We start from the raw sequence: 57,671 nt of genomic DNA, 5'->3' as shown, positions 1-57,671 counted from the left end.
GGCGGCCGGGAGCCCGGCGGGACGGCAGGGAGGAGAAAGCGATGGAGGGGGAAGCCGCGTACGGCTTCATCGTCAACGTGGACGCACAGGGTTCGGGCCTGCTGTCCGACACCGAGAAACCCGAGATGCGGCGCAGACTCTACGACGTCACGGGCACCGCGTTCGAACGGGCCGGCATCCGCCCGCCGCGGCTCTACCAGGAGGACCGCGGTGACGGCATCCTCGGTGTGCTGACGCCCGACGTACCGCCCGTCCGGGTGGTGGGGGAGTGGATCGAACACCTCCACCAGAACCTGCGGGAGACCAACCAGCACCTCAGGAAGCCGCTGCGGCTGCGCGTCGGCCTGCACATCGGGCGGGTCACGGCCGACGCCCACGGGCGCTCCGGGCGCGCCGTCGACCTGGCCTGCCGGCTGGCCGACTGCACCGTCACGAAGGCGATCCTCAAGGCGGCGGACGGGGCGCCCCTGGTGGTGGCCGCGTCCGACCGGGTGCACGAGGACTTCATCCTGCCCGGCGGGCGCTGGGTGGACCCCGGGCACTACCGCCGGCACGACGTGGCCCTCAAGGAGGGCCGCACCACCGCCTGGTTCATGGTCCCCGGCCGGTCCGAACCCCCCGACCCGGCCCAGGACCACCCCCCGGCGGCACACACCCCACCGGCCCCCCAGCCACCCCACCCCACCGACGCCCCGTCCTCCGCCGGTTCTCCGGCGTCCGCGCACGGCGCTGCCGTCGGGGATCGGGTCGTGGAGAACATCCATCAGCACGGGACCGGGCGGATCGTGGTCGGCGGCACCATCGACACCATCAACTTCTCCGACGGCGGTGGCCGGTGAACGCACAGGGCCCCCAGCCGCCCCCGGGCTCCCCGAAGCCCCAGCAGCAACAGCCGCAGCAGAAGCCCGAACCGGACAAGCCGCAGGGCGCCGAGCCCGCCGGCGCACCCGAGCCGGAGAAGGCCGACGTCATCGGCGGCTCGGCCGCCGACCCGCTCGGCGAGGAGGCGCTCCCCGGGGCCGCGGCCGCCGCCTCCCGCGTCTACCGCTCGACCGTGAGCCAGTACGGATCCGGCACCCTGGTCAGCTCCGGCTCCGTCGGCACCATGAACTTCTACGGCCGGCAGACGACGGAGCGCGTGCTCGCGGGCCCCCTGCCGGAGGACCAACTGCTCCGGCTCCGCCAGGTCTTCACGCAGCCCCCGGACTACGACGACCACCTCGACCAACTGGGCACCGGACGGCTCCTGGTGCTGTTCGGCCAGCCCGGCACCGGCCGCGCCTACACCGCGCTGTCCCTCCTCGACAGGCTGACCGGCGGCCAGGTCTCCCGGCTCGACCCGCGCACCGACCTGGACAAGCTCGACGACGACCAGATCCGCGGCGGCCACGGCTACGCGCTGGAACCCGGCACCGCGCTGCCCGACGAGACCGGCCTGGACCGGCTCTGCCAACTGCTCGGCCGCAACGACGCCTACGCGGTCCTGCTCGCCACCCCCGAACCGGGTGACGTGCTCGCCCGCGGAGCCCGCTACTACCGCTCCCACACCCCGGCCGCCCAGACCGCCGTGCTCGAAGGCCACCTCGCCCTCGAACTCGACGGCCCGGGACCCGACTACGAGCGCGCCCGCGCGACGGCGCTCGACCCCGACGTCCTGGCCGCGCGGGGACTGAACGACCTGCGGCCCGCGGAGGCGGCCCGCTTCGCCACCCTGCTGGCCCGGCACACCCAGGGCAAGCTCAGCCACGACGAACTCCTCGCCGAATGCCGGAGGTTCGCCGAGAACCAGGCCGCCGAATGGTTCGCGGGCGGCATCCGCTCCGAGACCCCGGAGCGGCTGCGGGACGCGGCCTACCGGATCGCCGTCGCCGTCCTCGACGGGGCGTCGCTCAGCGCCGTCGCCGAGGCCGCCGAGGTGCTCGCCTGGGAACTGGCCGTCACCGTCGACCCCGAGGCCACCCCCGGGCGCCCGCTGTTCAGCGACGGCGTCGACGCCCGCCTCGTCTCCGCCCGCGCGGTCGCCGAACTCGGCACGGAGGAGGTCGGCACCGAGGAGGTGCCGGTGCGCACCGTGCGGTTCGCCGGCGAGGCCCTCGCCCCCGCCGTCCTCGGCCACCTGTGGCAGCACCGGCACAACGCCCGCGGACCCGTACTGCGCTGGCTGGCCGGACTCTGCGAGGACACCCGGCCCCAGGTCTGGGTCCGGGCCGCCGTCGCCGCCGGCCATCTGTGCCGCCTCGACCTCTCCCACACCGTGCACGAACTCGTCACGCCGATGGCCCGGTCCGAGCGGGCCCCGCGCCGGCTGTTCGCCGCGACCGTCCTCGACGTGGCCCTCGGCTCACCGGAGGTCGGCACCGCCATCCGCGCCCTGGTCGGCTCCTGGGCCCGGTACGGAGACGACGAGCTGCGCTGGACCGCGGGCGCGGTACTCGGCCGGGGCCGGGCCACCGACAGCGTCCGCGACTCCCTCGACCTGCTCGGCGGCATCGGCGTCCGCGACGAGGGCAAGCTGCGCTCCGCCGCGGCGGTCCAGGTCGCCCACTTCGCCGGCGCCCACCCCGACGGCCAGACCCTGCGCCGGATCCGGGCCTGGCTCTCCGACCCCCGCAGGCCCCAGCAGGACCTCGGCCTGCAGACCACGGTCTACCTGGCCGGCCTGCCCGCCAGCGACCTCTGGAACCTGCACGAGGACCTGGAGGGCCACGGCGACTGGCCGCTGATGCTCGCCCTGGCCGAGGTACGGCCCGCCCTCGCCCCGGAACTCGCCGGGCTGCTCTGGACGGCCCTGCGGACCCCACGGTCCTACGAGGCGGCCGTCGAGACCGTGACCGACTGGCTGCGCGGCTCGGCCGACCAGCCCTGGGCCGACCGGCTGGAGCGGTTCCTGCCGCTGCTCGTGCACAGCCACGACGACCGCAACCGGCTGCTGGCCCTCATCAAGGAACTCACCGAAGACCCCGACCAACCACTGAACGAACAGCAGGTCCGCCGCCTGTGGGGGGCGGTCCAGGGAGCGAGCACATCATGACGTACAACCAATGGCCCCCGCAGGACCAGGAGTTCGTCCTTCCGCACGACCTCAGAGGCCCCTTCGTCCGCGAGTTCGCCCCGCAGGCCGCCTACCGGCACCGCAACAGCCAGGTCGCCTCGGTGCTCTACTACAAGAACGGCGGGTACAGCGTCATCACCGTCCGCGGCGCCGAGCACGTCAACAAGCCGCTGATGGGCAAGCCCACCTCGGTGTGCTGGATCGCCCGGGGCCAGCACCAGGTCTCCTTCCAGCTGGAACTGCCGACGTACGGCGACCGGTCCCGGTTCCGGGCGGGCGCGGACGTCAACTGGGAGGTGCACGACTTCTACCTCGCCGCGGAGAAGCGCGTGGTCGACGTGGAGCGGATGCTCAGGCCCTCGCTGGAGGCCCGGCTGCGCGGGCTCAGCCGCCGCTACAGCCTGGACTCGGCCCAGCAGGTCGACGAGGCCATCCAGGACGAGCTGGCCAGCGGCCGGTGGAGCGACTTCGGTACCGAACTCGGCCTCGCCACCCAGGTGTTCGTCCGCATCGACCTCGGCCAGGCGGCCGCCGACCACCAGGCCCAGATGGTCGCGGTGGAGAAGGGCGGCATGGTCCAGGAGGCCATCGACACCGTCAACAAGGCGCGGATCGCCGCCAACATCGACGACGCGCAGAAGCTGATCAGCGCGGGCGAGACCGTCCAGTACGCCCACATGCTGGCCGCGGACCCGAGCCGCGCCCACGAGATCCTCGGCGTGCTCCAGCAGCAGGCCCGCGAACAGCGCAAGGGCGCCCTGGACTACCTGACCAACCTGATCAACCAGGGAGTGGTGCAGCGCCACCAGATCGACGACCAGGTGCAGGCTCTCATCGAGTACAGCCGTACGGTCTCCACCGGCGTCTTCCCGCAGGGGCTCCCGCAGGCCCCGACCTCCCTGCCGATACCGCCGATGCCGCCCGCGCCGCCGCTGCTCCCCGCCGACGCGCCCCCGCCAGTCCCGCCGGTCCCGCCGGTTTCCCCGACGGACGCCGTCCCGGGTGAGGGGACGGGGGTGGAGGACGACTCCAGCCCCGAGGCCCGCCGATGAACCCCGCCGTCTCCGCAGGCCCCGCCGACCCCGCCGACCCCGACGTCCTCGCAGGCCCCGCTGTCTCCGCCGACGCCGACGTCTCCGCGGGCCCCACCGCCGACGCCGACGTCTCTGCCGACGCCGCTGTCTCCGCCGACGCCGACGTCTCTGCCGACGCCGCTGTCTCCGCCGACGCCGACGTCTCCGCGGGCTCCACCGCCGACGCCGACGCCGACGTCTCCGCCGACGCCGCTGTCTCCGCCGACGCCGCCGTCTCCGCGGGCCCCGCCGACCCCGCGGGCGCCGCCGCGCACTACGTCGCCGAACGGCTGCTGCTGACCGTGCGCGAGGACCTCGGCAGGGCGGACGTGAAGGCGTCCGTCCTGCTCTCGGGAGCCGTCGCGGTACCGGCGCTGGTGCTCGGCAGAGGGGCGCCGGCCGGTGCCTCCGGCATCGCCGTCGCCCTCCTCGCGGCGGGCGGGGCGCTCTGGGCGGCCGGCACCCTGCTGCTGCTCGCGGTGATCGTGCCGCGCACCCGCACGGTCCGCTCCGCGCCCGGGCCGACCTTCTACGCCGACGCGCTGGGCGGCGTCGACCGGGAGGCGCTGCGCCGCGCCGCCGCCGAGGCCGGGGCGGACCGGGTCGGCTGGCTGCTCACCCAGTTCCAGGACGTCAGCGTGATCCTCTCGGCGAAGTACCGCTGGCTGCGCGGCTCGATGGCGCTGCTGGGCGCGGGCCTGCTGCTGGCGGCGGTGCCGCTGGCGGCGGGCTGAGCCCCGGTCGGCGGACGTCAGCCGTCGCGGAGCCGCTTGAGGCGTTCCACGTCGGCCGCGTGCCCCTCCTTGCCACCGGGCGTCTCGATGATCAGTGGGACGCCCGCGGTCGCCGGATGGGTCATCAGCGCGCGGAACGGATCCTCGCCGATGTGCCCGGCCCCGATGTTCTCGTGCCGGTCCTTGTGCGCGCCGACGACGTCCTTGGAGTCGTTGGCATGGATCAGTTTCAGCCGCCCTGCGCCGACGGTGTCCACCAGCAGGTCCAGCGTCCGGTGCATCCCGTTCGGCCCGGTCAGGTCGTGCCCGGCGGCGAAGACGTGGCAGGTGTCCAGGCAGACGCCCAGCTTCGGATGGGCGTCCAGCGCCTCGAAGTACGGTCCGAAGTCCCCGGTCCGGGAACAGAGCGACGCGCCCTGCCCGGCGGTGGACTCCAGGAGCAGGCACGGGTCGTCGTCCTCGGTGAGTTCGTCGAGGAGCGGGAGCAGGTGCGTCCGCACCTGCTTCAGCGCCACCTCCCGGGCCCGCCCGCCGGTCGCGCTGCCGGTGTGCACGACGACCCCGAGCGCCCCGATCTCCCGGCCGCGCCGCAGCGAGTGCCGCAGCGACTCCACCGACCTCTCCACGGTCGCCTCGGTGCCCGAGCCGAAGTTGATCAGGTAGGGGGCGTGCACGTACGCCGGGATCGAGCCCTCGGCACAGGCCGCGCGGAACGCCTCGTCCTGCCGGGGGCTGCCCGCCGGGGTGGCCCAGCCGCGCGGGTTGGCGACGAAGACCTGCACGGTCTCGGCCCGCAGCTCACGGGCGTAGGACAGCCCCACGGAGTGCAGGCCGCCGGCGACGGGCACGTGGCCGCCCACGGGGTTGCGGGCGGGGCCGGACGGCGGGTTCTCGGCGGGACGGGACTGCTGGCTCTTCACCCGTCCAGGGTGTCACGCCGGCCGGGGACCCCCGGTCATCGGATGGTGATCGTGATCGTCGACCCCTTGGGCGCCTGCTCCCCGGCGTCCACCGACTGCTTCTTCACCGTGTTCCCGAACAGCCCGAGCAGCCCGCGGTCCTCCTTGACCTGGAAGCCGGACTGCTCCAGCAGCTTCTCCGCGTCGTCCACCGTGGCCCCGACCACGTTCGGCACCTCGACCGTCTCCGGGCCCTTGGACAGCGTCAGCGTGACCGTGTCGCCCTCCGCGAGCCGGGCGTCGCCCGCCGGGGTCTGCCTGGCGACCTGGCCCTGGTCGTACTCGGAGTTGACCTCGGTCGCGGAGACCGTGACCTTCAGCCCGGCCTGCTGGAGCTCCTGGCGGGCCTCGTCCAGGTCGTCGCCCGTGACGTCCGGCACGTCGACCGGCGAGCCCTTGCTGACGACGAGCGCGATCGCCGTCCCGGCGTGCCGCTTGCTCCCGGCCCCCGGGTCCGTACTGATCACCGTCCCCTTGGGCACGCTGTCGCTGAACTCCCGTGTCACCATGCCCGCCGCCAGCCCGTCGGCCTTCAGCAGCGCCCTGGCCCGGGCCGGCGTCCGGCCCTGCACGTCCGGCACGGTCACGGTCTCGGGACCGTCGGAGATCGTGAGCGTCACCGCGTCGTTGCTGCGGATCCGCTCGCCGGCCGCCGGGTCGGTGCTGATCACCGCGCCCCGCCGCACCGTGTCGCTGTAGGCGTGCTCGACCGCCTTGACGTCGAGCCCCGCCCCCTTCAGCCGGGCGGTGGCCTGCGCCTCGGTCTTCGACAGCAGCGGCGGCACCCTGGTGAACTGCCCGGAGTTGATGTACCAGACGCCGGTGCCGACACCGAGGACGAGCAGGACGGCGACGACCAGCGCGACCGGTCCGCGCCGTGGGCGACGGCCCCCGCGCCGCCGCTCGGGCACCGGCTCCGCCTCGAACCGGCTGGTCCGCAGCACGCCGTCGTCGTCCTCGGCGACCGGCAGCGGACGGGGCACCGTGAGCGACCGGGGTATGACACTGGTCCGGTCCTCGGCGATGTCGTGTCCGGCCGCCAGCGCCTGCGGGGGCACGGCGTCCAGCTGCGCGTCGGTGAGCGCGGCCCGCGCCTCCAGCACCACCGCCAGCAGCGCGACCGCGTCGTACGGCCGGGCCGCGGGATCGCGGGCGGTGCCGAGGGCGGTCAGCTCGTCCAGCTCGGGCGCGAGACCCGGTACGGCGGCGGACGGCCGCGGCACGTCCTCGTGGAGGTGCTTGTAGAGGACGACCGCGGGCGAGTCCCCGTCGTGCGGCTTCTCCCCGGTGAGCATCTCGTAGAGCACCACACCGCACGCGTACACGTCGACGCGCGGATCGGCGGACCCGTGCTCGACCTGCTCGGGCGCGAGGTAGGCGACGGTCCCGAGGACGGCCCCCGTCGTGCTGGTGACCGAGCCCACGGAGCGGACCAGTCCGAAGTCGGCGACCTTGACCCGGCCGTCGTCCCCTATCAGCACGTTCTCGGGCTTCATGTCCCGGTGCACGAACCCGGCCCGGTGCGCGGCGCCCAGCGCGGCGAGCACCGGCTCCAGGATGTCCAGCGCGGCCCGCGGTTGCAGGGCGCCGCGCTCGCGCAGCACGTCCCGCAGGGTGCAGCCGGCGATGTACTCCATCGCGAGGTAGACGTACGTGCCGTCGGTGCCCTGGTCGAAGACCTGGACCACGTTCGGGTGGGCCAGCCGGGCGACCGACTTGGCCTCCCGGATGAACCGCTCCACGAACGACCCGTCGGCGGCGAGGGCCGGGTGCATCACTTTCAGCGCGAGCACGCGGTCCAGCCGGACGTCCAGGGCCCGGTAGACCGTGGCCATCCCGCCGACGGCGATCCGCGCGTCGACGCGATAGCGGCCGTCGAGCACCTGCCCGACAAGGGGGTCCTGAAGGGTCGTATCCACCCCGCGAGTGTACGAGCCCGCACCGATCGCCCCACTGGTGAGACCGCTTTCCCCGGCGGACTGCAGCGGAGCTGTGACGCTCGCCACCCAAAATAGTAGCCATGTATATAGTATCCATGTACTGTATCTGTCATGAGCGAGGCAGCTGAAGGCGCCACGGCCGGGTTCCTGGTCTGGCGCCTGTCGATGAAGTGGCGGGTGGCCGTCGACCGGGCGGTCGCGCCGCTGGGCCTGACCCACGCCCAGTACGCGTTGCTGGCGTCCCTGTACGGCATGGGACGCACCGGGGAGCGGCCCAGCCAGCGCCGCCTCGCGGACCACACCGGGCTGGAACCGCTGTACGTATCGAAGCTCGCCCGCGCCCTGGAGGCCGCCGGACTCCTCGCCCGCACCCGCGACCCCGGCGACCCGCGGGCCATGCAGCTGACGCTCACCGAGCAGGGGTGCGATGTCACCCGGCGGGCGATCACGGTGGTCCAGGGCCTGCTGGACCAGATGCTGGAGCCGCTCGGGGGACAGCACGGCCCGCACGCCCGCCGGCTCACCCACGACCTCGTGACCCTGCTCGACGCACCTCTTGATCCGCACACCGAGAACGAGAAGGAGCAGTCATGACCACCACCACCGCACCTGCCCTGAACGCCCGTGTCATCGCGTTGGCGCACCACGCCCCGCGAGCCCTCCTGGAGGGCGTGTTGACCCGCTACGGCATCACGTTCCACCAGAGCGTCACACTCCGGGCCGCCGTGGTCGCCGGTGCCTCCGTCGACCGTGACGGGCTCGTCGCCGAGGTCACCGGCGCGCTGAAGACCGACGAGGCGACCGTGCACGGCGTGATCGAGGAGCTGACGGCCGCGGAGCTGCTGGAGGCGCACGAGTCCCGGCTCCACGTCACGTCCACCGGCCGGGACCTGTACGAGCGCACCTCCGCCGAGAGCGCGAAGATCGCCGCCCGCCTGTACGCCGGCATCCCGGAGCAGGACCTGGCAACGGCGGCCCGCGTCCTGACCCTGATCACAACCCGCGCGAACAACGAACTGACCGAGCCCTGACCCGAGCCCACCCCCGACACCAGGCCCCCCACACGGAGGGTCCCCTCCCGCGCCCCACTTCCCTGAAGCCGTCGACGGCGGTTCGCCCCCACGGGAGAGTTCTGCCTGTCAACGCACGGTTTCGGGTGGTGCGTGGGTGGGAGAGCACCGCCGGGGTCAGAACGCGGGGCGCTCCGGATCGAGCACCGCCATGCCCTCCGCGGGAGAGGACGCCTCCGCGAAGTAGCGCCGGGGAATGCGCCCCGCCAGCCGGGCCAGCCGCCCCGCCTCCACCCCGGCCCGCATGGCCAGCGCCATCCGCTCGGGATCCCGCGCCCGCGTCACGGCCGACGCCAGCATCACCCCCGCGCACCCCAGCTCCATCGCCGCCGCCACGTCCGACGCCGTACCGGCCCCCGCGTCCAGGATCACCGGCACGCGCGCGTGCTCCACGATCAGCTGGAAGTTGTGCGGGTTGCGGATCCCGAGCCCCGACCCGATCGGCGACCCCAGCGGCATCACCGCCGCGCACCCCACGTCCTCCAGTTTCCGCGCCAGCACCGGATCGTCGTTGGTGTACGGCAGCACCGTGAACCCGTCGTCCACCAGCGTCTCCGCCGCGTCCAGCAGCTCCACCGGATCCGGCAGCAGCGTCCGCTCGTCGGCGATGACCTCCAGTTTCACCAGCGAGGTCCCCAGCGCCTCCCGCGCCAGCCGGGCGGTCAGCACCGCCTCCCCGGCGGTGAAGCACCCCGCCGTGTTCGGCAGCACCCCGATCCCCAGCCGTTCGAGCACCGACAGCACGGAACCCCGTACCCCCGGGTCCACCCGCCGCATCGCGACCGTGGTCAGCTCCGTCCCGGACGCGACGAGCGCCCGCTCCAGCACCTCCAGGCTGGGCGCACCCCCGGTACCCATGATCAACCGGGAGGAGAAGGTCGTACCCCCCAGCACGAAAGGATCGTCGGCCACGGCGCTCAGCCTCCCTGCACGGCGGTCAGGACTTCCACCCGGTCGCCCTCGGCGAGACCCGTCGCCGGCCACTGCGCACGCGGTACGACGGTCTCGTTGACGGCCGCGGCCACCCCGGACGGCGCGGCCGTCAGGGACTTCACGAGCGTGTCGAGAGCGGTGCCCGGGGCGATCTCCCGGCGCTCCCCGTTGACGGAGATGTTCATGCGGTCTGCTCCACGAGTGCGTCGAGAACGGGGCCGAAGCGCCTGGGCGTGAACGGACGGGCCTCCGCCGGCAGCTCGCCGCCGGCCAGCAGCTCCGCCATCACGTCCCCCGTGACCGGCGTGAGCAGCACCCCGTTGCGGTAGTGCCCGGTGGCCAGCAGCAGCCCGTCGAGGCGGGTCGGACCGAGCAGCGGCGCGTTGTCGGGGGAGCCGGGGCGCAGCCCGGCCCGGGTCTCGGTCAGCGGCAGCTCGGTGAGGCCGGGCACCAGCTCGTGGGCGTCCCGCAGCAGCTCGTAGACACCGCCCGCCGTGACGGTCGTGTCCCAGCCCAGCTCCTCGCTGGTCGCGCCGACGACCAGCTCGCCGTTCTCCCTGGGCACCAGGTAGACACTGCCGCCGCGCACCACGGCCCGCACGGTCCGGCTGAGGAACGGCCTGTGACGCGGCGGCACCGTCAGCCGCAGCACCTGCCCCTTCACGGGCCGCACCGGCGGCAGCACGTCGTCGGGCACCCCGGCCAGCCGCCCGCTCAGGCTCCCGCCCGCCAGCACCACCTGCCCGGCGCCCAGCGTCCGTCCCGCGCGCGTGACGACGCCGGCCGCCCGCTCCCGTACGACGTCCAGTCGCTCGGCCCAGTCGCGGTCGAAGGCCACACCGGCCCGCTCGCACGCCGTGACCAGGGCGGCCGCCAGCCGGCGCGGGTCGATCTGGTGGTCGCCGTCGACCCGCAGCCCGCCGCGCACCCCGGGCGCCAGCATCGGCTCCAGGCGTCGGCACTCCCGCCCGGACAGCCACTCCGAGTCGAGCCCCGACTGCCGTTGCAGGGCGTGCAGTTCCCGCAGGTGGGCCCGGTCGTCGGCGTCCAGGGCGACCGCGAGCGTGCCGCAGCGCCGGTAGCCGAGGTCCTGGCCGGTCAGCTCGGTCAGCTCGGCGGCGAAGCCGGGATAACGGCGGGCGGAGGCCAGGTTGAGCCCCAGCAGGGTCTGCTCGCCGTGGTGCAGCTCGGTGACCGCGGCCAGCATCCCCGCCGCGACCTGCGCGGCCCCGCCGCCGGGCGCCGGGTCGACCACGGTGGTGGCGAGCCCGCGCTGAGCCGCCCGCCAGGCCGTGACCAGGCCGATGATCCCGCCCCCGATGACGAGGACGTCGGACGTACGTGAGGACATGGGCGTCCAGCCCCTCCCTTCGCCGGCATGACCCGGATCAGGTTCGTACGGTCGGAGGCCGCCAGCCTCCCTCTCAGCCCGGTGCGTCCGGGCTCCCGCGTGTGCTTGTACGTCCGCCACCCTAGCCCGAGTCGTCCGGCGCGGTAAGGACGCCCTCGCCGGGCGCTGTGCAACAGGTCACGCGGCACGCCCCCTGACTGACTCTTTGTCAGTTGTCTATCGTTCTTGTCCATGGTGATCAGGTGAGCGGGCAGACGCAGCGACAGGGCACGTCACAGGAGCGGCGCGTGGTCGTCGTGGGCGCGGGCATGGCCGGGGTGCAGACCGCCGTCGCCCTGCGCGAGCGGGGATTCACGGGCACGGTCACGCTGATCGGCGCCGAGCCGCACCAGCCGTACGACCGGCCGCCGCTCTCCAAGGCCGTGCTGCTCGGCAAGGCGGAGGGCTCGGCCTTCGAGGTCGACTTCGAGGCGCTCGGCATCGAGCTGGCGCTGGGCCGCGAGGCGGTCGGCGTGCGCACCGCCGACCACGAGCTGGACACCGAGGCGGGACCGGTGCCGTACGACGTCCTGGTGCTCGCGACCGGCGCCGAGCCGATCAGGCTGCCCGGCACCGAGGGGGTGCCCGGCGTCCACCTGCTGCGCACCCTGGACGACGCCGAGCGGCTGCGGCCGGTGCTCGCCCGGCAGCACGACATCGTGGTGGTCGGTGCGGGCTGGATCGGCGCCGAGTTCGCCACCGCCGCGCGTGCCGCCGGCTGCGCGGTGACCGTCGTGGAGGCCGCCGACCGGCCGCTCGCGGGAGCCCTGCCCGCCGACGTCGCCGCGCCGATGACCGCCTGGTACGCCGACAGCGGCACCGAACTGCGCACGCACGCGCGCGTGGCGCGCGTCGAACCCGGTGCGGTGGTCCTCGACGACGGCACGCGGGTCCCCGCGGGCGCCGTCGTGGTCGGCATCGGCGCCCGCCCCGCCACCGGCTGGCTGGCCGGCTCCGGCATCGAGCTGGGTGCCCACGGCGACGTGGTCGCCGACGACCGTCTGCGCGCCGGCGCGCCGGACGTCTACGCCGTCGGCGACTGCGCGTCCTTCCCGTCCGGCCGCTACGGCGAACGCCTGCTGATCCATCACTGGGACAACGCCCTCCAGGGGCCGCGCACGGTGGCCGCCAACATCCTCGGCGAGTCCGACGCCGTCTACGACCCGGTGCCGTACTTCTGGTCCGAACAGTTCGGCCGCTTCGTCCAGTACGCGGGTCACCACGCGTCCGCCGACCGGATGATCTGGCGCGGCGACCCGACGGGCCCGGCATGGAGCGTCTGCTGGCTCCGCGACGACCGCCTGGCGGCCCTCCTGGCGGTAGGCCGCCCCCGAGACCTGGCCCAGGGGCGACGGCTGATCGAGGCGACCACCCGTATGGACCCCGAGGCCCTGTCCGACCCGTCCCGCCCCTTGAAGAACGCGACCGCAGCGCCCCGATAGGGGCGCTGGGGGCACCCCCGGCCGAAGGCTGGGGGAGGAACTGCGCGACCAGCCCCCACGACGCCGCACCCGAAACGCGACCTGTCCCGGCCCCACCCATCGCGGCCCACCTGGCGGAGCGCCTACCCTGGACCCGTGACCGAGATTGACGCAAACATCGATGCTCTCGTCCCCGCCTGGCTCACCCTCCCCGACATCGCGGAGATGCTCGACGTCGAGGTGACCCGCGTGCGGCAGCTGGTCAAGGAGGGCCAGCTCATCGCCGTCCGCCGCGGTGAGAACAGGGCACTGCACGTTCCCGCCGCCTTCATCGACGGGAACAAGGTCGTCAAGGGCCTGGCCGGCACCCTGACGCTGCTGCGGGACGACGGCTTCAACGACGAAGAGATGCTGGAGTGGCTCTTCACCCCCGACGAGACCCTGCCCGGCACCCCCGCGCAGGCGCTCAGCGAGAATCGCGGCACGGAGGTGAAGCGTCGCGCCCAGGCGCTCGCCGTCTGAGGCAACCGGCAACGACACCACGGGGGACCCGACGATGACCGACACCGCCCGCGCCCGGCTGGCCGACGCCCGCCTCTACCTGTGCACGGACGCCCGGAAGGAGCAGGGCGACCTCGCCGAGTTCCTGGACGCGGTGCTGGCGGGCGGTGTCGACATCGTGCAGCTGCGCGACAAGGGCATGGAGGCCGCCGAGGAACTGGCGCACCTCGCCGTCCTCGCCGAGGCCTGCGCCCGGCACGGCAAGCTGCTCGCGGTCAACGACCGCGCCGACGTGGCCCATGCCGCCGACGCCGACGTGCTCCATCTCGGCCAGGGCGACCTGCCGGTCGCGGCCGCCCGCGCGATCCTCGGCCAGGACGTCCTCGTCGGCCGGTCCACGCACACCGAGGCGGAGGCCGCCGCGGCGGCGGTCCAGGACGGCGTGGACTACTTCTGCACCGGCCCCTGCTGGCCCACCCCCACCAAGCCCGGCCGGCCCGCCCCCGGGCTCGACCTGGTGCGGTACACCGCGGCCCTGGGCACCGAGCGCCCCTGGTTCGCCATCGGCGGCATCGACCTGGGCAACCTCGACCAGGTGCTGGAGGCGGGCGCCCGCCGCGTGGTGGTCGTCCGCGCGCTCACCGCGGCCGACGACCCGGGCGCGGCGGCGGCCGAGTTCGCCAAGCGCCTCCGGTCGGCATGACCCGCCCCGGGACCCTCACCGGGGCATGATGTCCGAAAAACTGTCCAGTATCCGGACGCGGGATCGGCAATTCGGGCAAATATCCCGAGTGTGGTTGGGTGTCCGTCCGCCCCTGACTAACCTGCGGGTATGGCCCTAGGAACCGCGTCCACCAGGACTGACCGCGCACGCACCGTGCGCGACATGCTCGCCACCGGCAAGACCACGTACTCCTTCGAGTTCTCGGCGCCGAAGACCCCCAAGGGCGAGCGGAACCTGTGGAGCGCGCTGCGGAGGGTCGAGGCGGTCGCCCCCGACTTCGTCTCCGTGACCTACGGCGCCGGCGGGTCCACCCGCGCGGGCACCGTCAAGGAGACCCAGCAGATCGTCGCCGACACCACCCTCACCCCGGTCGCCCACCTCACCGCGGTCGACCACTCGCTGGCCGAGCTGCGCAACATCATCGGCCAGTACGCGGACGCCGGGATCCGCAACATGCTCGCCGTGCGCGGCGACCCGCCCGGCGACCCGATGGGGCAGTGGGTGGCGCACCCGCAGGGGCTGACCTACGCGGCCGAACTCGTCCGGCTCATCAAGGAGTCGGGTGACTTCTGCGTGGGCGTCGCCGCCTTCCCCGAGATGCACCCGCGCTCCGACGACTGGGACACCGACGTCCGGCACTTCGTCGACAAGTGCCGCGCGGGCGCCGACTACGCCATCACGCAGATGTTCTTCCAGCCCGAGTCGTACCTTCGACTCCGCGACCGGGTCGGCGCGGCCGGCTGCCGGACTCCGGTGATTCCGGAAATCCTGCCCGTCACCAGTGTGAAGATGCTGGAACGGTTGCCCAAACTCAGCAACGCGGTCTTCCCGGACGCCCTGAAAGAGCGGATCCTCACAGCAAAAGACGATCCGGCGGCGGTACGCTCCATTGGCATCGAATACGCCACGGAGTTCTGCGCTCGGCTGCTCGCCGAGGGAGTGCCCGGACTGCACTTCATCACGCTCAACAACTCCACGGCCACCCTGGAGATCTACGAGAACCTGGGCCTGCACCATCCCCCGCAGGCCTAGACCGGCCGCACCGGTGTACGACACACTGCGTAGCGGTCACTGGGAGAGGGGCGTACATGGGCTGGACGGTCCTCTACGTAGCGTTCGGCGTCGTCGCACTGTGGTTGCTCGGCGAGGTACTGCTGCAGTACAAGGCGCGGCTGCGCTGGCGGCTGCTCGCCTTCGCGGGCTTCCTCGGCGTCGTCCTCGGTGTCCTGATCCCGTCCGTGATCGTCATCGGCGTGGGCGCGATCGCCTTCGCGGTCGGCCAGACCTATGTCACGCTGTCGTTCCGTCGCGGCTTCGAGGCCGGCTGGGCGGTCAAGCGCCCCGACACGGACGGTGACGGCGGGGGTCTCACCCTCGGCCTGACCAAGCGCCGCCGCGGCGAGCCGGAGGAGAACCCGGGCCTGGAGGCCACCGACCCGGACGCCGCCGACGCCGCCTACGCCGAGCAGCAGGCCGGCTACGCCACCGGCAGCACCCCCGCCTACCGCGGCGACGACGACTACGACGACGTCTTCACCCCGGCGGCCCGCTCCACCGAGCCGACCGCCGCCGAGTCCACGGCGGTGTACGAGCCGCAGCCGATGCCCGACGACACCGGCTCCTACGGCGTCTACGGCGACTCCGGCAACGCGACCGGCGACCAGCAGGCCGCCTACGCGACCGCGGGCCAGGACCAGGGGTACGCCGCCGAGGGCACCGACCAGAACTACGCCTACGACTACTCGGGCTACGGCCAGCAGCAGTACGGCTACGACGCGAACGGCCAGCAGCAGTACGCCAACTACTCCGACCCGTACATCGGCAACCAGACCTACGGCGGCGCCGGGTACGACGCGTCGTACGGCACCCAGCAGTACGACCAGCAGGGCTACGCCCAGGGCCAGTACGGGACCGGCGGCTACGGCGAGACCCCGGCGGGCGGTGTCTGGGTCCCGCAGCAGCGTGCCGACGAGACCTTCGGCGGGGAACTCCCGCAGGAGCAGCAGTACCCCTACCAGGGCGACGGCCAGGCGCAGCAGCAGGCCCGGCCCGGCACCGGGTACGACGAGCAGTACCGTTTCTGAGACCCCGGCCCCGGCGCGCTCCCCTCACTGGGAGCCGCGGAACTCCGGTCCCTCCACGATCAGCCCGGCCACCAGCGCCCCCGACATACCGGAGTGCGGCAGCCCGCCGCCCGGATGCGCCCACTCGCCCACCCGGTACAGGCCCGGCAGCCGGGTGGTGTTGGCCGGGTGCAGGAAGCGGCCCCGGCCGGCCGCGAGGGCGGGCGCGGAGATCCCGCTGGAGCCCGGTTCCGGTGCCCGGGTCTCCTGCCAGAGCAGACGCTCCCGCAGGTCCGGCAGGACGGCCTCGGCGGCTTCGAGGAGGAGGTCCGTGCAGGTCCGGGCCGTGCTCTCCCGATCCCAGCCCGCCTCGCCCGACAGCACCGCCGACAGCACCACGGACTCGTGGTCGCCGTCCGGTGCGAGCGCCGGGTCGTCGGGCCGCAGCACGGTCACGGTCGGACGCACCGGCCGGTCCCCGCCGGGCGCGACCAGCAGGTCCAACTCGGTCTGGTCGTCAGGCGCGTGCACGACGGTGCGGTGCGCGGCACCGGCCTCACGCCCGCCCCGGAGCGCGAGCAGCACGCTGAAACGGACCGGGCGTACCGAGCCGGCGTCGGCGCGCACGTCCGTGTCGGCGTCGAGACGGCCCGGCGCCGAACCGGTGAGGGCGGCCAGCCGGGCCGGATCCACCCCGGCGACCACGTGGTCGGCGTCGGCCACCCGTCCGTCCGCCAGCTCCACCCCCGCCGCGCGGCCGTCCTTCACCGGCACCGCGGTGACCTCGGCGCCGAAGACGAACTCCACCCGCCGCTTGCGGCACCGCTCGTACACCGCACGCGCCAACTCCCTCATGCCGCCGCGCACGTACCAGGTGCCGAAGGCGTGCTCCAGGTACGGCAGCACGGCGGCGCTCGCCGGAGTGCTGCGCGGGTCCAGACCGTACGCGAGGGCATGGCTCCCAAGGAGGGCGGCCAGCCGTTCGTCGCGCAGCTCCCAGTGACCGATCTCGGCGAGCGTGGCCGCCCGGCGGGTGCGCAGCAGCTTCTTGTGCGGGACCGACGGGTACGGCTCGCGTTCGGCCAGCACCTGCCAGTTCGGCCACAGCGGCTCCTCCAGGAGCGGGCGCCGGGTGCGGTCCCAGGCCTCCCGGGCCCGGACCAGGAAGTCGCCCCACCGCTGCCCGGCGCCGGACCCCAGGGCCTCGTCGAGGGCGCCGACGACCCCCGCGCGGGACGCGTTCGGCAGGGACACCACGGTGCCGTCCGCGAAGAGGTGCCGGGCCGACGGGTCGACCTGGACCAGCTCGACGCAGTCCTCCAGCGGCTCCTTGCCGGTCTTGACGAACAGGTCGCGGTACACGGCGGGCAGCGGCAGCAGGGCGGGGCCGGTGTCGAAGGCGAACCCGTCGCGCTCGAACCGGCGCACCGCACCGCCGTACGTCTCCGTGCGCTCGTACACCGTCACCCGGTGGCCCGCGACGGCCAGCCGGGCGGCCGCCGCCATGGCGCCCATGCCGGCGCCGATCACCGCAATCCGTCCCATGCGCGCGACTTTATCGACCCCCACCGACAGTCCGGTCCGCCGGGCCGTCAGCCGGGTGGCCGGGCCGCCTGCCCGGCGAGCCGCCGCTGCGCCCGGCGCTCGGCGCGGCGCCGCCGGAACCGCCGGATCCGGGAGACCAGGAACACCAGCACGGTCAGGCCGGTGGCCAGCAGCACCGCCGCGACGATCGCCGCCGCCAGCGGGTGGAACATCGCGAACGCCACGATCGCGCCGACCCCGAGATCCTCCGCCAGGCTCAGCACGATGTTGCTGAACGGCTCGGGGGAGGCGTTGACCGCCATCCGCGTCCCCGCCTTGACGGTGTGGCTGGCCAGCGCCGTCGAACCGCCGACCAGCCCGGCCACCACGTCGTCGAGCGAGCCGCTGTGCCCGGCGAGCAGCGCCCCGACCCAGGCGCCCGCCACCGGCCGGACCACCGTGTGCACCGAGTCCCACACCGAGTCCACGTACGGGATCTTGTCGGCGACCGCCTCGCACAGGAACAGCACGCCCGCGACGATCAGCACCTCGGGGCGCTGGAGCGTCCCGGGGACGTCGTCGCTCAGGCCGGTCGCGCCGAAGACGCCGAGCAGCAGCACCACCGCGTACGCGTTGATGCCGCTGGCCCAGCCGCTGGTGAAGACCAAGGGGAGTACCGACACGGACGCGATCGTAACCAGTCGGCGGCCGCCCGCCCCGGGTCCGTGTGCGCACCGCTGAGTACGCGTACTCAGGCGGCGAGTTGAGTACGCGCGCGGATGGGCCGCGACCGGCGCCGACGGGAGAGTTGAGGCACGGAGAAGGGGCGCGGGTCCGGCACCGCCGACACGGGGCGGCGGAACGGCCGGCGCCCCCGACCGCTCCTTCCGCCGATGCGCGTCGGCGGAAGCGAGACACGGGGGAGAGGAGACCCGGGGGACGACGGGGGCGCACGGGAGGCGGGAAGGGCTCAGCCCTTCCCGCTCACCCGTCCCTGGAGCAGCCGGGACAGGGCCGCGTGGACGTCGTCCAGGGAGCGCTCCGGCTGGAAGGACTTCCAGTCGAGGGCCGCCACCAGCACCATCCCGACCAGCGCCGCCGCCGTCAGCTGGACGTCGATCTCGTCGCTGAACTCGCCGTTCGCCACGCCCTCGCGCAGCACCCCCTCGACGACCGCGACGGCCTGCTGCCTGACCACCATCAGGGTGGACTGCCAGGCCCGGTTGGTGCGCCACAGCTCGGCCACGTAGAGCTGGGTGAAGGCGGGGTAGCGGTCGATGAAGACGAGGCCGGCCCGGACCATCGCGTCCAGGGCGTCGACCCGGCTGCCGCCCTCCCGCGCGGTTCGTTCGGCGGCCTCCCGCAACGAGGCGGTCAGGAGGCCCACGCCGTGCCGCAGCAGCTCCTCGAAGAGGACCGACTTGCTCGCGAAGTTGTAGTAGACCGTGCCCTTCGCGACCCCGGCCCGCTCGGCGATCTCGTCCACCGTGGTGGCGGAGAAGCCCTGCTCGGCGATGAGTGTGACGGCGGCCTCGTAGAGCTTCTGCCGGGTGGCCTCACGGCGTGTGCCGCCGCCCGTGGTCCTGCTGCTTTCCATGCTCCCGATTCTCACAGGAACGCCGGCCCCGGCGGGCACGGAGGGGGAGGTCATGTGGGTCCTCACAGACTCAGTTCGGGATGCAGCCGGTCCAGCGTCCACACCTGGCGCCGCCGGGCCGACAGGGCGGTGAGCGCGAGCGCCCCGGCGGTGAACGCCGCGAGGACCGCGCAGGCCTGCCACACCGGCCCGAGCCCGCCGCCCGTGATCAGCCTGCGGAGCGCCGCCACGACGTAGCTCATCGGCAGGAACGGGTGGACGGCGTTGAAGAATCCGGGGCTGGTCTGCACGGGGTACGTGCCGCCCGCGGACGTCAGCTGGACCATCAGCAGGGCGAGGACGAGGATCCGCCCGGCCGCCCCGAAGCGCGCGTTGAGCCACTGCACGATCGCCGCGAAACAGGCCGCCACCAGGAACAGGAACCCGACCGTGCCGGCCGCGCGGACCATCTGGAGCCCGATCGCCCAGTGCAGTACGGCCATCAGGGCGGCCGTCTGCAGCACCCCGATCGCGACCACCGGCAGCCAGCCCGCCAGCGCGATCCGCCAGGCCGCCGAACCGGCAGCCAGGGCCCGCCGGTTGAGGGGTGGGATCAGCATGTAGGCGACCATCGCGCCGACCCACAGGGACAGCGGGATGAAGTACGGGGCGAAGCCGGTGCCGTAGTTGGGCGCCTTGTGCAGGTCGTGGGAGGCGAGCTGGACCGGGTCGGCCATGACTCCGGTGCGCCGGTCGCGGTCCTTCTTGTCGTAGTCGGGGATCTTGTGCGCGCCGTCGTGCAGTCCGCCGGCCAGCTTGCCGGAGCCGTCGACGAGCTTGTACATCCCGCCGCTCAGGTCGTCGGCGCCGGTCTCCAGCCTGCCGATGCCCGCGTCCAGGCCGGTGGCGCCGGTGGTGGCGGTGCCGAGCCCGGTGTGCAGTTTCGCGGCGCCCGAGGCCACCTGGGCGGCGCCCTCGTTCAGCTTGTCTATCTTCTTGACGGCGTCGGCGACGTCCTCGGAGAGGTGCGGCGCGCGGTCGGCCAGTGCCCGTGCCTGCGTCTGGAGCGTGCCGAGGTTCTTGTCCAGCGTCTTCAGGTCGCCGTTCTGGTCGGCGATCAGGGTGTCGAGGTCGTCGGCGACGTCGGCCACGTCATGGGCCGCGTCCCTGGCCTTCTTCAGGTCGGGGCAGGCCGGGTCGGTGAGCGGCTGTGCCGGGCAGCGGGTCCGGTAGACCTGGTCCAGGGTGTCGGCGGCGGCGTGCGCCGTCCGGTCGGCCGCGGGCGCGGTCCTCACCAGGACGCCCAGGTTGTCGCGGACGGTCCCGACGGAGTCGGCGACCAGCCGGGCGGTGTCGCCGATGGTCTTCTCGTTGTCCCTCAGGTACGGGCCGACCCGGGCGTAGACCCCGTCGACCTTGTCCGCGAGCTGCTGGGTGCCGTCCGCGACCTGCCGCGAGCCGGTCTCCAGCTTGCCGGCTCCCGCGTCCAGCTTCTCGATGCCCCCGGCGAGCTTCCCGCTGCCCGTCTTCGCGTCCTTCAGGCCGTCCGCGAGGTCCTTGGAGCCCTTCTCCGCCTTCCCGATGCCCCCGGTGAGCGTGTCGGCGCCCTCGGCGGCCTTCTCGGTCTGCCCGTGGATGTCGGCGAACGAGATGAAGATCCGGTCCAGGAAGGACCGGGACGCCTTGCTGGACGCGGCCGAGCGCACCTCGTTGAAGACCGTGCGGGAGATCTGCCCGACGATGTAGTTGTTCGCGTCGTTCGTGCGCACCTGGAGGGCGCCGGTCTCCGGGGCGTTCCCCGCGCTGGAGGCGACCCGCGCGCTGAAGTCGGACGGCATGGTCAGCGACAGGTAGTACGTGCCGTCCTCGACTCCCCGGCGGGCGTCGGCGGCGCTCACCTCGTGCCAGTCGAAGGTGTCGCTGTCCCGCAGCCCGGCCACGATGTCGTCACCCGCGTTGAGCCTCCGGCCGTCGGCCGTCGCGCCCTTGTCGTCGTTGACGAGCGCCACCGGGATGCGGTCCAGGCGTCCGTACGGGTCCCAGAACGACCACAGGTACAGCGCCCCGTACAGCAGCGGCAGCACCAGCAGGGCCACCAGGGCCGCGCGCGGCAGCCGCCCCCGCCCGAAGCGCCTGAGCTCAAGCGCGGCCAGTCGCGGCGAACGCATCGTCGGTCTCCTCCCCGGTCCCGGCGCCTTCCGGTGCCTCGGTCGCCTCGGTCTCCAGTTCCCGCGCGGCGCCGGTGCGGACGACGACGGCCCCGTCCATCGCCTCCGCGCACACCACCAGGACCGTCGTCCCGGACTCGGCGATCGACGCCAACAGCGTCCGCACGTCGGCCCGTTCGGCCTGGGACAGCTTCAGGTCCGCGTCGTCCACGGCGAGCAGCCGGGGCTTCGCGATCAGCGCCAGCGCCACGGACAGCCGCAGCGCCTCGATCCGCTCCAGGTCCCGTACGGCGGTCCTGGCGCCCTTGGGCAGTGCCGCCAGGTCGAGCCCGGCGGCGGCCAGGGCGTCGTCGATCCGCTGCCCCGCGCGTGCCGCCCTCTCCGCGCGCGGCCGCAGCAGATCGCGCAGCGAGTCGCCGAACCGGCGCTGCAACAGGGCCCGTTCGCGCAGGTGCTCGCCGACGGTCAGGGCCGGTTCCAGGTCGGTCACCCCGGCGACGTTGGCCACCGCGCTGATCCGGCGGACGGCCGCGGACTGCTTGGGGAGCCGGGCCTCGCCGACGTTCGCGGTGCCCTCGGTGGCCTTCATCCGGCCGGTGAGCGTCAGCAGCAGACAGGTCCGGCCGGAACCGGACGGGCCCTCCACCGCGATCAGCGCCCCGGGCCCGGCGTCCATGGTGACCCCCTGGAACGCCCAGCCCCGCGGGCCTTTCACCCCCAGGCCCTCGGCTGTGACTGACACGCCGTGCACGGGTACCCCCTCCTCCGTGTCCATCTGTATCGCTCGCCATTTGCACTGACTGGTCAGTATAAAAACTACCCCGAACCTACGGTCGAAGCAAAAGCCCAGGTCGGAACGGATTGTCAGTGGCATACCGCACGATGGGCACATACGGCACCCGGTGTGAGGGAGCCGTCACCCAGACGACAGGAGGTTCGTCATGGCCAACTCGTCAGCCGCCGCCCACCGGCGCCGCGCCACCGGCCCTGCCCCCTCACTGACCGGCCCGGCGAGCGACGTACACCCCGTGCTCCGCCGGGCCACGGCCCCGCCCGCCGCCCTCGACCTGCTCGCCCAGGCCCGCGCCGCCCTCGACGAGGCGGAACTCCTCGACAGCCCCAACGAGCGCTACGCGACGGCCCACCTGGCCGCCCTGCGCACCGCGGCCGCCGTGCTCGCCGCCCGCGCCCGGCCGGAGACCTCGCCCCGGCGCCGGGCCCGCATCCGCAGCGCCTGGGAGGTGCTGCCCGAGGTCGCCCCCGAGCTCACCGAGTGGAGCGCCCTGTTCGCCTCGGGCGCCGCCCGCCGCGCCCGCGCCGAGGCCGGCATCCAGGGCGCGGCCGGCCGCCGCGACGCCGACGACCTGATACGTGACGTCGGGATGTTCGTCCGCATCGTCGAGCGGATGCTCGTTTTGCAGCCGGTGCTGCCCCAGCCGCGCCGCCAGGAGGACGAGCGGCCGGACGGCGGCACGCCGAGGCCGGGAAGAGAGCTGCCCGACGCGGGATGACCGGGCGAGGCGGCGGAGGCCATAGGGTGGAGAGAGCCTGAAGCCTTCCCTCCGCCCGCGCCCGGGCCGGGGAGGCACCGAGTTCGCGCCGCCGGGCAGCAGGCGGTGCCGCGCCGAGGAGTCAACTGCCGTGCCGGACCCCACACGACCCCGCGCTTCTCTCCGTACCGCCGTGGTCTGGGAGGTCCTTCAGGAGGCCCTCGACCGCCGGGTCAAGGCCACCGGACGGGACACCCTGGACGTCCTCGACACCGGCGGCGGCAGCGGCAACTTCGCCGTCCCCCTCGCCCGCCTCGGGCACCGCGTCACCGTCGTCGACCCCAGCCCCAACGCGCTGTTCGCCCTGGAGCGCCGCGTCGCCGAGGCCGGAGTCGCCGAGCGCGTCAGGGGCGTCCAGGGCGACGTCCTCGGCCTGTTCGACGTGGTCGAGCGCGGCGGTCACGACGTGGTGCTCTGCCACGGCGTCCTGGAGCACGTCGACGACCCGGCCGAGGGCGTGCGCAACACGGTGGCCGCGCTGCGCTCCGAAGGTGCCCTCAGCCTGCTCGCGGCCGGGCTCGGCGGGGCCGTGGTCGCCCGGGCCCTCGCCGGCCACTTCACCGAGGCCAAGCAGGCCCTCGACGACCCCGACGGCCGCTGGGGCAGCGGCGACCCCATGCCCCGCCGCTTCACCGCCGAGCAGCTCACCGGCCTGGTCGAGGGCGCCGGGCTGGCCGTGGCCGCCGTGCACGGCGTGCGGGTCTTCGCCGACCTGGTGCCCGGCGTCCTGGTGGACACCGAGCCCGGTGCTCTCGACGCCCTGCTCAGGCTGGAGGCGGCCGCCGCCGAGCTCCCCGCCTTCCGGGCGCTCGCCACCCAGCTCCACGTCCTCGGCGAGACGCCGGGTGCGGACGGTACCTGAGAATCTCCTGAGACGACCCCGCTGATCAGGGACTCGGCGGCGGATGGAGTACGCCACAGGCCCCCCGATCGAGGGGTTTGCGCCGTATGATCGAGGGAGACCACCCGGCATGACGGGCCGGTAGCTGGGGAATGGAAGCCTCAGTGAGCCGGGACCGCCGTGGCGGGTTCCGGTTGGCCAATTGGCCTAGAGGGGCGGGTTTCACGGGGGCGATTCCCTGCCTATCCTGAAGGGACCCCCCGGGTCGCCCCGGCGACTGCACGATGAGGAGGACGCCGTGCCGCTCTCGGAGCACGAGCAGCGAATGCTTGAGCAGATGGAGCGAGCGCTGTACGCCGAAGACCCCAAGTTCGCGACAGCGCTTGAGGGGAACGGCCTGCGGACGTACACCCGGCGACGGGTCTACCAGGCGGTGGCCGGCTTCCTCGTGGGTATCGCGCTCCTCATGGCCGGCATGGTCGCACAGCAGATCTGGGTCAGCGTGGTGGGCTTCCTCGTCATGCTGGGCTGCGCGGTGCTCGCCGTCACCGGCTGGCGCAAGGCTCCCAAGCCCGGTGAGCAGCCCGCGGGCGGGCCGCAGGTGCGCCGCCAGGTCCGGCCCAAGCGGTCCGTGATGGACCGCATCGAGGAGCGGTGGCAGCGGCGCCGCGACGAACAGGGGCACTGAGGGCCTCGCCGGGAGGCGGTCACAGGGAGACTGTGACTGGGAGACTGTGACTGAGGGGTGACCACCACGGGTGGTCACCCCTCAGTCGTCGTCCCTCCACCCTCAGCCCTGCTGCCCCGACGGCTTCCGCAGCGTCGGACGGGCGGCCGCCGCCCGCTCCCGCAGCCCGGCCCACCAGGCCGACGCCGCCCACAGCACGCGCACGGACGACCGCGGGGCGAGCAGCGCCCGCAGCCGCGCGGCGCCTGAGGCCGTGCTGTCGAACGCGGCCGACACCCTGCGGACGTCGTCCGCGAGACCCGCCGTCAGCCGTGGCCGCGGGGCGTACAGCACCTGCTCCACCGCGTCCGCCACCCGGTGCACCGACTCCGCGGCGACCGGGTCGAGACGGCCCAGCCCGACGATCCGGGCGGCCGTGCCGCGCGGGGTCTGCGAGTCGTCCGGCGGGATGCCGAAGTCCCAGACGGTGTCGGTCAGTTCCTGCCAGACCGCCAGCGTGTGGGCCGCCACCCCCGCGGGGGTCCGGTCATGGGCTCCCAGCCGCCGGGCCCGCACCCGCCGCCGGTACAGCAGCGGCGACAGCGGCGCCAGCAGCAGGGCGAACCCGGCCGGCGTCCACAGCGCCAGCTGCCACCACGGCGGCCCGCCGTCGCTCTGCCGCACCGTGCCGGCCGCCGACGGACTCGCGCAGACGTCCTGCTTGCGCAGCTGGGGCGTACAGCCCGCGCTCTGCGCCGCCGAGGCGGACGGCGCGGCCGAGGCGCCCTGGGAAGGCAGCGCCTCGTTCGGCACGGACGAGCCGGGGGTGTCCGACACCGTGTACGACGGCGTCGTGCCCCGCGTCGGGGTCGGCTCGAAGCGGGTCCAGCCCACGCCCTCGAAGTACAGCTCAGGCCAGGCGTGCGCGTCCTTCAGCCCCACCGACACCGTGCCGTCGGACTGCGGGGTGCCGGGCGCGAAGCCCACCGCGACCCGGGCCGGGATGCCCAGCGTCCGGGCCATCGCGGCCATCGCGAACGAGAAGTGCACGCAGAAGCCGCGCTTCTGCTTCAGGAAGTTCGCGATCGCGCCCTCGCCCCGGCCGACCGCCACCTGGGTGTCGTACTGGAAGCCGCCGGTCACCGCGAAGTAGTCCTGGAGCTTGACCGCCTCCTCGTAGTGGCTGGACGAGCCGGCGGTGATCTCCCTGGCCGTCCGCGCCACCACCGACGGCAGCGACGAGGGGACCTCGGTGTACTCCTTCTTCAGCGCCGGCGGCGGTTCCGGAGCCGCCGCCAGCTGCTCCGCCGTCGGCTGCACCTCCAGGCTGGTCACCTGGTAGGTCTCCCCGCGCGTGTTCTGCCCGTGGTCGCCGACCAGGGTCATGCCGACCGGCTCGTAGCGCCAGGTGCCGGCCACCTTCACGCCGCTCGGCGGATACGGCATCGGCAGCCAGTCCTGGGCGTACCAGTCGGCGGCCGAGATCGAGGTCCGCACCGTCGTGCGCTTGACGTCGCCGCTCAGGCCGGCCGGGGTCGGGAACGTGTCCGGCACACCGGTGATGTGCCGCTGGGCGGGCTTCCAGGTGGTGCCGTCGAAGTCGTCCAGGGAGACGATCCGCAGATACAGGTCGGAGACGTCGTCGCTGGTGGTCCTCACGGACAGCACCTGGCGGTCCTCGTCCACGTTGAGGCTGTCGCGCAGCGACACCAGCGGGTTGACCGCGGAGATCGTGCCGCCGTTCCCCAAGCCCCCGCCGACCCCGGCGCCGGCGCCGTCCAGCAGGCCGCCCTCGATCGAGGGCATCGCGAACGGTACGAACAGCGCGACACCCAGCACCGCGAAGCCGATCCGGCGCCCGGTGCGCACCGGGGCCACCGCACCGCTCTCCGGGCCGCCCGGGGCCCGGGAGACCCCGCCGAACACCCGGCCCCACTGGGAGAGCCGGTCCCGGCCCTCGGCGAGCAGCAGCATCAGGTAGCCGGCCGCCGCCACCAGGAACCACAGCCAGTCGCCCGGACCGTCGGACAGCCCCGCCGCCACCGAGTACAGCGCGAGCAGCGGCAGCCCGGCCGGGGCCGCGCTGCGGAAGGTCACCGCCAGGGTGTCCACGACCAGCCCGACGACCAGCACCCCGCCGACCACCATCAGCCGGATGCCGTCCGAGAGCGGCGCGGGTATCGCATAGCGGCTGACGTCCTCGGAGCCCTGCTGGAGCAGGTCGGCGAAGTGGCGGAAGGTGTCCGGGCCCGGGACCACCCCGAGGATCGCGTGGCCACGGGCGAAGACCAGGGTCAGCATCAGCAGACCGGCCAGGGCCTGCGCGGCCACCGTCAGCGGCCGGGCCAGCGGCACCCGCCGGGCGGCGGCGCCCACGCCCGTCTGGATCGCGACCAGGAACGCCGCCTGGAACAGCCAGGTCTTCGGGGAGACCAGGGGCAGCAGGGCGCAGGACGCCATCAGCGTCGCCGCCGCCGCGGTGAGGGCCAGCCGGGCCCGTCCGCTCATCACCGTCCCTCCCCGCCCACCGCGGCCGTCGAGGAGCGCTCCCGGTCGGCCTGCCGCCACAGCTCGGTGAGTGAGGCGCCGCGCGGCACACCGACGGCCGTCCAGCCGGCCTCGCGCAGCATCCGCAGCCGCTGCTCGGGGGCGTGGCCCGGCGCCGGTACGTCGGTGGGTTCCCGCACCCAGGTGTCCGGGTCCAGCACGAAGGCGACGGCGCCGCCGCTGCGCCGGCGCATCTTGGCGACCACCGCGGCCTGTTCCTCGTCGAGATCGCCCAGGAAGGCCATCAGCAGCCCCTCGTTCCCGCCGCGCAGCACGTCGTAGGCCCGGGACAGGCCCGCGCCGTCCGAGTGGTCGACCACGGCCAGGGTGTCCATCATCAGACCGGCTGCGTCCGCCGACTCCTGTGAACCCGCGAAGCCGTCGGATCCCTCGCCGGGCACCGAGCTGCCGGTGTCCGTCAACAGCCGCACCGAGAAGCCGCGTTCGAGCATGTGGACCAGGACGGAGGCGGCACCGGAGACCGCCCACTCGAAGGCCGAGTCGGGGCCCGCGCCCTCGTAGGCGAGGCCCCGGGTGTCAAGGAGCACCGTGCAGCGGGCCCGCTGCGGCTGCTCCTCGCGGCGCACCATCAGCTCGCCGTAGCGGGCGGTGGAACGCCAGTGCACCCGGCGCAGGTCGTCGCCGTAGCGGTAACCGCGCGGGATCACGTCGTCCTCGCCGGCCAGGGCCAGTGAGCGCTGCCGTCCGTCGCCGTACCCCTTGGCCTCGCCGCTGAGCCGGATCGGCGGCAGCGGCTCCACCTTCGGGATGACGGTCAGGGTGTCGAACGTCGAGAAGGAGCGGGTCAGTTCGCACATCCCGAACGGGTCGGTCAGGCGCAGTTGCAGCGGACCCAGCGGATAGCGGCCCCGCAGGTCCGAGCGGACCCGGTAGGAGACCTCGCGGCGGCCGCCCGGCTCCACCCGGTCCAGGACGAAGCGGGGACGCGGACCGAGCACGTAGGGCACCCGGTCCTGGAGCATCAGCAGGCCGGTGGGCAGCCGTGAGACGTTGTCCATCCGCAGGTGGACCCGGGCCTCGCTGCCGGCCGGTACCCGCGCGGGGGAGAGCCGGCGGCTGCCGGCCACCCGGTAGCGGGTGCGGTAGAGCACGGTCGCGCAGATCAGCGGCAGCACGGCGAGCAGCAGCCCGACCCGGCGCAGATCGGCCTGGCCGAGGATGTACGCGCAGACCACCGCCGCGACGCCGGCCGCGAGGAAGGAGCGGCCACGGGTGGTCAGCCCGGCCAGGGCCGTGCGGATCCCGCCCGGTTCCCCGCGGTCGGCCTCCGCCGGGGTGCCCATCACAGACTCCGCGGGGGCTGCTGGGGATACGCCGGCACACCCCGGCCCAGACCGCCCAGGCCGGCCTGCTGCCGGGGCGCCGCGGGGACCGGGGTGGACTGCATGATCTCCTGGACCACCTGCTCCGAGGTGCGCCGGTTGAGCTGGGCCTGGGCGGTGGGCAGCAGCCGGTGCGCGAGGACCGCGACGGCGAGCGCCTGCACGTCGTCCGGCAGCGCGTACTCCCGGCCGCTCAGGGCCGCGGACGCCTTCGCGGCGCGCAGCAGGTGCAGCGTCGCGCGCGGGGAGGCGCCGAGTCTGAGGTCGGGGTGGGTGCGGGTGGCGGCGACCAGGTCCACCGCGTACCGGCGGACCGGTTCGGCGACATGGACCCCGCGCACTGCCTCGATCAGCTTCACGACGTCATGGGCGTGCGCCACCGGCTGGAGGTCGCCCAGCGGATTGACCGCGCCGTGCACGTCGAGCATCTGCAACTCGGCCTCCACGCTCGGGTAGCCGACCGAGACGCGGGCCATGAAGCGGTCGCGCTGGGCCTCGGGGAGCGGGTAGGTGCCCTCCATCTCGACCGGGTTCTGGGTCGCGACCACCATGAACGGGCTGGGCAGTTCATAGGTCTGCCCGTCGATGGTGACCTGTCGCTCCTCCATCGACTCCAGCAGCGCGGACTGGGTCTTCGGGGAGGCGCGGTTGATCTCGTCGCCGATCACGATCTGGGCGAAGATCGCACCCGGTTTGAACTCGAAGTCCCGGCGCTGCTGGTCCCAGATGGACACGCCGGTGATGTCCGACGGCAGCAGGTCGGGCGTGAACTGGATACGCCGCACCGTGCAGTCGATGGACCGCGCCAGCGCCTTCGCCAGCATCGTCTTGCCCACGCCCGGGACGTCCTCGATCAGAAGATGCCCCTCGGCGAGCAGCACGGTCAGCGAAAGCCGTACGACCTCGGGCTTGCCCTCGATCACTCCCTCCACCGAACTGCGGACGCGCTCCACAGTGGCGGTCAGATCAGTGAGGCTCGCTCGATCGTCATAGGTCGTCACCCGGCCCTCCTCGGCCCGTTTTTGCCCGGCCGGTGCTTCGTCTCGCATCTCCGGCCCACCCCGAATCACGGACGCCCCGCGTGAATGGTTCCGCGCGACGTCCCACACGCATTCTTGCTGCCGTTACCGATTCGTGTCACTCGCCTGTGGACAACTGCCCGCACTATGTCGGTCTTACGGCTTTTCGGCCGTCTATTCGACAGCGGGCCGACAGCTTTCGAAGGGGCGTTTCCGGGGTGGACGGGCGGCGCGACGGGGACCGGGGGCGGTTCCGTCGCGCCGGAGGGACGTGTTCACCGCGGCCGTGCCACGGCGGTCAGGCCGGGTCGACCTCGCGGAGCAGGCCCGTGCGCACGTCGAAGACGAAGCCGCGCACGTCGTCCGTGTGCAGCAGGAACGGCGAGGTGCGCACGCGCTGCATGGACTGCCGTACGTCCTGGTCGACGTCCCGGAAGGACTCCACCGCCCACGCCGGACGCTGACCGACCTCCATCTCCAGCTCGGAGCGGAACTCCTCGGTGAGGGACTCCAGGCCGCAGTTGGTGTGGTGGATGAGGACGATGCTGCGGGTGCCGAGCTTGCGCTGGCTGATGGTGAGGGAGCGGATCACGTCGTCGGTGACCACGCCGCCGGCGTTGCGGATGGTGTGACAGTCGCCGAGCTGCAGCCCGAGGGCCTTGTGCAGGTCGATGCGCGCGTCCATACAGGACACCACGGCCACGTGCAGCACAGGGCGGGCGTCCATGCCGGGGTCGGTGAAGGCGTCGGCGTAGGTCCGGTTGGCGTCGACCAGGCGGTCGGTCACCGTGTCACCGGTGCTTATGGCGCCTTCGGATCCAGTGGGAGCTGCTGCGGAAGTCGTCATAGTCACGACGTTACTGGTCACGCGTGTGCACGGCCTCCTGTGAGAGGGGACAAAGAACGTCATCGTGGCTTGTTGTGAGCTAACCCACAGGGAGGGCAAATCGGATCCGTACGAGTGATTCCGCGCCAATCGCGGACTCTCCGGCATGCCGGTACGCGCCGCGCAGGCCGGTTGATTGACCGGGCGACACGGTGGACTAAAGTGACGCGAAGCGGGAGGCGAGGCTCTCCCCGCTGGTGAAATCCCCTGGAGACCCCGGCACGGCGTCCGGGCCGTCTCCCCACGTGCGCGGCGCGCGTACCGAGCGGGCGGGGACCCGGCGGTGCGTCCCCCGCGCCGGAACTGAGAGGCCCTCTTGAGCCAGAGTCGACACGTCCCGGTGATGCTCCAGCGATGTCTGGACCTGCTGGCACCCGCCCTGGAGGCACCGGGCAGCGTGGTGGTCGACTGCACCCTCGGCCTCGGCGGCCACAGCGAGGCGCTGCTGACCCGCTTCCCCGAGGCCCGCCTGGTCGCCCTGGACCGCGACCCGGAGGCGCTGCGCCTGTCCGGTGAGCGGCTCGCCCCCTTCGGCGACCGCGCCACCCTGGTGCACGCCGTCTACGACGAACTGCCCGAGGTGCTCGAACGCCTGCGCGTCCCGCGCGTGCAGGGCGTCCTCTTCGACCTCGGCGTCTCCTCCATGCAGCTCGACGAGGCCGGCCGCGGCTTCGCCTACGCCCAGGACGCCCCGCTGGACATGCGGATGGACCAGACCACCGGCATCAGCGCCGCCGAGGTCCTCAACACCTACCCGGCCGGTGACCTCGTCCGCATCCTCTTCCAGTACGGCGAGGAGAAGCAGGCCAAGCGGATCGTGTCGGCGATCGTCAGGGAGCGGGAGAAGGAGCCGTTCAGCAACAGCGCCCGGCTCGTCGAGCTGATCCGGGACGCGCTGCCGCAGGCCGCCAAGCGCACCGGCGGCAACCCTGCCAAGCGCACCTTCCAGGCGCTGCGCATCGAGGTCAACGGCGAACTGGCGGTACTGGAACGGGCGGTACCGGCCGCCGTCGAGGCCCTCGCGGTCGGCGGACGGATCGCCGTGCTGTCGTACCACTCGCTCGAGGACCGCCTGGTCAAGCAGGTGTTCGCGGCCGGCGCGGCCTCCACCGCGCCGCCCGGCCTTCCGGTGGTGCCCGAGCAGTACCAGCCCCGGCTCAAGCTGCTCACGCGCGGTGCCGAACTTCCCACCGAGGAAGAGGTCGCCGAGAACCGCCGGGCCGCGCCCGCGCGTCTTCGTGGCGCCCAGCGCATCAGGGAGTCCATTGAATGAGCGGCGTGAGCGAGCGGGACTCCCGGACCCTCCGGAGGACACGTGAGTAGGAAACCCGAGCTGAGGGGGCGGGCGGCCCGCCTCGCCCGGATCTTTCCGGCCGGCCGGGGCCCCCGGGCCGCCCGCACCCCGTTCGTGCTGCTCGTCGTCCTGCTCCTCGGCGGTGGGCTGATCGGCCTGCTGGTGCTGAACTCGGCGCTCAGCGAGGGCTCGTTCAAACTCGACGACCTCCAGAAGCAGACCAAGAACCTCACCGACGAGGAACAGGCCCTGCAACGGGACATCGACGCCTACTCGGCCCCCGACGCGCTCCAGCGCCGGGCCCGCGAGCTGGGCATGGTGCCCGGCGGCGACCCGGTCTTCCTCGACCCGGACGGCACGGTGAAGGGGGTCCCGAGCCCCGCCGCCCTGCTCCAGGGTGCCGACGCCGCCCCCGCGCCGCTCGCCCCCGAGGCCCTCGGCACGCAGACCCCCGCCGGCCCCGGCCAGGGCCCGGCCCAGCCGTCCGCGGCCGCGACCGACGCCTCCGTACCGCCCACGGCCGCCGCCTCCGTGCCGGTGACGCCCGGTCCGGCCCCCACGCCCGTGACCACCCCGACCCCGACCTCCGGCAGGTGACGGAAGTGTCCGACAGGGAACCGCGCCGCCGTGTGCCCGGCCCCGCCAAGCCGCCCCGCCCCCGGGACCCCCGCGATCCCAGGGGCGCGGTCCGGCGGCAGCCCGGCCCCGGTGCCCGCCCGGTACGCCGTCCGAGCGCGGCCCGCTCCCCGGCCCAGCGCCCGCTGCGCCTCGGCAGCCCCCGCCCCCGGCTGCGCATGGTCGGCCTCGCCCTGACCCTGGTCATGCTCGTCTTCGTCGGGCGCCTGCTCCAGGTCCAGGCCGTCGACGCCAGCGCCTACGCCGCCAAGGCCGAGCTGAACCGGTACGTCGTGCACACCCTGGCCGCCGAGCGCGGCGGGATCACCGACCGCAACGGCGTGGCGCTGGCGATCAGCGAGGACGCGTACGACATCACCGCCGACCCCACGATGTTCACCGGCAAGCAGCTCAAGGTGGACGACGGCCCCGAGCAGGCCGCCGCGCTGCTCGCCCCCATCCTCGGCAAGAACCAGGCCGCCCTCGTCAAGCTGCTGCGGCCGGAGAACAGGGAACTGCGTTACGTACGGCTGGCCACCCGGCAGACCCCGCAGGTCTGGAAGCAGATCAAGGACCTGAAGGCCGCGCTCGTCACCAAGGCGGCGACCGACAACAACACCGTCAACGTGCTGGCCGGTGTCTTCGCCGACCCCAGCAGCCAGCGGGTGTACCCGAACGGCGATCTGGCCGCCGGGATACTGGGCTGGGTCAACGCCGACGGCAAGGGCGGCGGCGGTATCGAGCAGAAGCTCGACAAGGAGCTGACGGGCAAGGACGGCAAGATCCGCTACGCCCAGTCCGGCGGCCGCGAGGTGCCCACCGTGGCCTCCACCGAGACGCCCGCGGTGCCCGGCACCGACGTGGAGCTCACCATCGACCGCGACATCCAGTGGGCCGCGCAGAACGCCATCACCGACCAGGTCAAGAAGTCCAAGGCGGACCGCGGCTACGTGGTCGTCCAGGACACCCGGACCGGCCAGATCCTGGCCATGGCGAACTCGCCCGGCTTCGACCCGAACGACCTGTCCACGGCCGACGCGGAGGCGATGGGCAACGCGGCCCTCCAGGACGCCTACGAGCCCGGCTCCACCGCCAAGGTCATGTCGATGGCGGCCGTCCTGGAGCGGAACGCCGCGACCCCGCTCACCCACGTGGTGGTGCCCAACCGGCTGCACCGCGGCGACCGGCTCTTCAAGGACGACGTCGACCACGACACCTGGTACCTCACGCTCAACGGCGTGCTCGCCAAGTCCAGCAACATCGGCACCATCCTCGCCGCCGGCCAGCTCGGCAGGACCCAGGCCCAGGCCAACCAGGTCCTCTACTCGTACCTGCGCAAGTTCGGCATCGGCGGCTACTCCGGACTCGGCTTCCCCGGCGAGACCAAGGGCATCCTGGCCGCCCCGGACAAGTGGTCGACGTCCCAGCAGTACACGATCCCTTTCGGCCAGGGCTTCTCCATCAACGCCATGCAGGCGGCCTCCGTCTACTCGACGATCGCCAACGGCGGGGTCCGCGTCGATCCGACCCTGATCCGGGGCACCAAGGGCGCCGACGGCCGCTTCACACCGGCCGCGCAGCCCAGGAAGACCCGTGTGGTCAGCGCGAAGACCGCCAGGACCCTGGCCGAGATGCTGGAGTCGGTCGTCGACGACGAGCAGGGCACCGGTGCCAAGGCGGCCATCCCCGGCTACAACGTGGCCGGCAAGACCGGTACCGCCAACCGAGTGGATCCGGCCACTGGCAGGTACCGCGGCTACACCTCGTCGTTCGCCGGGTTCGCCCCGGCGGACAAGCCCCGGATCACCGTCTACTGCGCCATCCAGAACGCCACCGCCGGCAGCTACTTCGGCGGTCAGATCTGCGGCCCGATCTACAAGCAGGTGATGGAGTTCGCCCTCAAGACCCTCCAGATCCCACCGACCGGCGCCCGGGCGGCGAACCTGCCCGTCGACTACAAGCCCTGACCAGCGCCGCAGCACCGCGCACAGAACCACCAGGAACGAGCCCGTGACAACGATCACCCCCGATCCCGGCAACCACGGCGCCCCGCGCCCCTCACTTCGCCCCGGAGCGGGTGCGCCCGGTACGCTCACCGCCGTGCCACACGCTGATCAGTCCCAAACCACCCAGAAGGGCGCTTCCGTGACCTATCCGGGGCCGCCGCGACCGGTTCAGAACTCCGCCACACCCCTCGCGGAGCTCGCCGGTCAGCTGGGTGCCGCCGTCCCGGACCCGGCCCACGACACCGTGGAGGTCACGGGCATCACCCATGACTCACGCGCGGTGCGCCCCGGTGACCTGTACGCCGCCCTGCCGGGCGCCCGCGCGCACGGCGCCGACTTCGTCACCCAGGCCGCCGGCCTCGGCGCGGTCGCCGTCCTGGTGGACCCGACGGGCGCCGAGCGGGCCGCCGCGACCGGCCTGCCGGTCCTGGTGGTCGACGACCCGCGCGCGCGGATGGGCGAACTGGCGGCCACCATCTACGGCCGGCCGGGCCGCGACCTGCTCCAGATCGGCATCACCGGCACCTCGGGCAAGACCACCACGGCCTACCTGGTCGAGGGCGGCCTGAAGTCGGCCCGCACCACCGGGCTCATCGGCACGGTCGAGATGCGCATCGGCGACGAGCGCATCAAGTCCGAGCGCACCACCCCCGAGGCCACCGACCTCCAGGCGCTGTTCGCCGTCATGCGCGAGCGCGGGGTCGAGGCGGTCGCCATGGAGGTCTCCAGCCACGCCCTGGTCCTCGGCCGGGTCGACGGCTGCGTCTTCGACATCGCCGTCTTCACCAACCTGAGCCCGGAACACATGGAGTTCCACTCCGGCATGGAGGACTACTTCCAGGCCAAGGCGCAGCTGTTCACCCCGAAGCGCAGCAGGCGGGGTGTGGTCAACGTCGACGACGAGTACGGCCGTCGGCTCGCCCGGGAGGCCACCGTCCCGGTGGTCACCTACTCCGCCGAGGGGCACCCGGACGCCGACTGGCGGGCCACCGACGTCCACGTCGGGCCGCTGGACTCCACGTTCACGGTCGTCGGGCCCGAGGGCGTCCGGATCGCCGCCAAGTCGCCGCTGCCGGGCCCCTTCAACGTGGCGAACACCCTCGCCGCGATCGTCGCCCTGGCCGCCGCCGGACTCGAACCGCAGACCGCCGCCGACGGGGTCGCCGCCGTACCGGGCGTGCCGGGCCGGCTGGAGCGCGTGGACGCCGGACAGCCCTACCTCGCGGTCGTCGACTACGCCCACAAGACCGACGCGGTCGAGTCCGTCCTCAGGGCCCTGCGCAAGGTCACCAAGGGCCGGCTGCTCATCGTCCTCGGCTGCGGCGGCGACCGCGACCGGACCAAACGGGCCCCGATGGGCGCCGCCGCGGCCCGGCTCGCCGACACGGCCGTCCTCACCTCTGACAACCCCCGTTCCGAGGACCCCCTCGCCATCCTCGCGACCATGCTCGAAGGCGCCGCCGCGGTGCCCGCCCACGAGCGCGGCGAGGTGCTGCTCTTCGAGGAGCGGGCCGCCGCGATCGAGGCCGCCGTCGCCCGCGCGCACCCCGGCGACACCGTGCTCGTCGCCGGCAAGGGCCACGAGCAGGGCCAGGACATCGCCGGCGTGATCCGTCCCTTCGACGACCGCCAGGTGCTTCGCGAAGCCATCCGGAAAACCCAGGGATGAAAATCCAGAAGACCCAGGGGATGAACTTGTGATCGCCCTCTCCCTCGCCGAGATCGCAGCAGTCGTCGGCGGGCAGACGCACGACATACCGGATCCGTCCGTCCAGGTCACCGGGGAGGTCGTCCGGGACTCCCGGGAGGCCGGACCGGGCAGTCTGTTCGCCGCCTTCGTGGGCGAGCGCGTGGACGGCCACGACTTCGCGGCGCAGGTCGTCGCGCAGGGCGCGGTCGCCGTCCTGGCGTCGCGTCCCGTCGGCGTGCCCGCGATCGTCGTGGACGACGTTCCGACCGCCCTCGGCGCCCTCGCCCGGCATGTCGTACGACGGCTCGGCGCGACCCTCGTGGCCCTCACCGGCTCGGCCGGCAAGACCAGCACCAAGGACCTCATCGCCCAGGTGCTGCGCACCAAGGCGCCGACCGTGTTCACGCCCGGCTCGTTCAACAACGAGATCGGGCTGCCGCTGACCGCCCTGTCCGCCACCGCGCAAACCCGGTTCCTGGTGCTGGAGATGGGCGCCCGCGGCATCGGGCACATTCGCTACCTGACGGATCTGACGCCCCCGCGGATCGGCCTGGTCCTCAACGTCGGCACCGCCCACATCGGCGAGTTCGGCGGCCGGGAGCAGATCGCCCAGGCCAAGGGCGAGTTGGTGGAGGCGCTCCCGTCGGCCGACGACGGCGGGGTCGCGATCCTCAACGCGGACGACCCGTTGGTCCGCGCCATGGCCTCCCGTACCAAGGCGAAGGTGGTCCTTTTCGGAGAGTCGGCCGAAGCGGACGTACGGGCCGAGAACGTACGACTCACGGACACGGGACAGCCCGCGTTCAGCCTTCACACACCCTCCGGTGCAAGCGATGTGACCATGCGCCTGTACGGTGAGCATCACGTGTCGAACGCGCTCGCCGCGGCCGCCGTCGCCCATGAGCTGGGCATGTCCGTGGATGAGATCGCCACCGCGCTCTCCGAGGCGGGCTCCCTCTCCCGCTGGCGTATGGAGGTCACCGAGCGCCCGGACGGCGTGACCATCGTCAACGACGCCTACAACGCCAACCCCGAGTCCATGCGAGCCGCACTGCGCGCGCTCGCGGCCATGGGCACAGCCGCACAGGCAAAGGGGGGACGCACGTGGGCGGTGCTCGGCAAGATGGCCGAGCTCGGGGACGAGGCGCTCGCCGAGCACGACGCGGTCGGACGGCTCGCCGTCCGGCTCAATGTCGGCAAGCTCGTCGCCGTCGGGGGAGTGGAAGCCTCCTGGCTGCAACTGGGCGCATACAACGAGGGTTCGTGGGGTGAGGAGTCGGTGCACGTGTCCGACGCACAGGCGGCTGTCGACCTGTTGCGCAGCGAGTTGCGCCCGGGGGACGTCGTCCTCGTGAAGGCGTCGCGTTCGGTGGGCCTGGAGAGCGTTGCGCAGGCGCTCCTGGAGTCCGGTGCCGAGGGTGTTGATGCCCGATGATGAAGCAGATCCTCTTCTCGGGTGTCATCGGTCTCTTCCTGACGCTGATCGGTACGCCACTGCTGATCAAGCTCCTCGCGCGCAAGGGCTACGGGCAGTACATCCGTGACGACGGCCCGCGCGAGCACGCCAGCAAGCGCGGTACGCCGACGATGGGTGGCATCGCCTTCATCCTGTCGACGGTCGCCGCCTACTTCCTGTCCAAGGTGATCACCGGCTACTCCCCGAGCTACTCGGGTCTGCTGGTGCTCGGCCTGATGTGCGGGATGGGCCTGGTCGGCTTCCTGGACGACTACATCAAGATCGTCAAGCGGCGTTCGCTGGGTCTGCGGGCCAAGGCGAAGATGGCCGGCCAGCTGATCGTCGGCATCTCCTTCGCCGTGCTCTCGCTGCAGTTCCCGGACGCCATCGGCAACACCCCGGCCTCCACCAAGCTGTCCTTCATCACGGACTTCGGCTGGACCATCGGGCCGGTGCTGTTCGTGGTCTGGGCGCTGTTCATGATCCTCGCGATGTCCAACGGCGTGAACCTGACGGACGGTCTGGACGGTCTCGCCACCGGCGCCTCCGTGCTCGTCTTCGGCGCCTACACGTTCATCGGCGTCTGGCAGTTCCAGGAGTCCTGCGCCAACGCGATGACCCTGACCAACCCCAGCGCCTGCTACACGGTCCGCGATCCGCTGGACCTCGCGGTCATCGCCTCCGCGCTGATGGGCTCCTGCCTCGGCTTCCTGTGGTGGAACACCTCGCCGGCCAAGATCTTCATGGGTGACACCGGTTCGCTCGCGCTCGGCGGTGTCCTCACGGGCCTGGCGATCCTGTCCCGCACGGAACTCCTCGTCGCCATCATGGGCGGCCTGTTCGTCCTCATCACCATGTCGGTCGTCATCCAGGTCGGCTCCTTCCGGCTCACCGGAAAGCGCGTCTTCCGGATGGCGCCACTCCAGCACCACTTCGAACTCAAGGGCTGGTCCGAGGTACTTGTGGTGGTCCGTTTCTGGATCATTCAAGGTGTTTGTGTGATCGTCGGACTCGGTCTCTTCTACGCGGGATGGGCAGCGGCCAAGTGACCTCCTCGGTGTCCCCGGAATTCCACGGCAAGCACGTCACCGTCGCCGGACTCGGCGTCTCCGGTGTCCCGGCGGCCAAGGTGCTGCACGCGCGCGGGGCCCTCGTCACGGTCGTCAACGACGGTGACGACGACCGCGCGCGCGAGCAGGCCGCCGAACTGGAGGCGCTGGGCGTCACGGTACGGCTCGGCGACGGGGCGACCCTGCCGGCGGGCACCGAACTGATCGTCACCGCGCCCGGCTGGAAGCCCGACAAGCCGCTGTTCCTCGCGGCCGCCGAGGCGGGAGTGCCCGTCTGGGGCGACGTCGAGCTGGCCTGGCGGCTGCGGGGGCCCGACGCGGCCCCCTGGCTGGCCGTCACCGGCACCAACGGCAAGACCACCACCGTCCAGATGCTGGCGTCGATCCTGAGGGCCGCGGGCCTGCGCACGGCCGCCGTCGGCAACATCGGTGTCTCGCTGCTCGACGCGGTCCTCGGCGACGAGCGGTACGACGTCCTCGCCGTGGAGCTGTCGAGCTACCAGCTGCACTGGGCGCCCTCCCTGCGCGCCCATTCGGCGGCCGTGCTGAACCTCGCGCCCGACCACCTCGACTGGCACGGCTCCATGGAGGCCTACGCCGCCGACAAGGGCCGCATCTACGAGGGCAACCGGGTCGCCTGCGTCTACAACGTCGCGGACAAGCTCACCGAGGACCTGGTCCGGGAGGCCGACGTCGAGGAGGGCTGCCGGGCGATCGGCTTCACCCTCGGCACCCCCGGGCCGTCCCAACTCGGCGTCGTGGACGGCATCCTGGTGGATCGCGCCTTCGTCGAGAACCGGCACAAGAACGCCCAGGAGCTGGCCGAGGTCTCCGACGTCAACCCGCCGGCCCCGCACAACGTCGCCAACGCCCTTGCCGCGGCGGCCCTCGCGCGCGCCTTCGGGGTGCCCGCCACGGCCGTCCGCGACGGACTGCGGAGCTTCACCCCGGACGCCCACCGCATCGCGCACGTCGCCGACGTGGACGGGGTCGCGTACGTCGACGACTCGAAGGCCACCAACACCCACGCGGCAGAAGCCTCGTTGGCGTCATATGAGTCGATCGTATGGATTGCGGGCGGTCTGGCGAAGGGCGCGACCTTCGACGAACTGGTCGCCAAGTCGGCAAAGCGACTTCGCGGTGTGGTGCTCATCGGCGCCGACCGCACCCTCATCCGGGACGCCCTCGCGCGACACGCGCCGGAAGTACCCGTCGTCGACCTCGACCGGACCGACACTGGGGCGATGCTCGCGGCGGTCCAGGAGGCCCGGCGGCTGGCGGTCGAGGGCGACACGGTGCTCCTCGCCCCCGCCTGTGCCTCCATGGACATGTTCGCCAACTACAACCAGCGCGGTGACGCGTTCGCTCAGGCCGTTCGCGAACTCGGCGCCTGACCCGGCCGCCTGCCGGGCGACCTTGGGAGGGACGCGTGCGACGCTCGACGTTCAGCGGAGGCGTTGATGCCCGGTAGCCGCACCGGCCGGCCGCCCGTGCAGCGAGCGGCACGCGGCCCCGCCGCGCCCCGGACGGCCCGCGAGAACCCGCTGCGGCGGTTCCACACCCGTGCCCACCGGGCCTGGGACCGGCCGCTGACCGCGTACTACCTGATCCTCGGCGGCAGCCTGCTGATCATCGTGCTGGGCCTGGTGATGGTCTACTCGGCCTCCCAGATCACCGCGCTGCAGATGTCCCTGCCGGGATCGTTCTTCTTCCGCAAACAGTTCCTGGCCGCCTGCATCGGCGGTGTGCTGCTGCTCCTCGCGTCCCGGATGCCGGTGAAGCTGCACCGGGCGCTCGCCTATCCGATCCTCGCCGGCGCCGTCTTCATGATGGCGCTGGTGCAGGTGCCGGGCATAGGGATGTCGGTCAACGGCAACCAGAACTGGATCTCGCTGGGCGGCTCCTTCCAGATCCAGCCCAGTGAGTTCGGCAAGCTCGCCCTGGTGCTGTGGGGCGCCGACCTGATGGCGCGCAAACAGGAGAAGCGGCTGTTGAGCCAGTGGAAACACATGCTGGTGCCGCTGGTCCCGGTCACCTTCCTGCTGCTCGGGCTGATCATGCTCGGCGGCGACATGGGCACCGCGATCATCCTGACCGCCATCCTGTTCGGCGTGCTGTGGCTGGCGGGGGCGCCGACCCGCCTGTTCGCGGGCGTGCTGTCGATCGCGGGCGTGCTCGGCGTGATCCTGATCAAGACCAGCCCCAACCGGATGGCCCGGCTCGCCTGCATCGGCGCCACCGAGCCGAAGACCGGGGTCGCCGACTGCTGGCAGGCGGTGCACGGCATCTACGCCCTGGCCAGCGGCGGGCTCTTCGGCTCCGGACTCGGCGCGAGTGTGGAAAAATGGGGACAACTGCCAGAAGCCCACACGGACTTCATCTTCGCTGTCACCGGTGAGGAACTGGGTCTGGCGGGCACGCTGTCGGTACTGGCCCTCTTCGCGGCTCTAGGCTATGCGGGTATCCGCGTGGCCGGACGCACGGAGGACCCCTTCGTGAGGTATGCCGCGGGAGGCGTGACCACATGGATCCTCGCCCAGGCGGTGATCAACATCGGTGCGGTGCTCGGCCTGCTGCCGATCGCCGGCGTCCCGCTCCCGCTGTTCTCCTACGGAGGCTCCGCCCTGCTGCCGACCATGTTCGCCATCGGGCTGCTGATCGCCTTCGCGCGCGACGAGCCCGCTGCGCGGGCGGCGCTTGCGATGCGGCAACCTCGCTTTGGTAGAAAGCGGGGGGCCGGGGGTCCTCGCGGACCTCGGAGATGGAAAACGATGCGACGGCGCGCCTCGGCGGCGCGCACGTCCGGAGAGCGGTGAATTTCGGTGCATGTCGTACTCGCTGGTGGGGGGACCGCCGGCCACATCGAGCCCGCGCTCGCCCTCGCGGACGCCCTGCGCAGGCAGGACCCCACCGTGGGGATCACGGCCCTGGGCACGGAACGCGGACTGGAGACCAGGCTCGTCCCGGAACGCGGCTACGAGCTCGCCCTGATCCCGGCGGTGCCGCTGCCCCGCAAGCCCACCCCCGAACTGATCACCGTGCCCGGCCGGCTGCGCGGCACCATCAAGGCCGCCGAGCAGGTCCTGGAGCGCACCAAGGCGGACTGCGTGGTCGGCTTCGGCGGGTACGTCGCCCTGCCCGGCTATCTCGCCGCCAAGCGCCTCGGGGTGCCGATCGTGATCCACGAGGCCAACGCCCGCCCCGGCCTCGCCAACAAGATCGGCTCCCGGTACGCCGCCAGGGTCGCCGTCTCCACGCCGGACAGCAAGCTGCGTGACGCCCGCTACATCGGCATCCCGCTGCGCCGCTCCATCTCCGTCCTGGACCGCGCCGCCGTCCGCCCCGAGGCCCGTCACCGCTTCGGCCTCGACCCCAACCTGCCCACGCTCCTCGTCTCCGGAGGCTCCCAGGGCGCCCGGCGACTCAACGAGGTCATCCAGCAGGTCGCGCCGTGGCTCCAGCAGGCGGGCATCCAGATCCTGCACGCGGTCGGCCCGAAGAACGAGCTGCCACAGGTGCACCAGATGCCGGGAATGCCCCCGTACATCCCGGTAAGTTACCTGGATCGGATGGACCTCGCGTACGCCGCGGCCGACATGATGCTCTGCCGCGCGGGCGCGATGACCGTCGCCGAACTCTCCGCCGTCGGGCTCCCGGCCGCGTACGTCCCGCTGCCCATCGGCAACGGCGAACAGCGGCTGAACGCCCAGCCGGTGGTCAAGGCGGGCGGCGGTCTGCTGGTCGACGACGCGGAACTCACCCCGGAGTGGGTGCAGCAGAACGTGCTGCCCGTCCTCGCCGACCCGCACCGGCTCTACGAGATGTCCCGCGCGGCGAGCGAGTTCGGCCGGCGGGACGCCGACGACCTGCTCGTCGGCATGGTGTACGAGGCGATCGCCTCAAGCCGGTAGGACCGTATGACGAAAGGCGAGTGAGCAGCGTGGCCGGATCGACCACCGCCGAGCGCGGTGAACGCCAGCAGGAGTCGTCCGGCCCGCCGCCCGCCCGGCTGTTGCGGAAGCGCCACCTTCGTATGATCGTCATCTCGGCCGCGCTCCTGCTGTTCCTCGGCGGCGGCTCCCTCTGGCTGTTGTACGGCTCCTCGTGGCTACGGGTCCGGCATGTCTCCGTCTCCGGCACGGCCGTTCTGACGCCGGAGCAGGTCCGCGAGGCCGCCGCCGTCCCCGTCGGGGCGCCGATGGTCTCCGTCGACACGGACGCCATCGAGGCCCGGCTGCGCCGAAAGCTGCCCCGGATCGACGAGGTTGACGTCGTCCGTTCCTGGCCGCACGGCATCGGGCTGAAAGTGACGGAGCGAACTCCGGTGCTGCTCATCGCAAAGGGTGGGATGTTCACGGAAGTGGACAAGAAGGGCGTCCGTTTCGCCACGGTGTCACAGGCGCCGGAAGGGGCTCCGGCGCTGGAGCTGAGTCCCGCCCGGTCGGGCTCGACCACCGCGAGCCTGCGCCGCTTCGGCACCGACCGGCTGGTGCGGGAGGCGGTCGCGATCGCGGGTGACGTCCCGGCAGCCGTCCGCAGGGACACCCAGACCCTCAAGGTCCGTTCCTACGACGACATCTCGCTGCTGCTGACCGGTGGCCGGACCGTGCGGTGGGGCAGTGCCGAGAACGGTGCCGCCAAGGCGCGCACGCTCACCGCACTCATGAAAGCAGCTTCCGGCGCACGGCACTTCGACGTCAGCGTTCCCACCGCCCCTGCGTCATCAGCGAGTTGACGCACATCAGCGCAGGCCAGCACCCTGGTTGGGCACTGCTACGGCTGATCACATAGGGTGAAAAGAAAAACGGGAGGTTCGGCGTGTTCGTTGAACGGGCGCCACTTGTCGACTTAGTGTCCTGTTCAGAAGACTCCAGGGAACAGACACACTGGTAACCCTAAACTTCAGGGTTAGGGTTCGGGTCGGCGCTACGGACCGTCCCATTCGGCATCCGCCGTCCCGCGCGGGACACCGCACGGAGACGGCAACGTTAATTCGAGGCGAGAGGCCTTCGACGTGGCAGCACCGCAGAACTACCTCGCAGTCATCAAGGTCATCGGTGTCGGCGGCGGTGGTGTCAATGCCATCAACCGGATGATCGAGGTCGGCCTCAAGGGCGTCGAGTTCATCGCCATCAACACCGACGCACAGGCGCTGTTGATGAGCGACGCCGACGTCAAGCTCGACGTCGGCCGTGAACTCACCCGCGGACTCGGCGCCGGCGCCAACCCGGCCGTCGGGCGCAAGGCCGCGGAGGACCACCGCGAGGAGATCGAGGAGGTCCTCAAGGGGGCCGACATGGTCTTCGTGACGGCCGGTGAAGGCGGCGGCACCGGCACCGGCGGCGCGCCCGTCGTGGCCAACATCGCGCGCAACCTCGGCGCCCTCACCATCGGCGTGGTCACCCGCCCCTTCACCTTCGAGGGCCGGCGCCGCGCCAACCAGGCCGAGGACGGCATCGCCGAACTCCGCGAAGAGGTCGACACCCTCATCGTCATCCCGAACGACCGGCTGCTGTCCATCTCGGACCGCCAGGTCTCGGTGCTCGACGCCTTCAAGTCGGCCGACCAGGTCCTGCTCTCCGGTGTCCAGGGCATCACCGACCTCATCACCACCCCCGGCCTGATCAACCTCGACTTCGCCGACGTCAAGTCGGTCATGTCCGAGGCCGGTTCGGCCCTCATGGGCATCGGTTCGGCCCGCGGCGACGACCGCGCGGTGGCCGCCGCCGAGATGGCGATCTCCTCGCCGCTCCTGGAGGCCTCCATCGACGGCGCCCGGGGCGTGCTGCTCTCCATCTCCGGAGGCTCCGACCTCGGCCTGTTCGAGATCAACGAGGCCGCCCAGCTGGTCAGCGAGGCCGCGCACCCCGAGGCCAACATCATCTTCGGCGCGGTCATCGACGACGCCCTCGGCGACGAGGTCCGCGTCACCGTGATCGCGGCCGGCTTCGACGGCGGCCAGCCCCCGGCCCGCCGGGACAACGTCCTCGGCTCGTCCTCGGCTTCCGCCCGCCGCGAGGAGCCCGCGCCGGCCCGCCGGGAGCCCGAGCGCCCCTCCTTCGGCTCGCTCGGCAGCGTGACCCCCAAGGAGGAGCCGGAGCCGGCGCCCGAGCCGGTGGCCGAGATCCCGGTCGCCCCGCCGGTCCCGCCGTCGCGCTCCTACACGGACAGCGCGGCCGAGGAACTGGACGTGCCGGACTTCCTCAAGTGATCCTTACGACGTGACAGGACAGCGTGAGACCGTGAGCGGCGCGCACTTCGCCTTCACCGACAGGTGGGGCGGGGTGAGCGCCGCTCCGTACGAGGAGCTCAACCTGGGCGGGGCGGTCGGCGACGACCCGGAGGCGGTACGGACCAACCGGGAGACCGCCGCCAAGTCGCTCGGCCTGGACCCCGGCCGGGTGGTCTGGATGAACCAGGTCCACGGGAACGACGTGGCGGTCGTGGACGAGCCGTGGGGAGAGCGGCCGGTGCCCGAGGTCGACGCGATCGTCACCGCGCGCCGGGGCCTCGCCCTCGCCGTCCTCACCGCCGACTGCACGCCGGTGCTGCTCGCCGACCCGGTCGCGGGGATCGCGGCCGCCGCCCACGCGGGCCGGCCCGGGATGGTCGCCGGGGTCGTGCCCGCCGCCGTCCGCGCGATGACCGAGCTCGGCGCCGACCCCGCCCGCATCGTCGCCCGCACCGGCCCGGCCGTCTGCGGCCGGTGCTACGAGGTGCCGGAGACCATGCGCGCCGAGGTGGCCGCCGTCGAGCCGGCGGCGCACGCCGAGACCAGTTGGGGCACTCCCGCGGTCGACGTGAGCGCCGGAGTGCACGCACAGCTGGTGCGCGCGGGGGTGCGCGACCGAGCGCAGTCGCCGGTGTGCACGCTGGAGTCGGTGGATCACTTCTCGTACCGCCGCGACCGCACCACCGGGCGGCTCGCGGGCTATGTGTGGCTGGACTGATGGGGCATGACGGACCGTAGGTGTGAACTCGCCGGGAATCTGGCGAAAGTGGAGGAGCGCATCGCCGCCGCCTGTGCGGCGGCCGGGCGCAAGCGGGAGGAGGTGACCCTGATCGTGGTCACCAAGACCTACCCCGCGAGCGATGTGCGGATCCTGTCGGAGCTCGGGGTGCGCCACGTCGCCGAGAACCGCGACCAGGACGCGGCCCCCAAGGCCGCCCAGTGCGCGGATCTGCCCCTGAGTTGGCACTTCGTCGGTCAACTCCAGACGAACAAGGTGCGATCCGTGGTGGGTTATGCGGATCTCGTGCAGTCCGTGGACCGTTCCAGGCTCGTGGACGCGCTGTCCAAGGAGGCGGTGCGGGCCGGGCGCGAGGTGGGATGCCTGCTCCAGGTCGCGCTCGACGCGGGTGCGAGCGGCAGGGGGGAGCGCGGTGGCGTGGCGCCGGGCGGAATCGAAGAGTTGGCCGACCAGGTCGCCGCCTCGCCGGGACTGCGGCTCGCCGGACTGATGACCGTCGCTCCGCTGACCGGGGAGTACGCGGGACGGCAACGGGCGGCGTTCGAGCGGTTGATGGATTTGTCGACTGACCTGCGCCGGGCCCATCCGGCTGCGAACATGGTGTCCGCAGGGATGAGTGCGGACCTTGAGGACGCCGTGGCGGCCGGAGCGACACATGTACGCGTCGGCACCGCGGTACTCGGAGTCCGCCTCAGGCTCGGGTAACGTCGCCAGGAAGTCGGACCACAGCAGAAAATATGGTCAATGTCGCCCAAAGTGGGCGCAACGGCCTCGTGGATCGCGGGACTTGGCAGTCGTCACCGATCCACCACAGAGCGGAGGACTCAGAGCATGGCCGGCGCGATGCGCAAGATGGCGGTCTACCTCGGCCTCGTGGAGGACGATGGTTACGACGGCCGCGGATTCGACCCTGACGACGACTTCGAGCCCGAACTGGACCCGGAGCCCGAGCGGGACCACCGGCGGCACGAGCCGTCGCACCAGTCCCACAGTGCACATCAGCCCCAAAGGGACGATTCGGTACGAGTGGTGCAGCCGTCCCCACCGCGCGAACCGGTGCCGCATTCCGCTTCCCTGTCCGCGGATTCGGGCCGCCCGGCGCGCATCGGCCCCGTGGTGTCCATCACACAAGAACGCGCAAGTCTGGAGAAGAACGCACCGGTGATCATGCCCAAGGTCGTGTCGGAACGAGAGCCTTACCGGATCACCACGCTTCACCCCCGGACCTACAACGAGGCCCGTACCATCGGGGAACACTTCCGTGAGGGCACCCCGGTGATCATGAATCTGACTGAGATGGACGACACAGACGCGAAGCGACTTGTCGACTTTGCGGCCGGTTTGGTGTTTGGTCTTCACGGCAGCATCGAGCGGGTGACGCAGAAGGTGTTCCTGTTGTCGCCTGCTAACGTCGATGTCACGGCGGAGGACAAGGCCCGCATCGCAGAGGGCGGGTTCTTCAACCAGAGCTGAGACGCAACACCGGTACGAAGCACGGAACAGGGGAGAGGGAAGCACGGATCATGAGCGTGTTCCTTGATGTGATCTACATCGCGCTGATGTGCTTCCTCATCGTGCTCATCTTCCGGTTGGTCATGGACTACGTGTTCCAGTTCGCCCGCTCATGGCAACCCGGCAAGGCGATGGTGGTCGTACTTGAGGCCACCTACACTGTCACCGATCCACCGCTCAAGCTTCTGCGGCGGTTCATCCCGCCGCTGCGTCTCGGGGGCGTGGCGCTCGACCTGTCCTTCTTCGTACTGATGATCATCGTCTACATCCTGATCGCGATCGTTGGTCGGCTGTGATGAGCGATGTGACCTACCGTCTTGCCGAACGCCGACGACTACGTTGAGGTGAAGAGATGCCGTTGACCCCCGAGGACGTGCGGAACAAGCAGTTCACGACCGTCCGCCTCCGAGAAGGCTATGACGAGGACGAGGTCGATGCCTTCCTCGACGAGGTCGAAGCCGAGCTGACCCGTCTGCTCCGCGAGAACGAGGACCTGCGCGCCAAACTGGCCGCGGCCACCCGTGCCGCCGCCCAGAACCAGCAGAACATGCGCAAGCCCCCGGAGCCGCAGGACCAGCAGGGCGGCATGCCCCAGCAGGGTGGGATGCCGCAGCAGGGCGGCATGCCGCAGCAGGGCATGCGAGGTCCCGGCGCTCCGGTGCCCGCCGGAATATCGGGCCCGCCGCAGCAGCAGATGGGTGGCCCCATGGGTGGCCCCCCGCAGCTGCCGAGCGGTGCCCCGCAGCTGCCGGCCGGTCCCAGTGGCCAGGGCGGTCCGCAGGGTCCCGGTCCGATGGGCCAGGGCCCCATGGGTCAGGGCCCGATGGGCCAGGGCGGCATGGGCCAGGGCGGCATGGGTCAGGGTCCGATGGGCCAGGGCGGCATGGGTCAGGGTCCCGGTCCGATGGGCCAGGGCATGGGCCCGGGTCCGATGGGTCAGCCCCCCATGCAGCAGCAGATGGGTGGTCCGATGGGCGGCCCCATGGGTGGTCCCATGGGCGGTCCCGGTCAGGGCCCCGGTGGCGACAGTGCCGCCCGCGTCCTCTCGCTGGCCCAGCAGACCGCCGACCAGGCGATCGCCGAGGCCCGCTCCGAGGCCAACAAGATCGTCGGTGAGGCCCGCAGCCGCGCCGAGGGTCTGGAGCGTGACGCCCGTGCCAAGGCCGACGCGCTGGAGCGGGACGCGCAGGAGAAGCACCGCGTCGCCATGGGCTCCCTGGAGTCCGCGCGCGCCACGCTGGAGCGCAAGGTCGAGGACCTGCGCGGCTTCGAGCGCGAGTACCGCACGCGTCTGAAGTCGTACCTGGAGTCGCAGCTGCGTCAGCTGGAGACCCAGGCCGACGACAGCCTGGCGCCGCCGCGCACCCCGGCCACCGCCTCCCTCCCGCCGTCCCCGGCGCCCTCCATGGCCCCGGCCGGCGCGAGCGCCCCGTCCTACGGCGGCAACCCGTCGATGGGCGGCGGCCCGTCCCCCGCTGCCCCGTCCTACGGCGGCCAGCAGCAGATGACGCCGGCGATGACCCAGCCGATGGCACCGGTACGCCCGCAGGGCCCCTCCCCGATGGGCCAGGCGCCGTCCCCGATGCGCGGCTTCCTCATCGACGAGGACGACAACTGACGGCGGCGTAACGCCGTAGGCGTCGGCAAGCGTTCACAGGGCGGGGCCCCGGATTCCGATCCGGGGCCCCGCCCTTTTACGCGGGTTGCGTCCCGCCCCGCCTCTCACGAGCGCCCACCGACCCCACCAGGGGCGCGGGGAACCGCGCACGGTGAGCGCTCCGGCCCGCACGTACGGGAAGGGCCCGGCCCCCGTGGAGACCGGGCCCTTCCCGTTCAGGCCGGTGCCGCCTACGCCTTGCGCAGCCGGAACGTCAGTGACAGCCCTTCATCGGTGAAGGGGGTGCCGTAACCCTCGTCCCCCTCACCCTGCGCGAAGTCCGTCGCCAGCACCTCGTCGGCGATCAACGGAGCGTGCTCCGCCAGCGCCGCGATCACCGCCGGATCCGTCGACACCCACCTGAGCGCGATCCGGTCGGCCACGTCCAGCCCGCTGTTCTTGCGCGCCTCCTGGATCAGCCGGATCGCGTCCCGCGCGAGGCCCGCCTGCCGCAGCTCCTCCGTGATCTCCAGGTCGAGCGCGACGGTCGCACCGGAGTCCGACGCCACCGACCAGCCCTCACGCGGCGTCTCCGTGATGATCACCTCGTCCGGGGCGAGCGTCACGGTCTCCCCCTCGACCTCCACCGACGCCGTGCCCTCGCGCAGCGCCAGCGACAGCGCGGCCGCGTCCGCCGCGGCGACCGCCTTGGCGACCTCCTGCACCCGCTTGCCGAACCGCTTGCCCAGCGCCCGGAAGTTGGCCTTGGCCGTGGTGTCCACCAGCGAGCCGCCCACATCGGACAGCGACGCCAGCGACGACACGTTCAGCTCGTCGGTGATCTGCGCGTGCAGTTCCTTGTCGAGCGCGTCGAAGCCGACCGCCGCGACCAGCGCCCGGGACAGCGGCTGCCGCGTCTTCACGCCCGACTCCGCGCGCGTGGCCCGGCCGAGTTCCACGAGCCGTCGTACCAGAACCATCTGCTTCGACAGCTCCGGGTCGATCGCGGACAGGTCCGCCTCCGGCCAGGACGCCAGGTGCACCGACTCCGGCGCCCCCGGGGTGACCGGCGCCACCAGGTCCTGCCACACCCGCTCGGTGATGAACGGGGTCAGCGGGGCCATCAGCTTGGTGACGGTCTCCACGACCTCGTGCAGCGTGCGCAGCGCGGCCTTGTCGCCCTGCCAGAAGCGGCGGCGCGACCGGCGGACGTACCAGTTCGACAGGTCGTCGACGAACGCGGACAGCAGCTTGCCGGCCCGCTGGGTGTCGTACGCCTCCAGCGCCTGCGTCACCTGGTCGGTCAGGGCGTGCAGCTCGGACAGCAGCCAGCGGTCCAGGAGCGGGCGGTCGGCCGGGGCCGGGTCCGCCGCGGACGGCGCCCAGTTCGACGTACGGGCGTACAGCGCCTGGAAGGCGACCGTGTTCCAGTACGTCAGCAGGGTCTTGCGGACGACCTCCTGGATGGTGCCGTGGCCCACCCGGCGGGCCGCCCACGGCGAGCCGCCGGCCGCCATGAACCACCGCACCGCGTCCGCCCCGTGCCGGTCCATCAGCGGGATCGGCTCCAGGGTGTTGCCCAGGTGCTTGGACATCTTGCGGCCGTCCTCGGCGAGGATGTGGCCGAGGCAGACCACGTTCTCGTAGCTGGACTTGTCGAAGACCAGCGTGCCGACCGCCATCAGCGTGTAGAACCAGCCGCGGGTCTGGTCGATGGCCTCGGAGATGAACTGCGCCGGGTAGCGGCTCTCGAACAGCTCCTTGTTCTTGTGCGGGTAGCCCCACTGCGCGAACGGCATCGAACCCGAGTCGTACCAGGCGTCGATGACCTCCGGCACGCGCGTGGCCGTCTTCGCGCACCGGGGGCAGGCGAAGGTGACGTCGTCGATGAACGGGCGGTGCGGGTCCAGCTCCGACTGGTCGGTGCCGGTCAGCTCGGTGAGCTCCGCGCGGGAGCCGACAACCGTGAGGTGGTCCTCCTCGCAGCGCCAGATCGGCAGCGGGGTGCCCCAGTAGCGGTTGCGGGACAGCGCCCAGTCGATGTTGTTGTCCAGCCAGTCGCCGTACCGGCCGTGCTTGACGGTGTCCGGGAACCAGTTGGTGTTCTCGTTCTCCTGCAGCAGCCGGTCCTTGACGGCCGTGGTGCGGATGTACCAGGACGGCTGCGCGTAGTAGAGCAGCGCGGTGTGGCAACGCCAGCAGTGCGGGTAGCTGTGCTCGTACGGCAGGTGTTTGAAGAGGAGGCCGCGCTGCGCCAGGTCCTCGGTGAGCTTCTCGTCGGCCTTCTTGAAGAAGACGCCGCCGACCAGCGGGACGTCCTCCTCGAAGGTGCCGTCCGGACGGACCGGGTTCACCACCGGCAGGCCGTAGGCGCGGCAGACCTTGAGGTCGTCCTCACCGAAGGCGGGGGACTGGTGGACCAGACCCGTACCGTCCTCGGTCGTGACGTACTCGGCGTTGACGACGTAGTGCGCCGGCTCCGGGAACTCGACGAGCTCGAACGGACGTTGATAGGTCCAGCGCTCCATCTCGGCGCCGGTGAAGGACTCGCCGGTGGTCTCCCAGCCCTCGCCCAGTGCCTTGGCGACGAGCGGTTCGGCCACGACGAGCCTCTCGGTGCCGTCGGTGGCGACGACGTAGGTGACCTCGGGGTGTGCGGCGACCGCCGTGTTGGACACCAGGGTCCACGGGGTGGTCGTCCACACCAGGAGCGCGGCCTGGCCGGCGAGCGGACCGGAGGTGAGCGGGAAACGGACGTACACGGAGGGGTCGACGACCGTCTCGTAGCCCTGCGCCAGCTCGTGGTCGGACAGGCCGGTGCCGCAGCGCGGGCACCAGGGGGCGACGCGGTGGTCCTGGACCAGCAGACCCTTGTCGAAGATCGTCTTCAGCGACCACCAGACCGACTCGACGTACTCGGGGTCCATCGTCCGGTAGGCGTCGTCGAGGTCGGTCCAGTACCCCATGCGGGTCGTCAGCGCCTCGAAGGCGTCGGTGTGGCGGGTCACCGACTCGCGGCACTTGGCGTTGAACTCGGCGATGCCGTAGGCCTCGATGTCCTGCTTGCCGCTGAAGCCGAGCTCCTTCTCGACCGCCAGCTCCACGGGCAGGCCGTGGCAGTCCCAGCCGGCCTTGCGGGCCACGTGGTAGCCGCGCATGGTGCGGAAGCGGGGGAAGACGTCCTTGAAGACGCGCGCCTCGATGTGGTGGGCACCGGGCATGCCGTTGGCGGTGGGCGGGCCCTCGTAGAACACCCACTCCGGGCGGCCCTCGGACTGCTCCAGGGTCTTGGCGAAGATCTTCTGCTCACGCCAGAAGTCGAGCACGGCGTGCTCGAGGGCGGGCAGGTCGACCTGGGCGGGCACCTGGCGGTACGTCGGCGCTGTCATCTGCGAGCTTCCTCCAACGGACTTGCTGCCTTCCGTCGGAGGGACGAGAGCCGTGTCTTCCGTACGCCGTGTGCGGCGCGCTCCCGCGGTACCACCCTCCTTGGCCCGCCGGACGCCGTGCGCGCCGGTGAGCCCCCTCATTGGGGTCGCGAAACCGGTTCTACTCGCCGCTGCTTGCCTGCTGCGGCTTTCTTCCGGCGGCTCCGGGGTGATCTTCGCGTCGCGCTCGCCCCCGGGCTTCCACCGTCCCCGGGTCGCTCTGGGCTGCGTACGCCGCTACTCGTCCCCATCCATGCTTCTCGCTCCGCCCAGTGTACGGCGCCGCGCGGACAGCGGCCGACCCGATTTCCGGGAGCCCTCCCGGGCCCGGACGGCGCGGGCCGGTCCGGTGGCACGGATGACCCGAATGGCGAGGTACGCGCGTTCGCATCCTGGGATGTCCGGCTCGGCGGATTACCCCGCGGGGAGCTGGGCACAACGCATGCATACCTGCTGCGAGGGGGGTGTGGGGCAGGCGGATCGGGCGGCGTGCCCCGTTGCCGCGGGACTCGAGTCGATTTATCGTCCCAGCACGATTCGCGTGCAAGATCACAATATGTGAAGGGGCCGCGGCCATGGTGGCGAAGAAGACCGCCGTACAGCAGTCGGCGTCCGGCCGGTCCAGGGGCGCGGCCGCCTCCGACTCGGGTGAGAAGCGCACCGCCAAGAAGACGGCCGCACAGCAGGCGCCGGTGAAGAAGCCACCGGCGAAGAAGGCGCCGGTGAAGAAGGCGACGACCGGGAAGACGACGACAGGGAAGACGACGACCGGGCGGAGGGCGTCCGCGGCGGCCGAGCACGTCGTGGACAAGCCGGCCAAGGGCGCGTCCAAGGCCGCGGCGGCGAAGAGCACGGCCAAGAAGAGCACGGGCAAGAAAGCGGGCGCGGCGCGGGCCGCGAAGCAGACGGGAGCCACGACGGTGGTTGCGAAGAAGACCCCTGGCACGGCCGCTGCGGCGGCGGAGACCGCCGTTCCCAAGGCCCGGGTCGCCACGGCGGCCCCGGGCGAGCTCGCGGTGCGTCCGGGCGAGGACCCGTGGACGCCCGAGGAGGTCGCCGAGGCGCGCACGGAGCTGACGACCGAGGCGATGCGGTTGCGCACCGAGATCGAGACCTCCGAGAACGCCCTGGCCGGCCTGATGCGGGACTCCGGGGACGGAGCGGGCGACGACGAGGCCGACACGGGCACCAAGAACATCACGCGCGAGCACGAACTGGCGCTGGCCGCCAACGCGCGCGAGATGCTCGAACAGACCGAACGGGCCCTGCAGAAGCTGGACGCCGGTACCTACGGGCTCTGCGAGAACTGCGGCAACCCCATCGGCAAGGCCCGGATGCAGGCCTTCCCGAGGGCCACCCTGTGCGTCGAGTGCAAGCAGAAGCAGGAACGCCGCTACTGAGCACCGGGGTCGCGTGGGGTGTGCCGTAGTCTCGTCCCGAGGCAGGCACCTAGGTTGAGGGACTCACGTGGCAGAGGCGGAGCGCATCATCGGTACGCCGGACACCCCGGACGACGGCGGCGAGCGGACGGCGACGCCCGACGCGGCCGGTGCGGATCAGCAGCCGGCCCCGGCCGGACGGCGACCCGGGCGCGGGCGCCGCATCGCCGTGCTGTTCGCGGTGGCCGCCTTCGCGTACGTCCTCGACCTGGTCAGCAAGATGATCGTGGTCGCCAAGCTGGAACACCACGCGCCGATCGAGGTGATCGGCGACTGGCTGGAGTTCCACGCGATCCGCAACCCGGGGGCGGCCTTCGGGTTCGGCGGTGCCTTCACGATCATCTTCACGCTGATCGCGGCGGCCGTGATCGTCGTCATCTTCCGCCTGGCGCGCAAGCTCTACAGCTTCCCCTGGGCGATCGCCCTGGGCCTGCTGCTGGGCGGCGCGCTCGGGAACCTCACCGACCGGGTCTTCCGCTCGCCGGGGGTCTTCGAGGGGCAGGTCGTGGACTTCATCGCGCCGAAGGGCTTCGCGGTGTTCAACCTGGCCGACTCGGCGATCGTCTGCGGCGGCGTCCTGATCGTGCTGCTCTCCTTCCGGGGCCTCGACCCGGACGGCACCGTCCACAAGGACTGACCGGGACCGGAGCGGGGCGTACGGACGTGCGTACGGCGCGGTCCGCGCGGTCCGGCATACTCGACGGGTGAGCACGCTTCCCGAGATCCGAACCCTGCCCGTGCCCGACGGCCTGGAGGGCGAGCGCGTCGACGCCGCCATCTCCCGCATGTTCGGCTTCTCCCGCACCAAGGCGGCCGAGCTGGCCGCGGCGGGCAAGGTCCAGGTCGACGGCTCGGTGGTCGGCAAGTCCGAGCGGGTGCGCGGCGGGGCCTGGCTGGAGGTCGAGATGCCGGGGGCGCCCGCGCCCGTGCAGATCGTCGCGGAGCCCGTCGAGGGCATGGAGATCGTGCACGACGACGAGGACGTGGTCGTGATCGTCAAGCCGGTGGGAGTGGCCGCGCACCCCTCGCCGGGCTGGACGGGCCCCACCGTGATCGGCGGCCTGGCGGCGGCCGGCTACCGCATCTCCACCTCCGGCGCCGCCGAGCGCCAGGGCATCGTGCACCGCCTCGACGTGGGCACCTCGGGTCTGATGGCGGTCGCCAAGTCGGAGCGGGCGTACACGTCGCTGAAGCGCCAGTTCAAGGAGCGCACGGTCGACAAGCGCTACCACACGCTCGTCCAGGGTCACCCCGACCCGACCAGCGGCACCATCGACGCCCCCATCGGCCGCCACCCCCAGCACGACTACAAGTGGGCGGTCACGGCCGACGGCAAGCCCTCCGTGACCCACTACGACCTCATCGAGGCGTTCCGCGCGGCCTCCCTGCTGGACGTGAAGCTGGAGACCGGCCGCACCCACCAGATCCGCGTCCACATGTCGGCCCACCGCCACCCCTGCGTCGGTGACCTCACCTACGGCGCCGACCCGACCCTCGCCAAGCGGCTGCACCTGACCCGCCAGTGGCTGCACGCGGTCCGGCTCGGCTTCGAGCACCCCGGGGACGGCGAGTGGGTCGAGTTCGAGAGCGACTACCCGGCCGACCTGCAGAAGGCGCTGGACCAGGTCCGCGAGGAGACGTACGGATGAGCACGCGCGCGTACCAGGTGCGCATCGCCGAGGACCCCGCCGACCTGGACGCCTGTTTCAGCCTGCGCAAGCAGGTCTTCGTGGTCGAGCAGGGCGTCCCCGAGGACCTGGAGTACGACGAGTACGACGCCACCGCCCTGCACGTGCTGGCCGTCCGCGCGGACGGCGTCGCGCTCGGCACCGGCCGGCTGCTGTACGGCGCGGCGGCCGCGGCCAAGACCGGCGGCGACCCGTCCCTGGGCTCCCTGGGCCGGCTCGCGGTGGCCGAGGAGGCCCGCGGCCTCGGCGTCGGCGTGGCCCTGGTCCGGGCCATCGAGGAGGCCGCACGCGCGCGTGGCCTGACCGTGGTCGACCTGCACGCGCAGACGCACGCGCTGGGCTTCTACGAACGGCTGGGATACGAGCCGTACGGCCCGCGGTACGCGGAGGCGGGCATCCCGCACCAGGGGATGCGCCGCGTGCTGTAGACGGGGTTCTCGGGGTACGTGGCACGCTTGAGACCTGCCGTGTGATCGTCGACTCCCGGAGCGCAAGCCGTGGATCAGCTGGCCCTGTTGTTCGTGCTGCTGCTCGGGGCCCTGGTGAGCGTCCCGGTCGGGGACCGGCTCGGCCTGCCGGCGCCCGTGCTGATGACGCTGTTCGGGATCGTCCTCGCGGTCGCCGACTTCGTGCCGAACGTGAACATCCCGCCCGAGCTGATCCTTCCCGGCCTGCTGCCACCGCTGCTCTACGCGGCGGTACGGCGGACCTCGTGGCGGCAGTTCACGGCCAACAAACGGCCGATCTTCCTGCTCGCCGTGGCCCTGGTGTTCGTCACCACGCTGTGCGTGGCGGCCGTCGCGAGCGCGATCGTGCCCGGGCTGCCGATCGCCGCCGCGGTCGCGCTGGGCGCCCTGGTCGCCCCGCCCGACCCGGTCGCCGCGACCGCCGTCGCCGGACAGCTCGGGCTGCCGCGGCGGCTGGTGTCGATCCTGGAGGGCGAGGGCCTCTTCAACGACGTCACGGCCATCGTGCTGTACCACGTGGCGATCGCCGCGGTGATCAGCGGCACGTTCTCGCCGTGGCGGGCCGGGCTGGACTTCCTGCTCTCCGCGGTGGTCGCGGTCGCCGTGGGGCTGGTGCTCGGCTGGGGCGCGAACAAGCTGATGGACGTGCTCGGCGACCCGACGCTCCAGATCGGCCTCACCCTGCTCGTCCCGTACGTCTCCTACGTCGTCGCCGAGGAGCTGCACGGCTCCGGGGTGCTCGCGGTGCTCACCACCGCGCTGTTCATCGCCGAGTACGCCACCGACGCCGACGACGTGATGACCCGGCTCGCCGGCTACACCTTCTGGGACATCGTCGACACGCTCGTCACCGGTGTCGCGTTCGGACTGATCGGCCTGGAGCTGCACAACGCGATCCGCACGGCGTCCGGCCGCTGGGGCGAGCTGCTCGGCTGGGCGGCCGCGGTAGTGGGCGTGGTCGTCGTCGTACGGCTGCTCTGGCTGCTGCCCGCGACCTGGCTGACCAAGCGGCTGCACGCCCGCCGGGACTACGACGAGGAGATCCCGACCAGCTGGCGGGAGACGGTCGTGATGTGGTGGTCCGGGATGCGCGGGGTGGCGTCGGTGGCGCTGGCGCTGGCCATTCCACTCAGGACCGACGACGGATCGCCCTTTCCGGACCGTGACGAGATCGTCTTCATCGCCTTCGGCGTGATCATGGCCACGCTGGTGCTCCAGGGGCTGACGCTGCCGTGGCTGGTGCGGCGGCTGGGGGTGCGGGCCGACACCGAGCACGAGAAGGAGATCGAGAAGGACCTGGCGCTGCGCGCGGCGAAGGCGGCCCGGCGCCGGCTGCGGGAGATCGAGCAGGTCGAGGAGCTGCCGGAGGAACTGTCCGAGCAGATGCTGCGGCGCGCCTTCGAGATCGGGTTCCGGATCAGTCCCGACGTGGCGGAGGACGAACGGCGCGAGGGCCACGACAAACGGGTCCGGCGGCTGAAGAGGGTCCGGCGGATCCAGTCGGAGATGCTCAGCGCGGCGCGGCACGAGGTGCTGGCGGCCCGCAGCGAGCCGGGGGCGGACCCGGAGATCGTGGACCGGGTGCTGCGCCATCTGGACGTCCGCAGCCTTAGGTGACGTCCCGCCCGCGCCCCCGGCACCGCACGTCTGTGCGTGTGGCGGCAGTCATACGAACCTGTGGCGGCTGTGGACATCCGAAGGCAGCGGCGGCGTCCCCCTCGTAGTCTCGGATCATGGCTCGGAACATTGTGATCAGTGGTGGAGGAACAGGGATCGGACTGGCGACCGCGTCGGCGTTCGCGGCCGACGGGGACCGGGTGCTGCTGCTCGGGCGGCGCAGAGAGGTGCTGGAGAAGGCGGGGGTGCCGGGCGCCGTCGTGCGGGCCGCCGACCTGACCGAGACGGCCGATGTGCGGGACGTGGCGAGGTTCGTCGCGGAGGAGTTCGGGACCGTGGACGTGCTCGTCCACAGCGCCGGGGGGAACGCGGCGTTCGCACCCGACGCCGGGTCCGGAGATCCGCTCGACGTCGCCGCCCGCGTGTGGAGCGGCAACTTCCGGCAGAACACGCTGACCGCGGTGCTGCTCACCGAGGCCCTGAAGGACCGGCTCGCCGACCCCGGCGGGCGGGTGCTGTTCCTCAGCTCCATCGCGGCGTTCCGGGGCTCGGGCACCGGCTCCTACGCCGCCGCCAAGGCCGCCCTGCACCCCTATGCCCACGACCTGGCCAGAGAGCTGGGACCGCGCGGGGTCACCGTGAACGTGGTCGCGCCCGGATACATCGACGACACCGATTTCTTCGGCGGCCCGATCGAGGAGGCCCGGCGGGCGAGGCTCGTCGCCGAGACCTCCACCGGGCGGGCCGGGACGCCGGGTGACGTCGCCGCCACCCTGCACTGGCTGGCGTCCCCGGCCGCCGGGCACATCACCTCCCAGATCATCCAGGTCAACGGAGGCG

Annotated in this window: 51 protein-coding genes and 1 riboswitch (1 of these 52 only partly in view); of the genes, 36 read left to right on the top strand and 15 right to left on the bottom strand. The window is 72.3% G+C overall.

The annotated features are described in order from the left end of the window. The first annotated feature begins 41 nt into the window (after window positions 1-41). The 4 genes from AB0958_RS02890 to AB0958_RS02875 are packed head-to-tail and all read left to right on the top strand — an operon-like array spanning window position 42 to window position 4,859. A complete protein-coding gene (locus AB0958_RS02890) occupies window positions 42-839 on the top strand; it encodes a hypothetical protein (RefSeq protein WP_366888501.1) in 798 nt (265 codons plus the stop codon). Further along, window positions 836-3,031, top strand: a complete 2,196-nt coding sequence (locus AB0958_RS02885; protein WP_366888500.1) for a hypothetical protein — start codon at window positions 836-838, stop codon at window positions 3,029-3,031. The genes AB0958_RS02890 and AB0958_RS02885 overlap by 4 nt, the downstream gene beginning before the upstream one ends. Then, window positions 3,028-4,104, top strand: coding sequence for a hypothetical protein (locus tag AB0958_RS02880; RefSeq protein ID WP_366888499.1), 1,077 nt, complete (start codon window positions 3,028-3,030; stop codon window positions 4,102-4,104). Before AB0958_RS02885 ends, AB0958_RS02880 begins: the two co-directional genes overlap by 4 nt. Beyond that, window positions 4,101-4,859, top strand: a complete 759-nt coding sequence (locus AB0958_RS02875) for a Pycsar system effector family protein (RefSeq protein ID WP_366888498.1) — start codon at window positions 4,101-4,103, stop codon at window positions 4,857-4,859. Before AB0958_RS02880 ends, AB0958_RS02875 begins: the two co-directional genes overlap by 4 nt. Window positions 4,860-4,876: 17 nt before the next feature. Here the strand turns inward: AB0958_RS02875 and AB0958_RS02870 are convergent, their stop codons facing one another. Further along, entirely contained in the window at window positions 4,877-5,779 is a 903-nt protein-coding gene (locus tag AB0958_RS02870; protein ID WP_366888497.1) for a deoxyribonuclease IV, read from the bottom strand. 35 nt (window positions 5,780-5,814) lie between these two features. After that, window positions 5,815-7,737, bottom strand: coding sequence for a Stk1 family PASTA domain-containing Ser/Thr kinase (gene pknB, locus AB0958_RS02865; protein WP_366888496.1), 1,923 nt, complete (start codon window positions 7,735-7,737; stop codon window positions 5,815-5,817). A gap of 132 nt (window positions 7,738-7,869) precedes the next feature. Between pknB and AB0958_RS02860 the strand changes: the two genes are divergently transcribed. Then, window positions 7,870-8,352: a MarR family transcriptional regulator gene (locus AB0958_RS02860; RefSeq protein ID WP_366888495.1), complete on the top strand. Its 483-nt coding sequence runs from the start codon at window positions 7,870-7,872 to the stop codon at window positions 8,350-8,352. Then, window positions 8,349-8,789 carry a MarR family transcriptional regulator gene (locus AB0958_RS02855; protein WP_366888494.1) on the top strand — a complete coding sequence of 147 codons (441 nt, stop codon included), beginning with the start codon at window positions 8,349-8,351 and terminating at the stop codon, window positions 8,787-8,789. Before AB0958_RS02860 ends, AB0958_RS02855 begins: the two co-directional genes overlap by 4 nt. Before the next feature lie 156 nt (window positions 8,790-8,945). Here the strand turns inward: AB0958_RS02855 and AB0958_RS02850 are convergent, their stop codons facing one another. The 3 genes from AB0958_RS02850 to thiO form a co-directional block, all read right to left on the bottom strand. Then, complete coding sequence (locus AB0958_RS02850) at window positions 8,946-9,740, bottom strand: thiazole synthase (RefSeq protein WP_366888493.1); 795 nt, start codon at window positions 9,738-9,740, stop codon at window positions 8,946-8,948. A gap of 5 nt (window positions 9,741-9,745) precedes the next feature. Next, on the bottom strand, window positions 9,746-9,946 hold the full coding sequence (thiS, locus tag AB0958_RS02845; RefSeq protein WP_132886289.1) for a sulfur carrier protein ThiS: 201 nt from the start codon (window positions 9,944-9,946) through the stop codon (window positions 9,746-9,748). Further along, window positions 9,943-11,112: a glycine oxidase ThiO gene (gene thiO / locus AB0958_RS02840; protein ID WP_366888492.1), complete on the bottom strand. Its 1,170-nt coding sequence runs from the start codon at window positions 11,110-11,112 to the stop codon at window positions 9,943-9,945. Before thiO ends, thiS begins: the two co-directional genes overlap by 4 nt. Further along, window positions 11,110-11,221, bottom strand: a riboswitch (TPP riboswitch). Its footprint overlaps the gene before it by 3 nt. Before the next feature lie 133 nt (window positions 11,222-11,354). On the opposite strand from thiO, the gene AB0958_RS02835 reads away from it, so the two are divergent. The 5 genes from AB0958_RS02835 (at window position 11,355) to AB0958_RS02815 (ending at window position 15,881) form a co-directional block, all read left to right on the top strand. After that, the gene (locus AB0958_RS02835) at window positions 11,355-12,593 is read left to right on the top strand and encodes an FAD-dependent oxidoreductase (protein WP_366888491.1); all 1,239 of its coding nucleotides are present in this window, start codon (window positions 11,355-11,357) and stop codon (window positions 12,591-12,593) included. A 135-nt stretch (window positions 12,594-12,728) separates the two neighbouring features. After that, the gene (locus AB0958_RS02830) at window positions 12,729-13,094 is read left to right on the top strand and encodes an Rv2175c family DNA-binding protein (RefSeq protein ID WP_132886287.1); all 366 of its coding nucleotides are present in this window, start codon (window positions 12,729-12,731) and stop codon (window positions 13,092-13,094) included. A 34-nt stretch (window positions 13,095-13,128) separates the two neighbouring features. After that, a complete protein-coding gene (gene thiE / locus AB0958_RS02825) occupies window positions 13,129-13,776 on the top strand; it encodes a thiamine phosphate synthase (RefSeq protein ID WP_366888490.1) in 648 nt (215 codons plus the stop codon). A gap of 129 nt (window positions 13,777-13,905) precedes the next feature. After that, complete coding sequence (metF, locus tag AB0958_RS02820) at window positions 13,906-14,829, top strand: methylenetetrahydrofolate reductase [NAD(P)H] (RefSeq protein WP_366888489.1); 924 nt, start codon at window positions 13,906-13,908, stop codon at window positions 14,827-14,829. Window positions 14,830-14,885: 56 nt separating this feature from the next. Further along, complete coding sequence (locus tag AB0958_RS02815) at window positions 14,886-15,881, top strand: hypothetical protein (protein WP_366888488.1); 996 nt, start codon at window positions 14,886-14,888, stop codon at window positions 15,879-15,881. Between the two features lie 24 nt (window positions 15,882-15,905). Here the strand turns inward: AB0958_RS02815 and AB0958_RS02810 are convergent, their stop codons facing one another. The 5 genes from AB0958_RS02810 to AB0958_RS02790 form a co-directional block, all read right to left on the bottom strand. Then, window positions 15,906-17,405 carry an NAD(P)/FAD-dependent oxidoreductase gene (locus AB0958_RS02810; protein ID WP_366888486.1) on the bottom strand — a complete coding sequence of 500 codons (1,500 nt, stop codon included), beginning with the start codon at window positions 17,403-17,405 and terminating at the stop codon, window positions 15,906-15,908. A gap of 47 nt (window positions 17,406-17,452) precedes the next feature. After that, window positions 17,453-18,067, bottom strand: coding sequence for a DUF4126 domain-containing protein (locus AB0958_RS02805; RefSeq protein ID WP_366888485.1), 615 nt, complete (start codon window positions 18,065-18,067; stop codon window positions 17,453-17,455). Between the two features lie 287 nt (window positions 18,068-18,354). After that, window positions 18,355-18,981 carry a TetR/AcrR family transcriptional regulator gene (locus tag AB0958_RS02800; RefSeq protein WP_366888484.1) on the bottom strand — a complete coding sequence of 209 codons (627 nt, stop codon included), beginning with the start codon at window positions 18,979-18,981 and terminating at the stop codon, window positions 18,355-18,357. A 62-nt stretch (window positions 18,982-19,043) separates the two neighbouring features. Next, window positions 19,044-21,128, bottom strand: a complete 2,085-nt coding sequence (locus AB0958_RS02795) for a YhgE/Pip domain-containing protein (protein WP_366888483.1) — start codon at window positions 21,126-21,128, stop codon at window positions 19,044-19,046. After that, on the bottom strand, window positions 21,100-21,879 hold the full coding sequence (locus AB0958_RS02790; protein WP_366888482.1) for an ATP-binding cassette domain-containing protein: 780 nt from the start codon (window positions 21,877-21,879) through the stop codon (window positions 21,100-21,102). The genes AB0958_RS02795 and AB0958_RS02790 overlap by 29 nt, the downstream gene beginning before the upstream one ends. 190 nt (window positions 21,880-22,069) lie before the next feature. Between AB0958_RS02790 and AB0958_RS02785 the strand changes: the two genes are divergently transcribed. The 3 genes from AB0958_RS02785 to AB0958_RS02775 all read left to right on the top strand — a co-directional run bounded on the left by AB0958_RS02785 (window position 22,070) and on the right by AB0958_RS02775 (window position 24,207). Further along, window positions 22,070-22,639, top strand: a complete 570-nt coding sequence (locus tag AB0958_RS02785) for an SAV_6107 family HEPN domain-containing protein (protein ID WP_366888481.1) — start codon at window positions 22,070-22,072, stop codon at window positions 22,637-22,639. Window positions 22,640-22,769: 130 nt separating this feature from the next. Next, window positions 22,770-23,540, top strand: a complete 771-nt coding sequence (locus AB0958_RS02780; protein WP_366888480.1) for a methyltransferase — start codon at window positions 22,770-22,772, stop codon at window positions 23,538-23,540. 277 nt (window positions 23,541-23,817) lie between these two features. Continuing rightward, window positions 23,818-24,207: a DUF3040 domain-containing protein gene (locus tag AB0958_RS02775; protein WP_366888479.1), complete on the top strand. Its 390-nt coding sequence runs from the start codon at window positions 23,818-23,820 to the stop codon at window positions 24,205-24,207. A gap of 102 nt (window positions 24,208-24,309) precedes the next feature. Here the strand turns inward: AB0958_RS02775 and AB0958_RS02770 are convergent, their stop codons facing one another. The 4 genes from AB0958_RS02770 to AB0958_RS02755 all read right to left on the bottom strand — a co-directional run bounded on the left by AB0958_RS02770 (window position 24,310) and on the right by AB0958_RS02755 (window position 30,005). After that, the gene (locus tag AB0958_RS02770) at window positions 24,310-26,694 is read right to left on the bottom strand and encodes a DUF3488 and transglutaminase-like domain-containing protein (RefSeq protein ID WP_366888478.1); all 2,385 of its coding nucleotides are present in this window, start codon (window positions 26,692-26,694) and stop codon (window positions 24,310-24,312) included. Next, the gene (locus tag AB0958_RS02765) at window positions 26,694-28,037 is read right to left on the bottom strand and encodes a DUF58 domain-containing protein (protein ID WP_366888477.1); all 1,344 of its coding nucleotides are present in this window, start codon (window positions 28,035-28,037) and stop codon (window positions 26,694-26,696) included. The genes AB0958_RS02770 and AB0958_RS02765 overlap by 1 nt, the downstream gene beginning before the upstream one ends. After that, window positions 28,037-29,077 carry a MoxR family ATPase gene (locus AB0958_RS02760; RefSeq protein WP_366888476.1) on the bottom strand — a complete coding sequence of 347 codons (1,041 nt, stop codon included), beginning with the start codon at window positions 29,075-29,077 and terminating at the stop codon, window positions 28,037-28,039. Before AB0958_RS02760 ends, AB0958_RS02765 begins: the two co-directional genes overlap by 1 nt. A 316-nt stretch (window positions 29,078-29,393) precedes the next feature. Continuing rightward, window positions 29,394-30,005: a carbonic anhydrase gene (locus AB0958_RS02755; protein WP_366888475.1), complete on the bottom strand. Its 612-nt coding sequence runs from the start codon at window positions 30,003-30,005 to the stop codon at window positions 29,394-29,396. Between the two features lie 292 nt (window positions 30,006-30,297). Between AB0958_RS02755 and rsmH the strand changes: the two genes are divergently transcribed. The 16 genes from rsmH (at window position 30,298) to AB0958_RS02675 (ending at window position 48,213) form a co-directional block, all read left to right on the top strand. Next, window positions 30,298-31,254, top strand: coding sequence for a 16S rRNA (cytosine(1402)-N(4))-methyltransferase RsmH (gene rsmH, locus AB0958_RS02750; protein WP_366888474.1), 957 nt, complete (start codon window positions 30,298-30,300; stop codon window positions 31,252-31,254). 42 nt (window positions 31,255-31,296) lie between these two features. Beyond that, complete coding sequence (locus AB0958_RS02745; protein WP_366888473.1) at window positions 31,297-31,872, top strand: septum formation initiator family protein; 576 nt, start codon at window positions 31,297-31,299, stop codon at window positions 31,870-31,872. 5 nt (window positions 31,873-31,877) lie between these two features. Next, window positions 31,878-33,857, top strand: a complete 1,980-nt coding sequence (locus AB0958_RS02740) for a penicillin-binding protein 2 (protein WP_366888472.1) — start codon at window positions 31,878-31,880, stop codon at window positions 33,855-33,857. A 43-nt stretch (window positions 33,858-33,900) separates the two neighbouring features. Further along, a complete protein-coding gene (locus AB0958_RS02735) occupies window positions 33,901-35,565 on the top strand; it encodes a UDP-N-acetylmuramoyl-L-alanyl-D-glutamate--2,6-diaminopimelate ligase (protein WP_366888471.1) in 1,665 nt (554 codons plus the stop codon). Between the two features lie 28 nt (window positions 35,566-35,593). Further along, window positions 35,594-37,021, top strand: coding sequence for a UDP-N-acetylmuramoyl-tripeptide--D-alanyl-D-alanine ligase (gene murF / locus AB0958_RS02730; RefSeq protein ID WP_366888470.1), 1,428 nt, complete (start codon window positions 35,594-35,596; stop codon window positions 37,019-37,021). Then, complete coding sequence (gene mraY, locus AB0958_RS02725) at window positions 37,021-38,091, top strand: phospho-N-acetylmuramoyl-pentapeptide-transferase (RefSeq protein ID WP_132886995.1); 1,071 nt, start codon at window positions 37,021-37,023, stop codon at window positions 38,089-38,091. The genes murF and mraY overlap by 1 nt, the downstream gene beginning before the upstream one ends. Next, on the top strand, window positions 38,073-39,506 hold the full coding sequence (murD, locus tag AB0958_RS02720) for a UDP-N-acetylmuramoyl-L-alanine--D-glutamate ligase (RefSeq protein WP_366888469.1): 1,434 nt from the start codon (window positions 38,073-38,075) through the stop codon (window positions 39,504-39,506). The genes mraY and murD overlap by 19 nt, the downstream gene beginning before the upstream one ends. 66 nt (window positions 39,507-39,572) lie before the next feature. Further along, window positions 39,573-40,928 (top strand): putative lipid II flippase FtsW, encoded by a 1,356-nt coding sequence (ftsW, locus tag AB0958_RS02715; protein ID WP_366888468.1) that lies wholly within the window; start codon window positions 39,573-39,575, stop codon window positions 40,926-40,928. A 6-nt stretch (window positions 40,929-40,934) separates the two neighbouring features. Then, the gene (gene murG / locus AB0958_RS02710; RefSeq protein ID WP_366888467.1) at window positions 40,935-42,023 is read left to right on the top strand and encodes an undecaprenyldiphospho-muramoylpentapeptide beta-N-acetylglucosaminyltransferase; all 1,089 of its coding nucleotides are present in this window, start codon (window positions 40,935-40,937) and stop codon (window positions 42,021-42,023) included. 29 nt (window positions 42,024-42,052) lie between these two features. Then, window positions 42,053-42,847, top strand: a complete 795-nt coding sequence (locus AB0958_RS02705) for an FtsQ-type POTRA domain-containing protein (protein ID WP_366888466.1) — start codon at window positions 42,053-42,055, stop codon at window positions 42,845-42,847. A 279-nt stretch (window positions 42,848-43,126) separates the two neighbouring features. Further along, window positions 43,127-44,323, top strand: coding sequence for a cell division protein FtsZ (ftsZ, locus tag AB0958_RS02700; RefSeq protein WP_358975756.1), 1,197 nt, complete (start codon window positions 43,127-43,129; stop codon window positions 44,321-44,323). A gap of 10 nt (window positions 44,324-44,333) precedes the next feature. Then, complete coding sequence (gene pgeF / locus AB0958_RS02695; RefSeq protein ID WP_366888465.1) at window positions 44,334-45,062, top strand: peptidoglycan editing factor PgeF; 729 nt, start codon at window positions 44,334-44,336, stop codon at window positions 45,060-45,062. Window positions 45,063-45,068: 6 nt separating this feature from the next. Beyond that, window positions 45,069-45,788 carry a YggS family pyridoxal phosphate-dependent enzyme gene (locus tag AB0958_RS02690; RefSeq protein WP_366888464.1) on the top strand — a complete coding sequence of 240 codons (720 nt, stop codon included), beginning with the start codon at window positions 45,069-45,071 and terminating at the stop codon, window positions 45,786-45,788. Window positions 45,789-45,914: 126 nt separating this feature from the next. Further along, window positions 45,915-46,556: a cell division protein SepF gene (gene sepF, locus AB0958_RS02685; RefSeq protein ID WP_366888463.1), complete on the top strand. Its 642-nt coding sequence runs from the start codon at window positions 45,915-45,917 to the stop codon at window positions 46,554-46,556. Window positions 46,557-46,606: 50 nt separating this feature from the next. After that, window positions 46,607-46,891, top strand: coding sequence for a YggT family protein (locus tag AB0958_RS02680; protein WP_046729537.1), 285 nt, complete (start codon window positions 46,607-46,609; stop codon window positions 46,889-46,891). A gap of 56 nt (window positions 46,892-46,947) precedes the next feature. Next, window positions 46,948-48,213: a DivIVA domain-containing protein gene (locus AB0958_RS02675; protein WP_366888462.1), complete on the top strand. Its 1,266-nt coding sequence runs from the start codon at window positions 46,948-46,950 to the stop codon at window positions 48,211-48,213. A 230-nt stretch (window positions 48,214-48,443) separates the two neighbouring features. On the opposite strand, the gene ileS is transcribed toward AB0958_RS02675, so the two are convergent. After that, entirely contained in the window at window positions 48,444-51,581 is a 3,138-nt protein-coding gene (ileS, locus tag AB0958_RS02670; RefSeq protein ID WP_366888461.1) for an isoleucine--tRNA ligase, read from the bottom strand. 614 nt (window positions 51,582-52,195) lie between these two features. Between ileS and AB0958_RS02665 the strand changes: the two genes are divergently transcribed. From AB0958_RS02665 to AB0958_RS02640, 6 genes are all read left to right on the top strand, one after another. Further along, entirely contained in the window at window positions 52,196-53,020 is an 825-nt protein-coding gene (locus tag AB0958_RS02665; protein WP_366888460.1) for a TraR/DksA C4-type zinc finger protein, read from the top strand. A 67-nt stretch (window positions 53,021-53,087) separates the two neighbouring features. Further along, window positions 53,088-53,696: a signal peptidase II gene (gene lspA, locus AB0958_RS02660; protein ID WP_366888459.1), complete on the top strand. Its 609-nt coding sequence runs from the start codon at window positions 53,088-53,090 to the stop codon at window positions 53,694-53,696. A gap of 67 nt (window positions 53,697-53,763) precedes the next feature. Continuing rightward, the gene (locus AB0958_RS02655) at window positions 53,764-54,708 is read left to right on the top strand and encodes an RluA family pseudouridine synthase (protein ID WP_132886256.1); all 945 of its coding nucleotides are present in this window, start codon (window positions 53,764-53,766) and stop codon (window positions 54,706-54,708) included. After that, window positions 54,705-55,175, top strand: a complete 471-nt coding sequence (locus AB0958_RS02650; protein ID WP_366888457.1) for a GNAT family N-acetyltransferase — start codon at window positions 54,705-54,707, stop codon at window positions 55,173-55,175. The genes AB0958_RS02655 and AB0958_RS02650 overlap by 4 nt, the downstream gene beginning before the upstream one ends. A gap of 69 nt (window positions 55,176-55,244) precedes the next feature. Further along, window positions 55,245-56,831: a Na+/H+ antiporter gene (locus AB0958_RS02645; protein ID WP_366888456.1), complete on the top strand. Its 1,587-nt coding sequence runs from the start codon at window positions 55,245-55,247 to the stop codon at window positions 56,829-56,831. A 116-nt stretch (window positions 56,832-56,947) separates the two neighbouring features. Further along, window positions 56,948-57,671, top strand: partial view of an SDR family oxidoreductase gene (locus AB0958_RS02640; RefSeq protein WP_366888455.1) — the 5' portion only. It continues 17 nt past the right edge of the window; the window shows 724 of its 741 coding nt (coding positions 1-724); the start codon lies at window positions 56,948-56,950; its stop codon lies beyond the right edge, outside the window.

The sequence above is a fragment of the Streptomyces sp. NPDC006655 genome, from assembly GCF_040703965.1.
GTDB lineage: Bacteria > Actinomycetota > Actinomycetes > Streptomycetales > Streptomycetaceae > Streptomyces.
Note: the sequence above shows the minus strand (reverse complement) of the source record. Positions and strands in the feature narration are given on the sequence as shown.

What these genes read in the sequence shown, in the direction of transcription:
- AB0958_RS02795 (WP_366888483.1), bottom strand. Translation starts at nt 21,128, where the DNA reads ATGCGTTCGCCGCGACTGGCCGCGCTTGAGCTCAGGCGCTTCGGGCGG.
- mraY (WP_132886995.1), top strand. Translation starts at nt 37,021, where the DNA reads ATGAAGCAGATCCTCTTCTCGGGTGTCATCGGTCTCTTCCTGACGCTG.
- thiE (WP_366888490.1), top strand. Translation starts at nt 13,129, where the DNA reads ATGACCGACACCGCCCGCGCCCGGCTGGCCGACGCCCGCCTCTACCTG.
- AB0958_RS02690 (WP_366888464.1), top strand. Translation starts at nt 45,069, where the DNA reads ATGACGGACCGTAGGTGTGAACTCGCCGGGAATCTGGCGAAAGTGGAG.
- AB0958_RS02800 (WP_366888484.1), bottom strand. Translation starts at nt 18,981, where the DNA reads ATGGAAAGCAGCAGGACCACGGGCGGCGGCACACGCCGTGAGGCCACC.
- AB0958_RS02810 (WP_366888486.1), bottom strand. Translation starts at nt 17,405, where the DNA reads ATGGGACGGATTGCGGTGATCGGCGCCGGCATGGGCGCCATGGCGGCG.
- AB0958_RS02815 (WP_366888488.1), top strand. Translation starts at nt 14,886, where the DNA reads ATGGGCTGGACGGTCCTCTACGTAGCGTTCGGCGTCGTCGCACTGTGG.
- AB0958_RS02765 (WP_366888477.1), bottom strand. Translation starts at nt 28,037, where the DNA reads ATGGGCACCCCGGCGGAGGCCGACCGCGGGGAACCGGGCGGGATCCGC.
- AB0958_RS02675 (WP_366888462.1), top strand. Translation starts at nt 46,948, where the DNA reads ATGCCGTTGACCCCCGAGGACGTGCGGAACAAGCAGTTCACGACCGTC.
- AB0958_RS02680 (WP_046729537.1), top strand. Translation starts at nt 46,607, where the DNA reads ATGAGCGTGTTCCTTGATGTGATCTACATCGCGCTGATGTGCTTCCTC.
- AB0958_RS02770 (WP_366888478.1), bottom strand. Translation starts at nt 26,694, where the DNA reads ATGAGCGGACGGGCCCGGCTGGCCCTCACCGCGGCGGCGGCGACGCTG.
- AB0958_RS02875 (WP_366888498.1), top strand. Translation starts at nt 4,101, where the DNA reads ATGAACCCCGCCGTCTCCGCAGGCCCCGCCGACCCCGCCGACCCCGAC.
- thiO (WP_366888492.1), bottom strand. Translation starts at nt 11,112, where the DNA reads ATGTCCTCACGTACGTCCGACGTCCTCGTCATCGGGGGCGGGATCATC.
- AB0958_RS02650 (WP_366888457.1), top strand. Translation starts at nt 54,705, where the DNA reads ATGAGCACGCGCGCGTACCAGGTGCGCATCGCCGAGGACCCCGCCGAC.
- murD (WP_366888469.1), top strand. Translation starts at nt 38,073, where the DNA reads ATGGGCAGCGGCCAAGTGACCTCCTCGGTGTCCCCGGAATTCCACGGC.
- AB0958_RS02890 (WP_366888501.1), top strand. Translation starts at nt 42, where the DNA reads ATGGAGGGGGAAGCCGCGTACGGCTTCATCGTCAACGTGGACGCACAG.
- AB0958_RS02665 (WP_366888460.1), top strand. Translation starts at nt 52,196, where the DNA reads ATGGTGGCGAAGAAGACCGCCGTACAGCAGTCGGCGTCCGGCCGGTCC.
- ileS (WP_366888461.1), bottom strand. Translation starts at nt 51,581, where the DNA reads ATGACAGCGCCGACGTACCGCCAGGTGCCCGCCCAGGTCGACCTGCCC.
- metF (WP_366888489.1), top strand. Translation starts at nt 13,906, where the DNA reads ATGGCCCTAGGAACCGCGTCCACCAGGACTGACCGCGCACGCACCGTG.
- AB0958_RS02755 (WP_366888475.1), bottom strand. Translation starts at nt 30,005, where the DNA reads ATGACGTTCTTTGTCCCCTCTCACAGGAGGCCGTGCACACGCGTGACC.
- AB0958_RS02855 (WP_366888494.1), top strand. Translation starts at nt 8,349, where the DNA reads ATGACCACCACCACCGCACCTGCCCTGAACGCCCGTGTCATCGCGTTG.
- AB0958_RS02860 (WP_366888495.1), top strand. Translation starts at nt 7,870, where the DNA reads ATGAGCGAGGCAGCTGAAGGCGCCACGGCCGGGTTCCTGGTCTGGCGC.
- AB0958_RS02785 (WP_366888481.1), top strand. Translation starts at nt 22,070, where the DNA reads ATGGCCAACTCGTCAGCCGCCGCCCACCGGCGCCGCGCCACCGGCCCT.
- AB0958_RS02880 (WP_366888499.1), top strand. Translation starts at nt 3,028, where the DNA reads ATGACGTACAACCAATGGCCCCCGCAGGACCAGGAGTTCGTCCTTCCG.
- sepF (WP_366888463.1), top strand. Translation starts at nt 45,915, where the DNA reads ATGGCCGGCGCGATGCGCAAGATGGCGGTCTACCTCGGCCTCGTGGAG.
- ftsW (WP_366888468.1), top strand. Translation starts at nt 39,573, where the DNA reads ATGCCCGGTAGCCGCACCGGCCGGCCGCCCGTGCAGCGAGCGGCACGC.
- thiS (WP_132886289.1), bottom strand. Translation starts at nt 9,946, where the DNA reads ATGAACATCTCCGTCAACGGGGAGCGCCGGGAGATCGCCCCGGGCACC.